60 protein-coding genes (2 of these 60 cut by a window edge) are annotated in these 54,555 nt (G+C 69.9%); 38 read left to right on the plus strand and 22 right to left on the minus strand.

Annotated elements, in window-relative coordinates:
- Positions 1–260: the 5' end (the start) of a MerR family transcriptional regulator gene (locus QNO09_RS29595; RefSeq protein ID WP_283973318.1), read on the minus strand. It extends 505 nt beyond the left edge of the window; 260 of the gene's 765 nt are visible here — the first part of the coding sequence; the start codon lies at positions 258–260; the stop codon falls past the left edge of the window.
- 81 nt (positions 261–341) lie between these two features.
- Between QNO09_RS29595 and uvrA the strand changes: the two genes are divergently transcribed.
- Positions 342–2,789, plus strand: coding sequence for an excinuclease ABC subunit UvrA (gene uvrA / locus QNO09_RS29600; RefSeq protein ID WP_283973319.1), 2,448 nt, complete (start codon positions 342–344; stop codon positions 2,787–2,789).
- A 75-nt stretch (positions 2,790–2,864) separates the two neighbouring features.
- Entirely contained in the window at positions 2,865–3,278 is a 414-nt protein-coding gene (locus QNO09_RS29605; protein ID WP_283973320.1) for a DUF6281 family protein, read from the plus strand.
- 21 nt (positions 3,279–3,299) lie between these two features.
- On the opposite strand, the gene QNO09_RS39745 is transcribed toward QNO09_RS29605, so the two are convergent.
- Positions 3,300–3,905: a DUF7848 domain-containing protein gene (locus QNO09_RS39745; protein WP_349636993.1), complete on the minus strand. Its 606-nt coding sequence runs from the start codon at positions 3,903–3,905 to the stop codon at positions 3,300–3,302.
- Positions 3,906–4,010: 105 nt separating this feature from the next.
- On the opposite strand from QNO09_RS39745, the gene QNO09_RS29615 reads away from it, so the two are divergent.
- Positions 4,011–4,970, plus strand: coding sequence for a helix-turn-helix domain-containing protein (locus tag QNO09_RS29615; protein ID WP_283973321.1), 960 nt, complete (start codon positions 4,011–4,013; stop codon positions 4,968–4,970).
- A complete protein-coding gene (locus QNO09_RS29620; RefSeq protein WP_283973381.1) occupies positions 4,918–5,031 on the plus strand; it encodes a DUF397 domain-containing protein in 114 nt (37 codons plus the stop codon). The genes QNO09_RS29615 and QNO09_RS29620 overlap by 53 nt, the downstream gene beginning before the upstream one ends.
- 1 nt (position 5,032) lies before the next feature.
- Here QNO09_RS29620 and QNO09_RS29625 read toward each other — a convergent pair whose 3' ends face one another.
- From QNO09_RS29625 to QNO09_RS29635, 3 genes are all read right to left on the minus strand, one after another.
- A complete protein-coding gene (locus QNO09_RS29625) occupies positions 5,033–5,377 on the minus strand; it encodes a hypothetical protein (RefSeq protein WP_283973322.1) in 345 nt (114 codons plus the stop codon).
- Entirely contained in the window at positions 5,374–5,979 is a 606-nt protein-coding gene (locus QNO09_RS29630; protein WP_283973323.1) for a DUF6232 family protein, read from the minus strand. Before QNO09_RS29630 ends, QNO09_RS29625 begins: the two co-directional genes overlap by 4 nt.
- Positions 5,980–6,108: 129 nt before the next feature.
- Entirely contained in the window at positions 6,109–6,402 is a 294-nt protein-coding gene (locus QNO09_RS29635; RefSeq protein WP_283973324.1) for a PLD nuclease N-terminal domain-containing protein, read from the minus strand.
- Positions 6,403–6,471: 69 nt separating this feature from the next.
- On the opposite strand from QNO09_RS29635, the gene QNO09_RS29640 reads away from it, so the two are divergent.
- Together QNO09_RS29640 and mqnP are read left to right on the plus strand one after the other, a co-directional pair.
- Positions 6,472–7,923 (plus strand): menaquinone biosynthesis decarboxylase, encoded by a 1,452-nt coding sequence (locus QNO09_RS29640; protein WP_283973325.1) that lies wholly within the window; start codon positions 6,472–6,474, stop codon positions 7,921–7,923.
- Positions 7,920–8,822: a menaquinone biosynthesis prenyltransferase MqnP gene (gene mqnP / locus QNO09_RS29645; protein WP_283973326.1), complete on the plus strand. Its 903-nt coding sequence runs from the start codon at positions 7,920–7,922 to the stop codon at positions 8,820–8,822. The genes QNO09_RS29640 and mqnP overlap by 4 nt, the downstream gene beginning before the upstream one ends.
- Here mqnP and QNO09_RS29650 read toward each other — a convergent pair whose 3' ends face one another.
- A complete protein-coding gene (locus QNO09_RS29650; protein WP_283973327.1) occupies positions 8,823–9,431 on the minus strand; it encodes a rhomboid family intramembrane serine protease in 609 nt (202 codons plus the stop codon).
- Between the two features lie 114 nt (positions 9,432–9,545).
- Between QNO09_RS29650 and QNO09_RS29655 the strand changes: the two genes are divergently transcribed.
- The 9 genes from QNO09_RS29655 to QNO09_RS29690 all read left to right on the plus strand — a co-directional run bounded on the left by QNO09_RS29655 (position 9,546) and on the right by QNO09_RS29690 (position 16,001).
- Positions 9,546–10,208, plus strand: a complete 663-nt coding sequence (locus QNO09_RS29655; protein ID WP_283973328.1) for a UbiX family flavin prenyltransferase — start codon at positions 9,546–9,548, stop codon at positions 10,206–10,208.
- Positions 10,209–10,265: 57 nt separating this feature from the next.
- Positions 10,266–10,721 (plus strand): Lrp/AsnC family transcriptional regulator, encoded by a 456-nt coding sequence (locus tag QNO09_RS29660; protein WP_283973329.1) that lies wholly within the window; start codon positions 10,266–10,268, stop codon positions 10,719–10,721.
- Between the two features lie 37 nt (positions 10,722–10,758).
- Positions 10,759–11,922, plus strand: a complete 1,164-nt coding sequence (gene mqnE, locus QNO09_RS29665) for an aminofutalosine synthase MqnE (protein ID WP_283973330.1) — start codon at positions 10,759–10,761, stop codon at positions 11,920–11,922.
- A 102-nt stretch (positions 11,923–12,024) separates the two neighbouring features.
- A complete protein-coding gene (locus QNO09_RS29670; RefSeq protein WP_283973331.1) occupies positions 12,025–12,675 on the plus strand; it encodes a UdgX family uracil-DNA binding protein in 651 nt (216 codons plus the stop codon).
- A 16-nt stretch (positions 12,676–12,691) separates the two neighbouring features.
- Positions 12,692–13,216: a GNAT family N-acetyltransferase gene (locus tag QNO09_RS29675; RefSeq protein ID WP_283973332.1), complete on the plus strand. Its 525-nt coding sequence runs from the start codon at positions 12,692–12,694 to the stop codon at positions 13,214–13,216.
- A 91-nt stretch (positions 13,217–13,307) separates the two neighbouring features.
- The gene (locus QNO09_RS29680; RefSeq protein WP_283973333.1) at positions 13,308–13,607 is read left to right on the plus strand and encodes a DUF4229 domain-containing protein; all 300 of its coding nucleotides are present in this window, start codon (positions 13,308–13,310) and stop codon (positions 13,605–13,607) included.
- 141 nt (positions 13,608–13,748) lie between these two features.
- Positions 13,749–13,850 (plus strand): putative leader peptide, encoded by a 102-nt coding sequence (locus QNO09_RS39750; protein WP_349636994.1) that lies wholly within the window; start codon positions 13,749–13,751, stop codon positions 13,848–13,850.
- A gap of 66 nt (positions 13,851–13,916) precedes the next feature.
- Positions 13,917–15,239 carry a dicarboxylate/amino acid:cation symporter gene (locus QNO09_RS29685; protein ID WP_283973334.1) on the plus strand — a complete coding sequence of 441 codons (1,323 nt, stop codon included), beginning with the start codon at positions 13,917–13,919 and terminating at the stop codon, positions 15,237–15,239.
- 96 nt (positions 15,240–15,335) lie between these two features.
- Positions 15,336–16,001 (plus strand): TetR/AcrR family transcriptional regulator, encoded by a 666-nt coding sequence (locus QNO09_RS29690; protein WP_283973335.1) that lies wholly within the window; start codon positions 15,336–15,338, stop codon positions 15,999–16,001.
- On the opposite strand, the gene QNO09_RS29695 is transcribed toward QNO09_RS29690, so the two are convergent.
- Together QNO09_RS29695 and QNO09_RS29700 are read right to left on the minus strand one after the other, a co-directional pair.
- Positions 15,989–16,840 carry a MaoC/PaaZ C-terminal domain-containing protein gene (locus tag QNO09_RS29695; protein ID WP_283973336.1) on the minus strand — a complete coding sequence of 284 codons (852 nt, stop codon included), beginning with the start codon at positions 16,838–16,840 and terminating at the stop codon, positions 15,989–15,991. The two genes, QNO09_RS29690 and QNO09_RS29695, sit on opposite strands and share 13 nt — an antisense overlap.
- A complete protein-coding gene (locus tag QNO09_RS29700) occupies positions 16,840–18,141 on the minus strand; it encodes a 3-oxoacyl-ACP reductase (RefSeq protein WP_283973337.1) in 1,302 nt (433 codons plus the stop codon). Before QNO09_RS29700 ends, QNO09_RS29695 begins: the two co-directional genes overlap by 1 nt.
- Before the next feature lie 105 nt (positions 18,142–18,246).
- Between QNO09_RS29700 and QNO09_RS29705 the strand changes: the two genes are divergently transcribed.
- The 4 genes from QNO09_RS29705 to kstD all read left to right on the plus strand — a co-directional run bounded on the left by QNO09_RS29705 (position 18,247) and on the right by kstD (position 24,826).
- A complete protein-coding gene (locus QNO09_RS29705) occupies positions 18,247–19,536 on the plus strand; it encodes an acetyl-CoA C-acetyltransferase (RefSeq protein ID WP_283973338.1) in 1,290 nt (429 codons plus the stop codon).
- 233 nt (positions 19,537–19,769) lie between these two features.
- Positions 19,770–21,689, plus strand: a complete 1,920-nt coding sequence (locus QNO09_RS29710) for an AMP-dependent synthetase/ligase (protein WP_502962359.1) — start codon at positions 19,770–19,772, stop codon at positions 21,687–21,689.
- 107 nt (positions 21,690–21,796) lie between these two features.
- Positions 21,797–22,918, plus strand: a complete 1,122-nt coding sequence (locus QNO09_RS29715; protein WP_283973340.1) for a sugar ABC transporter substrate-binding protein — start codon at positions 21,797–21,799, stop codon at positions 22,916–22,918.
- A gap of 93 nt (positions 22,919–23,011) precedes the next feature.
- Positions 23,012–24,826, plus strand: a complete 1,815-nt coding sequence (kstD, locus tag QNO09_RS29720) for a 3-oxosteroid 1-dehydrogenase (protein WP_283973341.1) — start codon at positions 23,012–23,014, stop codon at positions 24,824–24,826.
- A 364-nt stretch (positions 24,827–25,190) separates the two neighbouring features.
- On the opposite strand, the gene QNO09_RS29725 is transcribed toward kstD, so the two are convergent.
- From QNO09_RS29725 to QNO09_RS29735, 3 genes are all read right to left on the minus strand, one after another.
- On the minus strand, positions 25,191–25,841 hold the full coding sequence (locus QNO09_RS29725; RefSeq protein ID WP_283973342.1) for a class I SAM-dependent methyltransferase: 651 nt from the start codon (positions 25,839–25,841) through the stop codon (positions 25,191–25,193).
- Positions 25,842–25,919: 78 nt separating this feature from the next.
- Positions 25,920–26,252 (minus strand): hypothetical protein, encoded by a 333-nt coding sequence (locus QNO09_RS29730; protein ID WP_283973343.1) that lies wholly within the window; start codon positions 26,250–26,252, stop codon positions 25,920–25,922.
- A gap of 110 nt (positions 26,253–26,362) precedes the next feature.
- Positions 26,363–26,566 (minus strand): cold-shock protein, encoded by a 204-nt coding sequence (locus QNO09_RS29735; protein WP_003992177.1) that lies wholly within the window; start codon positions 26,564–26,566, stop codon positions 26,363–26,365.
- Between the two features lie 319 nt (positions 26,567–26,885).
- Here QNO09_RS29735 and QNO09_RS29740 point away from each other — a divergent pair, with 319 nt between their 5' ends.
- A complete protein-coding gene (locus QNO09_RS29740; RefSeq protein WP_283973344.1) occupies positions 26,886–27,734 on the plus strand; it encodes a menaquinone biosynthetic enzyme MqnA/MqnD family protein in 849 nt (282 codons plus the stop codon).
- A gap of 97 nt (positions 27,735–27,831) precedes the next feature.
- Here the strand turns inward: QNO09_RS29740 and QNO09_RS29745 are convergent, their stop codons facing one another.
- Complete coding sequence (locus QNO09_RS29745) at positions 27,832–32,481, minus strand: FtsK/SpoIIIE domain-containing protein (RefSeq protein ID WP_283973345.1); 4,650 nt, start codon at positions 32,479–32,481, stop codon at positions 27,832–27,834.
- A gap of 396 nt (positions 32,482–32,877) precedes the next feature.
- Here QNO09_RS29745 and QNO09_RS29750 point away from each other — a divergent pair, with 396 nt between their 5' ends.
- The 6 genes from QNO09_RS29750 to QNO09_RS29775 all read left to right on the plus strand — a co-directional run bounded on the left by QNO09_RS29750 (position 32,878) and on the right by QNO09_RS29775 (position 37,732).
- A complete protein-coding gene (locus QNO09_RS29750) occupies positions 32,878–33,180 on the plus strand; it encodes a WXG100 family type VII secretion target (RefSeq protein WP_283973346.1) in 303 nt (100 codons plus the stop codon).
- Positions 33,181–33,269: 89 nt separating this feature from the next.
- Positions 33,270–33,590: a DUF6317 family protein gene (locus QNO09_RS29755; RefSeq protein WP_283973347.1), complete on the plus strand. Its 321-nt coding sequence runs from the start codon at positions 33,270–33,272 to the stop codon at positions 33,588–33,590.
- A complete protein-coding gene (locus tag QNO09_RS29760) occupies positions 33,587–35,107 on the plus strand; it encodes a putative T7SS-secreted protein (protein ID WP_283973348.1) in 1,521 nt (506 codons plus the stop codon). Before QNO09_RS29755 ends, QNO09_RS29760 begins: the two co-directional genes overlap by 4 nt.
- Positions 35,108–35,119: 12 nt before the next feature.
- Positions 35,120–36,475 (plus strand): hypothetical protein, encoded by a 1,356-nt coding sequence (locus tag QNO09_RS29765; protein ID WP_283973349.1) that lies wholly within the window; start codon positions 35,120–35,122, stop codon positions 36,473–36,475.
- Complete coding sequence (locus QNO09_RS29770; RefSeq protein ID WP_283973350.1) at positions 36,472–37,146, plus strand: hypothetical protein; 675 nt, start codon at positions 36,472–36,474, stop codon at positions 37,144–37,146. The genes QNO09_RS29765 and QNO09_RS29770 overlap by 4 nt, the downstream gene beginning before the upstream one ends.
- Positions 37,139–37,732, plus strand: coding sequence for a hypothetical protein (locus tag QNO09_RS29775; RefSeq protein WP_283973351.1), 594 nt, complete (start codon positions 37,139–37,141; stop codon positions 37,730–37,732). Before QNO09_RS29770 ends, QNO09_RS29775 begins: the two co-directional genes overlap by 8 nt.
- 218 nt (positions 37,733–37,950) lie before the next feature.
- Here the strand turns inward: QNO09_RS29775 and QNO09_RS29780 are convergent, their stop codons facing one another.
- On the minus strand, positions 37,951–38,274 hold the full coding sequence (locus QNO09_RS29780; protein ID WP_283973352.1) for a hypothetical protein: 324 nt from the start codon (positions 38,272–38,274) through the stop codon (positions 37,951–37,953).
- Between the two features lie 200 nt (positions 38,275–38,474).
- Here QNO09_RS29780 and QNO09_RS29785 point away from each other — a divergent pair, with 200 nt between their 5' ends.
- Both QNO09_RS29785 and QNO09_RS29790 read left to right on the plus strand, forming a co-directional pair.
- A complete protein-coding gene (locus QNO09_RS29785) occupies positions 38,475–38,657 on the plus strand; it encodes a hypothetical protein (protein ID WP_283973353.1) in 183 nt (60 codons plus the stop codon).
- A gap of 51 nt (positions 38,658–38,708) precedes the next feature.
- Complete coding sequence (locus QNO09_RS29790) at positions 38,709–39,257, plus strand: hypothetical protein (RefSeq protein WP_283973354.1); 549 nt, start codon at positions 38,709–38,711, stop codon at positions 39,255–39,257.
- A gap of 181 nt (positions 39,258–39,438) precedes the next feature.
- Here the strand turns inward: QNO09_RS29790 and QNO09_RS29795 are convergent, their stop codons facing one another.
- The 7 genes from QNO09_RS29795 to QNO09_RS29825 are packed head-to-tail and all read right to left on the minus strand — an operon-like array spanning position 39,439 to position 44,606.
- Complete coding sequence (locus tag QNO09_RS29795; protein ID WP_283973355.1) at positions 39,439–40,080, minus strand: hypothetical protein; 642 nt, start codon at positions 40,078–40,080, stop codon at positions 39,439–39,441.
- A 44-nt stretch (positions 40,081–40,124) separates the two neighbouring features.
- On the minus strand, positions 40,125–40,757 hold the full coding sequence (locus QNO09_RS29800; protein ID WP_283973356.1) for a hypothetical protein: 633 nt from the start codon (positions 40,755–40,757) through the stop codon (positions 40,125–40,127).
- Positions 40,744–41,157, minus strand: a complete 414-nt coding sequence (locus QNO09_RS29805) for a hypothetical protein (protein ID WP_283973357.1) — start codon at positions 41,155–41,157, stop codon at positions 40,744–40,746. Before QNO09_RS29805 ends, QNO09_RS29800 begins: the two co-directional genes overlap by 14 nt.
- A gap of 9 nt (positions 41,158–41,166) precedes the next feature.
- Complete coding sequence (locus QNO09_RS29810; protein WP_283973358.1) at positions 41,167–42,516, minus strand: coiled-coil domain-containing 22 family protein; 1,350 nt, start codon at positions 42,514–42,516, stop codon at positions 41,167–41,169.
- Positions 42,513–42,812 (minus strand): hypothetical protein, encoded by a 300-nt coding sequence (locus QNO09_RS29815; protein WP_283973359.1) that lies wholly within the window; start codon positions 42,810–42,812, stop codon positions 42,513–42,515. Before QNO09_RS29815 ends, QNO09_RS29810 begins: the two co-directional genes overlap by 4 nt.
- A gap of 40 nt (positions 42,813–42,852) precedes the next feature.
- Entirely contained in the window at positions 42,853–43,881 is a 1,029-nt protein-coding gene (locus QNO09_RS29820; protein WP_283973360.1) for a hypothetical protein, read from the minus strand.
- A 53-nt stretch (positions 43,882–43,934) separates the two neighbouring features.
- Entirely contained in the window at positions 43,935–44,606 is a 672-nt protein-coding gene (locus QNO09_RS29825; RefSeq protein ID WP_283973361.1) for a hypothetical protein, read from the minus strand.
- A gap of 586 nt (positions 44,607–45,192) precedes the next feature.
- Here QNO09_RS29825 and QNO09_RS29830 point away from each other — a divergent pair.
- Positions 45,193–45,336, plus strand: coding sequence for a hypothetical protein (locus tag QNO09_RS29830; protein WP_283973362.1), 144 nt, complete (start codon positions 45,193–45,195; stop codon positions 45,334–45,336).
- The gene (locus QNO09_RS29835; RefSeq protein ID WP_451522071.1) at positions 45,333–45,455 is read left to right on the plus strand and encodes a GntR family transcriptional regulator; all 123 of its coding nucleotides are present in this window, start codon (positions 45,333–45,335) and stop codon (positions 45,453–45,455) included. Before QNO09_RS29830 ends, QNO09_RS29835 begins: the two co-directional genes overlap by 4 nt.
- A 210-nt stretch (positions 45,456–45,665) precedes the next feature.
- On the opposite strand, the gene QNO09_RS29840 is transcribed toward QNO09_RS29835, so the two are convergent.
- Entirely contained in the window at positions 45,666–46,067 is a 402-nt protein-coding gene (locus QNO09_RS29840) for a hypothetical protein (RefSeq protein ID WP_283973363.1), read from the minus strand.
- Positions 46,057–48,111, minus strand: a complete 2,055-nt coding sequence (locus QNO09_RS29845) for a hypothetical protein (RefSeq protein ID WP_283973364.1) — start codon at positions 48,109–48,111, stop codon at positions 46,057–46,059. Before QNO09_RS29845 ends, QNO09_RS29840 begins: the two co-directional genes overlap by 11 nt.
- 586 nt (positions 48,112–48,697) lie before the next feature.
- Between QNO09_RS29845 and QNO09_RS29850 the strand changes: the two genes are divergently transcribed.
- The 8 genes from QNO09_RS29850 to QNO09_RS29885 form a co-directional block, all read left to right on the plus strand.
- Complete coding sequence (locus tag QNO09_RS29850; protein ID WP_283973365.1) at positions 48,698–49,423, plus strand: hypothetical protein; 726 nt, start codon at positions 48,698–48,700, stop codon at positions 49,421–49,423.
- Between the two features lie 17 nt (positions 49,424–49,440).
- Complete coding sequence (locus QNO09_RS29855; RefSeq protein ID WP_283973366.1) at positions 49,441–50,319, plus strand: hypothetical protein; 879 nt, start codon at positions 49,441–49,443, stop codon at positions 50,317–50,319.
- Entirely contained in the window at positions 50,316–51,623 is a 1,308-nt protein-coding gene (locus QNO09_RS29860) for a TadA family conjugal transfer-associated ATPase (protein ID WP_283973367.1), read from the plus strand. The genes QNO09_RS29855 and QNO09_RS29860 overlap by 4 nt, the downstream gene beginning before the upstream one ends.
- A gap of 7 nt (positions 51,624–51,630) precedes the next feature.
- Positions 51,631–52,626, plus strand: coding sequence for a type II secretion system F family protein (locus tag QNO09_RS29865; protein WP_502962360.1), 996 nt, complete (start codon positions 51,631–51,633; stop codon positions 52,624–52,626).
- Entirely contained in the window at positions 52,626–53,549 is a 924-nt protein-coding gene (locus QNO09_RS29870; protein WP_283973368.1) for a type II secretion system F family protein, read from the plus strand. The genes QNO09_RS29865 and QNO09_RS29870 overlap by 1 nt, the downstream gene beginning before the upstream one ends.
- Positions 53,550–53,623: 74 nt before the next feature.
- Positions 53,624–53,875, plus strand: coding sequence for a hypothetical protein (locus QNO09_RS29875; RefSeq protein WP_283973369.1), 252 nt, complete (start codon positions 53,624–53,626; stop codon positions 53,873–53,875).
- A 29-nt stretch (positions 53,876–53,904) separates the two neighbouring features.
- Positions 53,905–54,366 carry a TadE family protein gene (locus QNO09_RS29880; protein WP_451522077.1) on the plus strand — a complete coding sequence of 154 codons (462 nt, stop codon included), beginning with the start codon at positions 53,905–53,907 and terminating at the stop codon, positions 54,364–54,366.
- 1 nt (position 54,367) lies between these two features.
- On the plus strand, positions 54,368–54,555 hold the start of the coding sequence (locus QNO09_RS29885; protein WP_283973371.1) for a TadE/TadG family type IV pilus assembly protein. 241 nt of this gene lie beyond the right edge of the window; only the first 188 of its 429 coding nucleotides appear in the window; the start codon lies at positions 54,368–54,370; the stop codon falls past the right edge of the window.

Consider the following 54,555-nt stretch of genomic DNA (forward strand, 5'->3'; position numbering starts at 1 on the left):
ACCAGCGCGAGCGCGCCCGGGACGTTCCCCTCGTGCAGGGCCCGCATGATCGCCGTCGCCGTCACCGGCCCGTACCCCCGCATCAGCGTCCGGTACGCCAGCAGCGCGCCGCGGTGCACCTCCCCGAAGACGCGGTAGCCGGACGCGGTGCGCGCGGCCGGCGGGAGCACCCCGGCGTCCTCGTAGTTGCGGATCTGCTGCGTCGAGACACCGGCCAGCCGGGCCAGGTCGACGGGGCGCAGGCGGCGGTCGTTCGTCATCGATTTGAAGGTTACGGCAGCAACCCCGCCGAAGGGAGCTCTCAAGTCTCAACACCGCACTTCAATGGAAGACTTGAAGGAATGGACGACTGCATCCGCGTCACCGGCGCCCGCCTGAACAACCTCAAGAACGTCTCCCTCACCCTGCCGAAGAACAAGCTGGTCGTGCTGACCGGCCTGTCCGGCTCCGGCAAGTCCACCCTCGCGTTCGACACCCTCCACCGGGAGGGCCAGCGGCAGTACCTGGAGTCGCTGGGCATGGTCACCGGCCTCGTCAGCAAGCCCGCCGTCGACTCGATCACCGGCCTGTCCCCGTCCATCAGCGTCGACCAGCACCTCACCAACCGCAGCCCGCGCTCCACGGTCGGCACGGTCACCGAGGTCTTCACCTACCTGCGGCTGCTGTGGTCGCGGATCGGGGTCCGGCCCTGCCCCGGCTGCGGCAAGGACGTCCCGCCGCCGTTCACCGACGACACCGAGGCCGACGAGGACGCCGAGGCCGGGCAGCGGCCCTGCCCGCACTGCGGCACCCCCGTGCCCGGCCTGGTCATGGGCTCCTTCTCCTTCAACAAGCCCGCCGGAGCCTGCCCGGCCTGCACCGGCCTGGGCGAGGTGATCCGGCCCGACGTGCGACGCCTGGTCGACGACGCGAAGTCGGTGGCCGAGGGGGCCGTGCGGGGCTGGAACGCGAAGTACACCGACTGGAGCCTGCCCGTGCTGCGGGCCGCCGCCGCCCACTACGGCTTCACCTTCGACGCGGACGCGCCGCTGCGCGAACTCGACGACAGGCAGCGGGACCTGCTCCTCCACGGCGTCGAAAGCCCCGAGTTCCGGCGTCACTTCCCCGGCATCGACCCGCCGGAGACCGTGGCGGCGGGTCGTTTCGAAGGGGTCGCGACGGCCCTGCTGCGCCGCTACGGCGAGCGCGCCGACGACGCCGAGTACCGCGAACGGGCCGAGCAGCAGGGCCTGGTGAAGCAGCCCTGCGGCGCGTGCGGCGGAACCCGGCTGCGGGCGGAGAGCCGGGCGGTGACCGTGCACGGGCTCGGCATCGTCGAGGCGGCCCGGCTCCCGCTCGACCGGCTGGCCGCGTGGCTGGGCGGGTCGCGGGACCGGGTCTCACCGGACGAGTGGCTGTTCGTCGAGCCGGTCGTCGCGGATCTGGAGGAACGCGTCGGACGGCTCGTCGACGTCGGCGTCGGATACCTCACCCTCGACCAGTCCACACCGAGCCTGTCCGCGGGGGAGACCCAGCGGCTGCGGCTGGCCGCCCTGCTCGGCTCGGGCCTCACCGGAGTCCTCTACGTCCTCGACGAGCCGACGATCGGTCTGCACCCCTCCGACACCGAACGGCTGGTACGGGTCCTGCGCAGGCTCCGCGACCTGGGCAACACGGTGCTGGTCATCGAGCACGACCTGGAGGTACTGAAGGCCGCCGACCACCTGGTGGACGTCGGGCCGGGGGCGGGCCGGGACGGCGGGCGGATCGTCGCCGAGGGCACACCGCAGGAGGTCGCCCGCACCGAGGGTTCGGTGACCGGCGCGTATCTGTCCGGCCTGCTGTCGGCTCCGCCGTCCCGGGGACGCGGGGACAGCGCGACGGCCGTCGTGATCCGAGGGGCCCGGGCCCACAACCTCAAGAACCTGACCGTACGCGTTCCGCTGCGCCGCCTGGTGACGGTCACGGGCCCGTCGGGCTCGGGCAAGTCCACGCTGCTGCTGGACATCCTCGGCCGGGCCGCCCGGCGCCACTTCCACGGCGCCGGGGAACCGCCCGCCGAGCACGACGGCGTCGACGGCTGGGAGCACCTGTCCAAGGTCGTCCTCATCGACCAGGAGCCGATCAGCCGTATGCCGCGCTCCAACGCGGCCACCTACTCGGACGTCTTCACCCCGATCCGGGAGGTCTTCGCCGCCCGCAGCCGAGGCCGCCTGAACGCGGGCCACTTCTCCTTCAACGTGCCCGGGGGACGCTGCGAACGCTGCGAGGGAGCGGGCGTGCTCACCGTCCCGATGCACTTCCTCCCGGCGGTGGAGGTGCGCTGCCCGGCGTGCAAGGGCCGCCGCTTCCGGCCGGAGGTGCTGTCGGTCCGGCACGAGGGCCACGACATCGCCGAGGTGCTGCGAGCGACGGTGGACGAGGCCGTGACGGTGTTCGAGGACGTCCCGCCGGTGGCCACCCGGCTGCGACGGATGGCCGACGTCGGCCTCGGCTACCTCCCTCTCGGCCAGCCCGCCACCACCCTCTCCGGTGGCGAGGCCCAGCGCCTGAAACTCGCCCGGGAGCTGGGACGGCGGACCACCGGACACGCCCTGTACCTCCTCGACGAACCGACGACCGGCCTGCACCCCGCGGACACCGCCCGCCTTCTCGGCGTCCTCCAGCGCCTGGTCGACGCGGGGCACTCGGTCGTCACCGTCGAGCACAACCTGGACGTCGTCCACGCCTCCGACTGGCTGATCGACCTCGGACCCCGGGGCGGGTCGGTCGGGGGACGGCTGATCTCCCAGGGACCGCCCGGGATCTGAACCGATCCGCGCCCGCCCACGTCTTCGTCGCGTATCCGCCGAGCGGGAGCGCCCGCTCCCGAAGGAGGCCCACCCATGAAGGCGTCACCCCCACGCGTCGCCCAAGGCCCCGCACGAGCGCTGCTCGCGGCGGCTCTGCTCTCGCTGTCCGTGGGCTGCACGGCGGCGTCCACGGACGGCGGCGGGCGCGCCGACGCGTCCTGCGCGTACGTCATCGAGTACGACAAGCGCAGGTACTTGGCCCGCGCGGAGACGGACGTCCCCGTGGGGGAGCCGCTCGGCAGCGCCATCCGCCCGGCGTGCGACGACACCCCCGGCGACGGTGACGACGGAGAGCGCCCGGCCCAGGTGACGGCGTTCGCCGTGCGGGGGGTGGACCCGGCCGTCGCCGTCGCGGTGGCCGAGGACCCCGGCGAGTACCGTCTCGTCGTCGCCGAGTCCGTCAAGGGACTCCCGCCGGAGCTGAGGAAGGTCCTCGACCGCTCCTGACGGGCACCGGCCAGGGTGTCGTCAGCCCTGCCGCTCCAGCACCGCGTAGTCGGCGAAGCAGCGGCGGTAGCGCAGGTGCAGCGTCTCCTGGGTGTGCCTGCGCTGCCACTCCTCGACCTCGGCCGGTGCCGAACGGAGCCCGGAACCGGCTCCGCAGTCCGCGTCCTCGCCCGAGACGCAGCGCGCCTCGTACTCCGGCAGGGCGGACGGGTCCTGGACGATCGTGTACGGCACGTACCGGAAGATCCTGCCCCCGGCCGGCTCCCCACCGTGCTCCTCGCGTTGGTGCTTGCGCAGCAGGACGTTCGCGTCCGTCACGGCACTTCCGTCGAACGCGGCCCGCGCGGTGTCCCTCCGGGCGGCCAGTTCCTCACATGCCGCGCACCCTCGTACCGGCAGCGGAGGCCGGTTCGGATCAGCCGACAGCACCTCCCTGGAACGGTCGTTGACCGCCCGCACTCCCGCGCTGAGCCGCTCGTCCAGGGTCGCCGGCCGGATCCTCGCCGGGTCCGCCTGCCACTCCCGGCCACCGCCGACCGGGCGGAGCATCACATACGGGCCGGTCCTGTCCTGGTACTCGCCGACCTTGTGCGTCTGGGGGTCGTAGACGAGCGTTCCCGGTTCCATTGCGCGCTCCTTCGTTACTCTGGGTGTAGCAAGCGTTGCGCAGGGGGACGGTCCGGTTCAATGCCTGGCGTGTGACACCGGTGCACTGTCACGGAGGGGGAAGTCGTGAGCCGACGGAACGGCGGGGCGGAGTCGGGAGCGAGCACGGCGGCCGTGTTCGGCGAGGTGCTGCGGCACTTCCGCGAGGCGGCCCTGCTGACGCAGGAGGGCCTGGCACGGCAGATCCCGTGCGACCGCTCGCATGTGGCGCGGGTGGAGGCGGGCACGAGGGTGCCGCAGGACACGTTCGCCAAGACCTGCGACGAACTCCTCGGCACGGGTGGGGTGTTGCTCCGGCTGTGGGGCCGGATCGACTGGTACCCGCAGGTGGAGCATCCGGACTGGTTCCGGCGGCGGGCGGAGATGGATGAGGAGGCGGTCGCCCTTCGGGAGTACCAGGAGCGGGTGATCCCGGGTTTGTTGCAGACAGCGGACTACGCGCAGTCGCTGTTCTCTCTGCTCGTGAGGGGCGAGGAGTTGGAAGAGCGAGTGCGGGCACGACTGAGTCGCCAGCAGCGCTTCCTGGCCGACGGCGGACCGCTGTACGTCGTCGTCCTCGACGAGAGCTGCCTGCGCAACATGATCGGCAGCCCTGCCGTGATGCGGGCCCAGTGCGCTCACTTGCTCGATGTCGGACGGCGGCCCAACATCCGGATCCAGGTGGCCCCCGCCGCGCGCCTCGGCCTGTTTCGACCCAGTGGGTCCATGTCGCTGATCAAGCTGCCCGATGGGCATGAGTGGGTCTACTCGGAATCGCTCGATCGCGGTCATTTCAACGACGATCCGGCCCTCTTCGCGCGCCATAGCCGCACTTATGATGTGCTCAGGGCGGACGCTCTGTCAGCCCCCGAGTCCGCCGCTCTGATCAGCGACGTGATGGAGAGGTACGAGCATCATGACCGAGCCCGAACTCAGCGCGGTTACGTGGATCAAGAGCAGCTACAGCGACGCCAACGGCGGCAACTGCATAGAAATAGCCCCAGGTTTCCCCGAAACCGTCCCCGTGCGCGACAGCAAGAACCCTGACGGACCGGTCCTGGTCGTCACCCGGTCCGCCTGGGCGGCGTTCGTCGGCTCCGTGCGCTGAACTACTGTCCGCTCACCATCTGCAGGATCCGGTTCGCGGCCTCCGCCACCGGCTGTCCCACCGCCCCGACGGCCGCGGCGATCGCGGCGACGGCCAGCAGCGCACGGTGCCGCTCGGCCGGCGGCGCCGCGTCCGCGGCCAGCACCGGCAGGGACTCGTCGATGAGCTGCGCGCTCGGCTGCGGCAACCGGTCGCGCAACTCGCTCACCTCACGGATCAGTTCGGCGAGGGCCAGCCGCAGGGCGGGGTCCGGGTCGCCCGTGGTCCCGTTCTTCACGATGCCCGTGTTGCCGCTGCCGCCGTGCATCGTGACGTTGTCGCCGTAGTAGTGGTTGTTGCCGTTCATGCCGCGATCCCCACGTTCCCGCTGCCGCCGTACATGTTGACGTTGTCGCCGAAGTAGTAGTTCGTGGGCGAGCTGATCGTGAGCCGTTCCACGGTCACCCGGAACTCGGTCTCCGGGTTCTCCAGGGCACCGGCGACGTAGCCCACGAGCTGGTCCAGGTGCTGCGGGTTGCCGCTGGTCACCATGGCCGTGGACGGGCCGGCCGTCTCGACGGCGAGCACGTAGTGCGACTGTGCCGTGAGTACGGAGAGCATGTCGACGAAGGAGAAGACCAGCGCCGCGCCCGCGACGAGCCACACGAAGACGAGGAGCCCGCCGGCCGTGGACTCGTCCGCGAGGACGGTCAGGCCGGCGATGATCGACAGGCCGACCGCCGCGGCCAGGATGATCCCGGTGCGGGCGAGGAAGCGGATGACCGCCTCCTTGCGCTTGGGGTGGAGGGTGAAGGTGTACACCCGGGCGATGTTGCGCAGCGGGTAGGCCGCTCCGCCGACCCATAACAGCCCTTTGCCGACCCGCAGTTCCACGTCGGTGACCGACCGGGGCGGCGCGGCGGGCGGGGGTGGCACGTCGTACTGGCCCGGTGGCTGCTGTGTCTCCATGTGGTCCCCCTGAGTGCCCTGAGTGCCGGCGCGTGTGGTGTGGCAGCCGTGACTGCGTGAACACCAATTGACGACGATGCGTGTGCCGAGGGCAAGTGGTTTCACGGGCCCGGTGGGGAACCGGGCGGGTCAGGACTCCTCGCGCTTGGGGTCGTCGTCCTTCCTCTTGTCCTCGTCGAGGGACTTCAGGAAGTCGGGATTGTCGTCGGGCGCGACCCACTGCCGCGGACGCTCCGCCGCGGGCACCCGCTTCTTGCCGGCGATCAGCCAGGAGATCGACCCGACGAGCGGGAACAACAGCACGAGGATCGCCCACAGCGGCTTGGGCATGTGGCGGATCTCGTCGTCTTTGGTGCTGATGCAGTCGATGAACGCGTACACGCTCAGCGCCAGCGGCACGAGGAACATCAGTACCCGGAGCATGCGCGGCCTCTCAGCGAAAGCGGGTGGGCGGTTCAGGGTCAGAGTAGCCGCTCGGGGATACTGGACCCCATGGCTTACGACGATCTTCGCTCCCTACTCAGGGCGCTGGAGCGCGAGGGCGACCTCAAGCGCATCAAGGCCGAGGTGGACCCGTACCTGGAAGTCGGGGAGATCGTCGACCGGGTGCAGAAGGCGGGCGGCCCGGCACTGCTCTTCGAGAACGTGCGCGGTTCGAGCATGCCGCTCGCGATGAACGTGTTCGGCACGGACCGGCGGCTGCTGAAGGCCCTGGGCCTGAAGTCGTACGCCGAGATCTCCGAGCGGATCGGCGGGCTGCTGAAGCCCGAGCTGCCGCACGGGTTCGTCGGTGTGCGCGAGGCCTTCGGCAAGCTCGGCGCGATGACGCACGTGCCGCCGAAGAAGGTGAAGGACGGCCCCGTGCAGGAGGTCGTCCTGACCGGGGACGACGTGGACCTGGACCGGCTCCCGGCCCTGTTCACCTGGCCGAAGGACGGCGGGTCGTTCTTCAACCTGGGGCTCACCCACACCAAGGACCCGGAGAGCGGCGTGCGCAACCTGGGCCTCTACCGGCTCCAGCGGCACGACCAGCGCACCATCGGCATGCACTGGCAGATCCACAAGGACAGCCGGAACCACTACCAGGTGGCCGCGCGCCGGGGAGAGCGGCTGCCCGTCGCGATCGCCTTCGGTTGCCCGCCCGCCGTGACGTACGCCTCCACGGCGCCGCTGCCCGGGGACATCGACGAGTACCTGTTCGCCGGGTTCCTCGCGGGCAAGCGGATCGAGATGGTCGACTGCAAGACCGTCCCGCTCCAGGTTCCGGCGCAGGCCGAGGTCGTGATCGAGGGCTGGCTGGAGCCCGGCGAGATGCTGCCCGAGGGTCCCTTCGGCGACCACACCGGCTTCTACACGCCGCAGGAGCCCTTCCCGGCGCTGAAGATCGACTGCGTCACGATGCGGAAGCGGCCCCTGCTCCAGTCGATCGTCGTGGGCAGGCCCCCGACGGAGGACGGGCCCCTGGGACGGGCGACGGAACGCTTCTTCCTACCGCTGCTGAAGATCATCGTGCCGGACATCGTGGACTACCACCTGCCGGAGGCGGGCGGCTTCCACAACTGCGCGATCGTCTCGATCGACAAGAAGTACCCGAAGCACGCGCAGAAGGTCATGCACGCCGTCTGGGGCGCGCACATGATGTCGCTGACCAAGCTGATCGTGGTCGTCGACTCCGACTGCGATGTGCACGACCTGCACGAGGTCGCCTGGCGGGCGCTGGGCAACACGGACTACGCCCGGGACCTGTCGATCGTCGAGGGCCCGGTCGACCACCTCGACCACGCCTCCTACCAGCAGTTCTGGGGCGGCAAGGCCGGTATCGACGCGACGAGGAAGTGGCCCGAGGAGGGCTACACGCGCGACGGCGGCTGGCCCGACATGGTGGAGTCCGACCCGGAGACGGCGGCGAAGGTGGACCGCCGCTGGAAGGAGTACGGGCTGTGACCTCCGCTTCCGCCGCGATCCCCCAGCCGGGACGCACCAAGGCGTTCCTGCGGCTGGTGATGATCGAGCACTCGGTCTTCGCGCTGCCCTTCGCCTACATCGCCGCGCTCACGGCGATGTACCAGTGGGACAGGAACGTCCACTGGGGCCGGCTGCTGCTGGTCACGGTCGCCATGGTCGGCCTGCGCACCTTCGCGATGGCGGTCAACCGGATCATCGACCGGGAGATCGACGCCCGTAACCCGCGCACGGCGCAGCGCGAGCTGGTGACGGGCGCGATGTCGGTGAAGCACGCGTGGACGGGTGCGCTGATCGCCCTGGCCGTGTTCCTCGGCGCGGCGGCCCTGCTCAATCCGCTGTGCCTGGCGCTGGCCCCCATCGCGGTGATCCCGATGGTGGTCTACCCGTACGGCAAGCGGTTCACGAACTTCCCGCAGGCCATCCTGGGCCTCGCCCAGGCCATGGGCCCGGTCGGCGGCTGGCTGGCGATCTCGGGGGAGTGGTCCTGGGACGCGGTGATCCTCGGTCTGGCCGTGGGCATCTGGATCGGCGGCTTCGACCTGATCTACGCCTGCCAGGACGTGGAGACCGACCGCGAGATCGGCGTCATGTCCGTCCCCGCCCGCTTCGGTATCCCGTCGGCGATCTGGGGTGCCCGGGTCTGTCACGCGCTGACGACGGTCCTGTTCGTCTGGTACGCCCTCGCCACCGGCGCGGGCGCGTTCTTCTGGCTGGGCCTGCTGATCGTGGCCGGAGCGTTCGTGTACGAGCACTCGATCGTCCGCCCCCACGATGTGTCCCGCGTCAACCGCGCGTTCTTCAGCGTCAACGGCTTCATCGGGATAGCCCTGTTCGTGTGCGCGCTGCTGGACCTGCTGGTGCGGGGTCTGACCGTCTGATCACGGTGCGACGGGCGCTCGCCCCTGTCGCGGGCGGCGGCGGAACAGGAACGCCGCCGCCACCCCCGCGAGCAGGCCTATCAGGTGGCCCTGCCAGCTGACGCCCGTCTGGGTCGGGGCGAGGCCCGCGAGGATGGAGCCGCCCCAGACCGCGGCGATCAGCACGCCGGCCAGGACGCCCCAGGGACGCCGCTCGACGAAGCCGCTGACCAGGAGGAAGCCGAACAGGCCGAAGATGAGGCCGGAGGCGCCCGCGGTGTTGGTGCGGTCCGGGGCGACGAGCCAGACACCCAGGCCGTCCACGACGACGATCAGCGCGCACACCAGCAGGAACCGGCGCAGGCCCGTGAGCGCGGCGAGGAAGCCGAGGACCAGCAGCGGCACGGTGTTCGCGGCCAGGTGGGCGAAGCCGAAGTGGATGAAGGCCGAGGGCACGACATCGGCCAGCTCGGACGGCTCGCGCGGGGTGACACCGAAGCCGTCCAGCGCGTGGCCGGTCGCCACGTCCACCACTTCCAGCAGCCACAGCAGCGCCACCCAGGCCAGCATCAGCTTGATCGCGGCGGGCGCACGGTCGCTCGTCGACCACCCGGCTCCGGTGTCTGACATGGCGGCCTCCAGCGCTCGCTCGTCCTTCCCGTGCAACGGCCCGCCCCCCTTGGCCGGTTCCCTTCCGCGACGCCGGATAGGCTCGGTGTTGTGAACCCAGTCAAGCCAGGCGAGATGCCGCGTACGCCTTGGATCGTAGGGGTGTCCGGGGCCTCCGGCACCCCGTATGCCGCTGCTGTGCTGCGGGCTCTTCTCGACGCCGGCGAGAGCGTCGATCTCGTGGTGTCCCGGGCCTCCCGGCTGACCTTGCTGGACGAGACCGGGATCTCCTTCCGGGACGCCCACTGGCAGGCCGACCTGCGGGAATGGCTGTCCCGGGGCGCCGACGGCAAGCCGGACACCTTCGCCGTCGACATCGGTGCCGTACGTCACTGGAGCGCCGGCGACCTGGCCGCCGGGCCGTCCTCGGGGTCGTACCCGACCAAGGGCATGCTCATCGTGCCCGCCTCGACGGCGAGCGTGGCCGGGGTCGCGCTCGGCCTGTCGAAGGACCTGTTGCAGCGGGCGGCGAGCGTGACCCTCAAAGAGGGACGCAAGCTGATCGTGGCCGTGCGCGAGACCCCGCTGAACGGCCAGACCCTGCGGCACCTGGTCACCCTCGACGAGGCGGGCGCGACGGTCGTGCCCGCCTCGCCCGCCTTCTACGCGGGCGCGACGCACATCCAGGACCTGGTGGACTTCGTCGCCGGGCGCGTACTCGACGCGGCGGGCGTGCCGCACCGGCTCTACCGCCGTTGGCAGGGTGAACTCGGCGGCGGTGCGCACCGCGACGGCTGAGCGGCACCCGAACCTCATCGGACTCAACGACAACTTCAGCGGAAGGCTTCGATCGCAATGGACGCGGTGGACAGGCAGCTCATCCAGGCCCTGAGGGAGAACGGCCGGGCCTCCTACGCGGAGCTGGGACGCCTCGTCGGACTGTCGGGACCCAGTGTCACCGACCGCATCAACCGGCTGGAGGCGGCCGGGGTCATCACCGGCTACCGGGCCACCGTCGACGCCGCCTCGCTCGGCCTCGGTGTCACCGCCCTGATCGGCATCTCCCTCTCGGACGCCACCGACCACGAGGACGTGGCGCAGCGCCTGAAGGACCTCTCGGAGATCGAGGACTGCTGGTTCATCGCCGGGGACGACTCGTACATGCTCAAGGTGCGGGCGGCGGACGTGGACGGCCTGGAGAAGATCATCCGGCGGCTCAGCGGCACGAAGGGCGTCTCGCGGACGCGCACCACCATCGTGCTGTCCACCAAGTGGGAGAACCGGGTCGGAGAGCTGCCGGAAGAGGAGTAGTCGTACGGTGGGGGCGTTGTCGATGAAAGGTGTGGGCATGGATCTCGGGCTCAAGCGCGAGCTGGAGGAGAAGGTCAGGACGGGCGTCCGCCTGACCCGTGAGGACGGCATCGCGCTGTACGAGTCGGACGACCTGGCCTGGCTCGGCGGGCTGGCGCACGAGGTGCGCACCCGCAAGAACGGCGACGTCGTGCACTTCAACGTCAACCGGCACCTCAACATGACCAACGTGTGCACGGCCTCCTGCGCGTACTGCTCCTTCCAGCGCAAGCCGGGGGAGAAGGACGCGTACACGATGCGGATCGAGGAGGCCGTCAAGCTCGCCAAGGCGATGGAGTCGGACAACCTCACCGAGCTGCACATCGTCAACGGGCTCCACCCGAACCTGCCGTGGCGGTACTACCCGCGGTCGCTGCGCGAACTGAAGGCGGCGCTGCCGGACGTCTCGCTGAAGGCGTTCACGGCGACGGAGATCCACCACTTCGAGACCATCTCGGGGATGAGCGCGTCGGAGATCCTCGACGAGCTGATCGACGCCGGTCTGGAGTCCCTGACCGGTGGTGGCGCCGAGATCTTCGACTGGGAGGTCCGGCAGCACATCGTGGACCACCGCACCCACTGGGAGGACTGGTCCCGCATCCACCGGCTCGCGCACGAGAAGGGTCTGAAGACCCCGTGCACGATGCTGTACGGGCACATCGAGGAGCCCCGGCACCGGGTGGACCACGTGCTGCGGCTGCGTGAGCTGCAGGACGAGACCGGGGGCTTCCAGGTCTTCATCCCGCTGCGCTACCAGCACGACTTCGTCGACATGCGGGACGGCAAGGTCCGCAACCGGCTCCAGGCCCGGACGCAGATGGCGACGGGCGCCGAGGCGCTCAAGACCTTCGCGGTGTCGCGGCTGCTGTTCGACAACGTGCCGCACGTCAAGGTCTTCTGGGTCATGCACGGCGTGCAGACCGCGCAGCTCGCCTTGCAGCACGGGGCCGACGACATGGACGGGTCGGTCGTCGAGTACAAGATCACGCACGACGCGGACAACTACGGGACGCCGAACAAGCTGACGCGTGAGGACCTGCTCGATCTGATCCGCGATGCCGGGTTCCGGCCGGTGGAGCGGAACACTCGGTACGAGATCATCCGGGAGTACGAGGGTCCTGACCCGGAGCGTCGCGAGTCGCCGCAGCCGATGCGGGTCTGACTCCGTCGAGGGCGGCTGCGGGCGTGTGGGGGTTGTTCGCGCCCCGCGGCGGAGCCGCATATCGGCAGAGTCCCGCGCCCCTGGGTGGGGTACTCGGAGGGCATGGTCAGGACCTCGGCGCCTGAGGACGCCTGCACCGCTGAGCCCTTCCTGCCCGGGCGCGGCGGGCTTCCCGCTCTGCGGAAGGCCGCCGCCGAATGCCGGGGCTGCCCGTTGCACCGGGACGCCACCCGGACCGTGTTCGGGGACGGGAGCAAGGACGCCCGGGTCGTGCTCGTCGGGGAGCAGCCCGGGGATCAGGAGGACCGGCAGGGGAAGCCGTTCGTCGGGCCAGCCGGGAAGCTGCTGGACCGGGCTCTGACGGAAGCCGGCATCGATCCCTCCGAGGCGTATGTCACCAACGCCGTGAAGCACTTCAAGTTCACCCGGGCCGAGCCCCGCAAGCGGCGGATCCACAAGGCGCCGAACCTGCGGGAGACGACCGCGTGCGGGCCCTGGCTCGCCGCGGAGCTCGCGGTCGTGGAGCCGGAGCTGATCGTCGTCCTGGGGGCCACGGCCGGGAAGGCGCTGCTCGGGTCCTCCTTCCGGGTCACCCAGGTGCGTGGCACCGTGCTGGAGGAGGAGATCCACGGGCGGCCGGAGCGGCTCGTGCCGACCGTGCATCCGTCGTCGGTGCTGCGGTCCGACGACCGGGAGGCGGCCTACCGGGGGCTGGTGTCGGACCTGAGGGTGGCGGCAGACACCCTGGTGTAATAGCTACAATCCTGGTATGCCCCTTACCTTCACACTCGGCCCCGCCGTCACCCCCGCTATGCGTGACGGCTTGCTCGATCTGTGGGCCGATGTCTCCAACGCCGGAGGCGCCGTCGGGTACGTGCCGCCGGTGACGCGGGAGGAGATCCGCCCCGCGCTGGTGCAGCACTTCGCCTTGATGGCGGAGGGGCGGGTCAAACTGCTCGTCGGGCACGACGAGGCGGGGCGGGTCGCGGCGACCGCGTTCCTGACCTTCAACACGCACCACCTGATGACCCACTGGCTGTGGCTGTACACCGTGATGGTGCATCCGCGTCACCAGGGCAAGGGCTACGGCCGCGACCTGCTCGCCGCCGCCGCCGACGCGGCCCGGGGCATGGACGGGATCGAGGCGATCCGGCTGACCTGCCGGGGCGGTCTCGGGCTGGAGCGGTTCTACGCCACCTGCGGCTACAAGGAGGTCGGGCGGATTCCCGGAGCGATCCGTGTGGGTCCCGGGGACGACCGGGACGACGTCGTCATGCTGCTGCCCCTGGCCTGACCCCCCTGCAAGATCGGCCGCCCGCCGTGCTTCACTGGACGGTGCCCCTTTGGGTGCGTTCCGACCGTTCGAACCGGAAGAGTGGATTGAGATGCTCCGCTACACGCTGATGCGCCTCGGGATCTTCGTGGGCTGCCTCGTGGTCGTCTGGGGCCTCGTCTACTCCGGCCTCGCCCCGCGCGGCCTCGGCGCGTCCAACGGTCTGTGGATCGTGATGCTCGCCCTGCTGATCTCCGCGCCGATCAGCTTCGTCGTGCTGCGCAAGGAGCGGGACCGGGCGTCCGTCCAGGTCGCGCGGCGGGTCGACCGGATGAAGGCCAACCTGGACGCCAACCGCAGCCAGGAGGACGGGGCCGACGACACCGCCCGGGCCCAGGGACAGGCCTCGTAAGGTCCCTCACACGCGTTCGCGGCGCCCCGTTTCCGTACATGCTCGGAAACGGGGCGCTTTGCGTTGTATGGGTGTGTGTGAGTCATCACCTCTCAAAGCCAGGCTTTGAGGTCCTCAAAGCTCCGGTGTTAAGGTCGTTGTATGAAGTCAGCAGTCGCGCCCCACTCGCCCCTGAGCGTTCCGCTCGTGGCGCGCCTGCACGTGGATCTCTGTCGGTGCGCGTCCGCTTTCTGTCGTTCCTGACGTAACGCAACCCCCCGCCGTCTCCCACGTCAGTTCCCCTACGCGTCCCCCCAACGGAGTCAGTCCGTGTCCTCACACACGAAGTCCTTCAAGGTGCCCTTCTGGGCCCAGATACTCGCCGGTCTCGTCCTGGGTGTGCTGCTCGGCTGGCTGGCTCGCAGCCAGGACCTGTCCTGGCTGGTCACGACGCTGGAAAAGGTCGGCGACACCTTCATCGGGCTGCTGAAGCTCGCGGTCGCCCCGCTGGTCTTCTTCGCGATCCTGGTCTCGATCACCAACCTGCGGAAGGTCAACAACGCGGCCCGCCTGGCCTCGCGCACCCTCCTCTGGTTCATGATCACGTCGCTGATCGCGGTGAGCATCGGCCTGGTCATCGGCCTGCTGACCAACCCGGGCGCCGGTACCGGCCTCACGCCCAAGGACGGCGCGAAGCCCGAGAGCACCGGTTCCTGGATCGACTTCCTGACCGGCATCGTCCCGACCGACGTCATCACGCCGTTCACCGAGCTGAACGTGCTCCAGATCGTCTTCATGGCCGCCGTCGCCGGTATCGCCGCGCTCCAGCTCGGTGAGAAGGCCCAGCCGATCCTCACCCTCAGCGAGTCCGTCCTCAGCCTGCTGCAGAAGGCGCTGTGGTGGGTCATCCGGCTCGCCCCGCTCGGCACGATCGGCCTGATCGGCCACGCCATCGCCACCTACGGCTGGGACCTGATCGGCAAGTACGCGACGTTCACCGCCGACATCTACATCGGCTGCCTCATCGTGATGTTCGGCGTCTACCCGACGCTGCTCGCCACCGTCGCCAAGGTCAACCCCGTCCAGTTCTTCAAGGGCGCCTGGCCCGCGATCCAGCTGGCCTTCGTCTCCCGCTCGTCCGTGGGCACCATGCCGCTGACGCAGAAGGTCACCGAGCGGCTCGGCGTGCCCAAGGAGTACGCCTCCTTCGCCGTGCCGTTCGGCGCGACGACCAAGATGGACGGCTGCGCCGCGATCTACCCGGCGATCGCCGCGATCTTCGTGGCCCAGATCTTCGACATCCAGCTCGGCATCGGCGACTACCTGCTGATCGCGTTCGTCTCGGTGGTCGGCTCCGCCGCCACGGCCGGTCTCACCGGCGCGACGGTCATGCTGACCCTCACCCTCTCCACCCTCGGCCTGCCGATGGAGGGCGTGGGCCTGCTCCTCGCGATCGACCCGATCCTGGACATGATCCGCACCGCGACCAACGTCGCCGGGCAGGCGCTGATCCCGGTGCTGGTCTCCGCCCGCGAGAACCTGCTCGACCGCGACGCGTACGCCACGGCCGACGGCTCCTCCCTGGACGAGCCGCTCGACGAGCCGCGTGACGAGCCGCGCGACAAGGCGGAGCCGGTGCCCGCGGTCGCCTGACCGACCGGCCGGCCGCACGCGTCGACGGGCCCCCTGAGCGGTCCTTCCCCGGCTTCCCGGGCGAGGGCCGTCCAGGGGGCCCGTACGCTAAGCGCTATGGGTGCCGTGAAGACCAAGCGGATGCCGCGTGCGGTCCGTGAGCAGCAGATGCTGGACGCCGCCGTGCGGATCTTCGGCCAACGCGGCTACATGGCCGCGTCGATGGACGAGATAGCCGAACTCGCCGGCGTGTCCAAGCCGTTGGTCTACCTGTACCTCAACTCGAAGGAAGACCTCTTCACCGCCTGCATCCGCCGGGAGGCGGGGGCCCTCGTCGAGGCGGTGCGCGCCGGGGTGCGCCGCGACCTGCCCGCCGACCGGCAGCTCTGGGAAGGCCTCGGCGCCTTCTTCACGCACACCGCCGAGAACCCGGACGCGTGGTCGGTTCTGCACCTCCAGGCGCGCACGCATGGCGAGCCGTTCGCCGCCGAGGTCACCGCGATGCGCGAGGAGATCGTCGCCTTCGTGACGCAGCTGATCCTCGCCGGCGCCCGCGAGGCACACCGCGACCCCGACCTGCCCGAGGGCGAGGTCGCCGGGCTCGCCGAGGCCCTGGTCGGTGCCGCCGAGTCGCTCGCCGCCTGGGCCAACGCCACCCCCGGCGTCACGGCCCACCAGGCCGCGGCCACCTTGATGAACTTCGCCTGGGCCGGGCTCGGCGACCTCATGGCGGGGCGGCCCTGGGCACCCCCGGAGGAGCAGCCGGGCCCTCACGTCGGGTAGACGTCCCCCGTCACATGGATCCGGTCCTGGCGGCCGCGCAGTTCGAACCGGCCCTCGCGCGCCGCGTACGTCACCGTCCCGGGCAGCAGGACCGGTGCCCTGAACTCCGCGCGCAGATGGCAGCACTCCGTGACGCCGTGCGCGGCGAGGCAGCGGGCCACCGTCCACATGCCGTGGGCGATGGCCCGGGGGAAGCCGAACAGCCGGGCCGTGAGCGGGTGCAGGTGGATCGGGTTGCGGTCGCCGGACGCGGCCCCGTAGCGGCGGCCGACGTCCCCGGCGAGCCGCCATTCGGCGACCTCGGGCAGCGGCTCGCGCGCCTGCGTCTCCCGGGGGGCCGCGGCCGGGTGCCGCGTGCGGTGCCGGGCCAGGTACGTGCTCCTGGACTCCCACACGACGTCCCCGCCGCCGCGCACCTCGGTGACGACGGTGGCCTCCGTGCCGCGTCGGTGCGGCGCCAACCCGTCGACGTGCACCGAGAGTTCGTAGGCGTCGCTCGCCGGCATCCGGCCGTGCCGCGTGACCGTGATCGAGGTGTGGACGAGGCCGAGCAGCGGCAGCGGGAAGTCCCGGCCGCTCATCAGCCGCATGGCCAGGGGGAACCCGAGCACATGCGGATAGGTCACCGGCAGCGCGTCCTCCCCGGTGGGGAACCCGCAGACCCGCTCGTACGCCGCGAGCCGCGCGAGGTCGACGCGCAGCCCGGGCACGACCAGCCGGGTGCGGGGGAACTCCGCGTCGGAGCGCGGGCGTTTGAAGGGGGACAGCAGGGCACCGCGGGCGAGGAGCGGGGCGAGGGAGGGGGACCGGGTGAGGGCGAGATCGGCGGGGGCGGTCATCACGCCCCCAGCAGGCTCTGGCCGCACACGCGGACGACCTGGCCGTTGACCGCGCCCGAGGCCGGGTGGGCCAGCCAGGCGGTGGTCTCGGCGACATCGGCCGGGAGACCGCCCTGGGCGAGGGAGTTCATACGGCGGCCCGCCTCGCGGATGAACAGCGGGACGGCCGCCGTCATCCTCGTCTCGATGAAGCCGGGCGCCACCGCGTTGACCGTCACGCCGTGCTCCGCGAGCGCGCGTGGAGCCAGGGAGCGGACCAGGCCGACGACGCCCGCCTTGCTCGCCCCGTAGTTGGTCTGCCCGGCGTTGCCCGCGAGCCCCGCGATCGAGGCGGTGGCGACGATCCGGCCGCCGCGCCGCAGCGTCCCGTCCTTCAGCAGGGCGTCCGTGGTGCGCAGCACGCTCCCCAGGTTCACTTCGAGGACGGAACTCCAGCGTTCGGCGGGCATGTTCACCAGACGCCGGTCGCGGGTGACGCCCGCGTTGTGGATCAGCAGATCCAGGCCGTCGGGCAGGGCGTCGGCGATCCGCGCGCCCGCGTCGGCGGCCGTGATGTCGAGCGGCAGCGCGGTGCCGCCGAGCCGCTCGGCGACCCGCCGGGCGTCCTGCTCGGCCTGCGGCACGTCCAGGACGACGACCCGGGCCCCGTCCCGGGCGAGTGTCTCGGCGACCGCCTCACCGATGCCGCGGGCGGCGCCGGTGACCAGGGCGGTGCGGCCGGCCAGGGGGCGCTCCCCGTCGGGGGGAGCGCTCTCGTGGGGTGTTCCCACGATCACCTGCCCGCTCACGTAGGCCGACTTGGGCGACAGCAGGAAGCGCAGGGTGGACTCCGCGGCGGTGGCGTCCGTGAGCCGGAGCAGGTTCACCGTCCTGCCCCGGCCGATCTCCTTGCCGAGGGAGCGCGTGAAGCCCTCCAGGGCCTGCTGGGCCGCGGCCTGGTGGTGGTCGGCGGGGTCGAGCGGCGCGCCGAGCACCACCACGCGTCCGCTCGGGGTGACCGACCGCAGAACCGGACGCAGGGCCGCGTGCACCTCGGCGAGTCCCTCGACGTCCCGTACGCCGGTCGCGTCCAGGACGACGGCGGCCGTGCGGTCGGAGCCGGCGGGTCCGATCCCCGTACGGGCGAGGACCGGCGCCAGGGCGAGGGCGGACCGGCCGGCGGCGAGATGCAGCAGACCGCCGTCCAGGGCGGGCCGCTCGGGGGACCAGCGGGTCAGCGCCGCCGGCTGCGGCAGGCCCAGCCGGCGGGTGAGGAAGCGGCCGGGCGCGGTACCCGTGAAGCGCAGATAGCGGTCGGCCATGTCCAACTCCCAGTTCCGAGGACGGCTCACAGAAACCCACAGGTGCTTACTCTGGAGTAAGGTTACCGGAGGTAAGGCTACGTCACAGACGAGGAGCAGGTCGACATGAGCCCCCAGCAGCCGTCCCCGTCGGTGCGGCGCGTGGCGATCGTCGGCGGAGCGCGCATCCCCTTCGCCCGTTCCGACGGCCCCTACGCCACCGCCTCCAACCAGCAGATGCTCACCGCCGCCCTGGACGGCCTCGTGGAGCGGTACGGACTCCAGGAGCCCGGCGCGGTCGGCGAGTTCGTCGCCGGGGCCGTGCTCAAGCACAGCCGCGACTTCAACCTCGCCCGCGAGACCGTCCTCGGCTCGAAACTCCACCCCCGCACCCCCGCCTACGACATCCAGCAGGCCTGCGGCACCGGCCTCCAGGCCGTCGTCGCCGCCGCCAACAAGATCGCCCTCGGCCAGACGGAATCGGCCGTCGCGGGCGGTGCGGACACCGCCAGCGACGCCCCCCTCGGCGTCAACGACTCCCTGCGCCGCATCCTGCTTCAGGCCCGCCGGGCCAAGTCGCCGGGCGGGCGCCTGAAGGCCCTGGCGAAGCTGCGCCCGGCCCACCTCGTCCCCGACATCCCGCGCAACGCCGAACCGCGCACCGGCCTGTCCATGGGCGAACACGCCGCCGTCACCGCCCGCGCGTGGGGCATCGCCCGCGCGGAACAGGACGAACTCGCGGCCACCAGCCACCAGCGGCTGGCGGCGGCGTACGAACGCGGCTTCTTCCAGGACCTGGTGGTCCCCTTCCGCGGCCTGGCCCGCGACCAGAACCTGCGCCCCGGCTCGACGGCGGAGAAACTCGCCTCCCTGAAACCGGTGTTCGGCCTCGACCACCCCGACCCGACCATGACGGCCGGGAACTCCACCCCGCTGACGGACGGTGCCGCGACCGTGCTGCTGGCGAGCGAGGACTGGGCCCGCGAACGCGGCCTGGAGCCACTGGCGTACCTCACCGCCCACGAGACGGCGGCCGTCGACTTCGTGGGCGGCGACGTGGCCGGCGGTGAGGACGGACTGCTCATGGCACCGGCGTACGCCGTCCCGCGCATGCTGGAGCGGGCCGGGCTGGGCCTGGACGACTTCGACCTCGTCGAGATCCACGAGGCGTTCGCCTCCCAGGTGCTGGCGACCCTCGCCGCCTGGGAGAAGCGGGGCCTCGGCACGGTGGACCGCGCCCGGCTGAACGTCGCCGGCTCGTCCCTCGCGACCGGCCACCCCTTCGCCGCCACGGGCGCCCGGATCGTGGCCACCCTGGCCCGACTCCTCGCCGAACGGGACGCCCCCGCCCGGGGGCTGATCTCCGTCTGCGCGGCGGGCGGGCAGGGGGTGACGGCGATCCTGGAGCGGGCCTGAGGGCGGCGCTCGCACGCAACCTGAAGAACCCTCACCCAACCCCCGATACTGCACAGGCCTGGCTCCGTACCATCCCCGAACCCGCACAGACCCGCCACGTGAACGCCGTACGATCCCGTTCCTACCGGCAGTAACCACTTTCTGGGGTTTCGCCGGTTGAGCGCCTCGGCGTGCGAGGCACGTACGTCATGCAGCAAGCAGTTTCTCCCGCTGCACGCCCCAGGAGCCGCCCCGTGTCCACTGCGTATCCCTCCTCCGCCTACGGCGACGCGTACGGAGGGCCGGTGCTGGTCGAGCCCGAGGTACGGCGGCTGGACGGGGCCGTGCGGGAGGTCTCCGTACCGCCGCTGGCCCCGCCGTGGACCCATGGGTCCCTCGCCGACCTCCCGTTCGACAACGCGAGCGCGAACCCGGGCGCGGTGGCCCTCAGCCGCAAGGACGCCGACGGGCGCTGGAGCGACGTCACGGCCGGACAGTTCGCCGGGCAGGTGACGGCCGTGGCGAAGGGCCTGATCGCCGAGGGCCTGCTGCCGGGCGACCGGGTCGCCGTGATGGCCCGCACCGTCTACGAGTGGACGGTCCTGGACTTCGCCGCCTGGGCGGCCGGACTGGTCACCGTCCCCGTCTACCCCACCTCCTCCGTCTTCCAGGCCCGCTGGATCCTCCAGGACTCCGGCGCGGTCGCCCTGGTCACCGAGACCACCGCACAGGCCGCCGCCCTCGGCCCCGAACGCGAACGCCTGCCCGACCTCAAGCACCTGTGGGTCGTCGAGAAGGGCCACGTGGCGCGGCTCGCCGAAGCCGGGACCCACCTGTCCGACCAGGAGGTCGAGGTGCGGCGCGGCATGCTCGGCCCCGACACCCTCGCCACCCTCGTCTACACCTCGGGCACCACCGGCCGCCCCAAGGGCTGCGCACTCACCCACGGCAACTTCTTCGCCGAGGTCGACAACGCCATCGAGCTGCTCTACCCCGTCTTCCGGGCGAAGACCGGCGAAGAGGCCTCCGTCCTGCTGTTCCTGCCGATGTCCCACATCTTCGGCCGCATGGTGGCCATCGCCTGCGTCCGGGCCCGCGTACGGCTGGGCCACGCGCCCAGCATCAAGGCCGAGCACCTGCTGCCGGACCTGGCGAGCTTCCGGCCGACCTGCCTGCTGGCCATCCCCTACATGCTGGAGAAGGTCTTCAACTCCGCCCGCGCCAAAGCCGAGGCGGGCGGCCGGGCCGCGTCGTTCGACCGCGCGGTGGCGGTGGCACAGCGCTACGGAGAAGCCCTGGAGGCCCAGCAGACGGGCACCGGCCCCGGCCCCACCCGCGCCCTCAAGACCGCCCGGGCCTTCTACGACCCGCTGGTCTACCGCCGCATCCGCAACGCCATGGGCGGCAGAGTCCGCTACGCCATCTGCGGCGGCTCCCCGCTCGGCCGCCGCCTCTCCGCGTTCTACGCCGGTGCCGGCATCGAGATCTTCGGGGGCTACGGACTGACGGAGACCACCGGCGCGAGCACCGTCACCCCGCCCCTGAAACCCCGCCTGGGCACCGTCGGCTGGCCCCTGCCCGGCACCCGCGTCCGCATCGCCGCCGACGGGGAGATCCTCGTCGCCGGCGACCACGTGCTGCGCGGCTACTGGGACCCGCAGGCCGGCGGCGTCACCCCCGCCGCCCCCGACGGCTGGCTCGCCACCGGCGACATCGGCGAACTGGACGACGAGGGCTACCTGACGATCACCGGCCGCAAGAAGGAACTGCTGATCACCGCGGGCGGCAAGTCCGTCGCCCCGGCCCCCCTGGAGAACTGGCTGCGCGCGCACCCGCTGATCTCCCAGTGCCTCGTCCTGGGCGACGGCCGCCCGTTCGTCTCCGCGCTGATCACCCTCGACCCGGCCGGCATCACCCACTGGCGTCAGATGAACGGCAAGCACCCCGTACCGCCGGGGCTCCTCGTCGACGACGAGGAACTGCGCGCCGTGCTCCAACGGGCCGTCGACGAGGCCAACAAGATGGTCTCCCGCCCGGAGTCCATCCGCCGCTTCGCCGTCCTCCCCGAGGACTTCACCGAGGAGGCGGGCCACCTCACCCCGTCGATGAAGCTCCGCCGGGAGGCCGTGCTGCGCGCGTTCGCCGCGGAAGTGGAGGCCCTGTACACGCGGTGAGGCACCTTTGCGATCTCTTCACACGTGGTTCTTGACGACGCCAGGCGTCTGCCCGTTGGCTTTCGACCACCTCGTCACGATGCATCCCCCATCGGAAGGCACCACCAGTGATAGCGCGCAACCCCCGTCAGGCCGCCGTCCGGCACCTCTCCATGGCCCTGGCGGTCTCCGTATCGGCCCTGTCCCTCACCGCCTGCGGCGACGGCGGGAGTGAGGACACCGCCGTGAAGAAGGGCAACGACATCACGGTGGGCCTCCTGCTGCCCGACCGGGACACGGCACGCTTCGAGAAGTTCGACTACCCGCTGATCAAGCAGGAGGTCGCCGCCCTCACGGACGACCAGGGCACGGTCCGCTACGCCAACGCCGAGGCCAGCGTGTCCAGACAGAGCGAGCAGTTCCAGAAGATGATCAGCGAGAAGGTCGACGTCATCCTCGTCGACGCGCTGAACTCCAAGACCATCGCCACCGACGTCCAGAAGGCCAAGGACGCCGGCATCCCGGTCATCGCCTACGACCGGCTCGCCGAGGGCCCCATCGACGCCTACGTCTCCCACGACAACGAACTCGTCGGCCAGGTGCAGGGCCGCGCCATCACCGGGGAACTCGGCGAGAAGGCCGAGAAGAGCAAGGTCGTCATGATGAACGGCGACCCCGCCGACCCCAACACCGCACGCTTCAAGGACGGCGCGCTCAGCGAACTCCAGGGCCAGGTCGACATCGTCAAGCAGTACGACACCAAGGAGTGGAAGCCCGCGATCGCCAAGGAGCACATGAAGGAGGCGATCCAGGCCGTCGGGCTGAACGACATCGACGCCGTCTACTCGGCCAACGACGGCATGGCGGGCGCCGTCATCGAGGCCCTCCGGGAGGCCGGTGCCACCAAGATGCCACCGGTGACCGGGCAGGACGCCAACCTCGACGCGGTGCAGCGGATCGTCTCCGGCGAGCAGTACATGACCGTGTACAAGTCCTTCCTGCTGGAGGCGACCAACGCCGCGAAGATCGCGGTGGCCAAGGTCCAGGGCCGCACGATCGAGTTCGCCGCGCTGGCCCGGCAGACGGTCGACAGCCCGACGCAGAAGAACATCCCCGCGATGCTGGTCCCGGTGGTCGCCCTCACCAAGGACAACATCGAGGACACGGTGATCACCGACGGCGTCTACACCGTGAAGGACATCTGCACCGCCAAGTACAAGGCGGACTGCGCGGCCATCGGTCTCGAGTAGCCGAAGCGGTGGGCGCCGCACGGGTCTTGACTTCGCAAGACCCCCGCGCGACAGTCCCCACCCCTTTCGCGTTCTCGTCAGGCTGGAGCGGCCATGACCACACGTACGGACACCGTCGCCGAACCCGGGAGCGCAGCAGGGCTCCGTGCGGCGACGGCCGGAGCCCCGTCCCGCAGACGCCTACTGGCCGGGGCCGCCGGCGCCGGCCTCGCGGTCGCCACGGGCGTGCACCAGAGCGCCCGGGCAGCCGACTTACCCCCGCTCGGCACGTACGACGTCGTCGTCATCGGCTCCGGCGCCGCCGGCATGACCGCCGCGCTGACGGCCGCGCGCCAGGGCCTGAGCTGCGTCGTCGTGGAGAAGGCCCCCACCTTCGGCGGCTCGGCCGCCCGCTCCGGAGCCGGCATCTGGATCCCCAACAACCCGGTGCTCCGCGCGGCGGGGGTGCCCGACACCCCCGCGAAGGCCGCCGCCTACCTCGCCGCGGTCGTCGGCCCGGACGTCCCCGCCGACCGGCAGCGGGCCTTCCTCACCCATGGTCCGGCGACGATCTCCCTCGTCATGGCGAACAGCCCGCTCCGGTTCCGCTGGATGGAGGGCTACAGCGACTACTACCCCGAGCTGCCCGGCGGCCTGCCGAACGGCCGCTCCATCGAGCCGGACCAGCTCGACGGCAACCTCCTGGGCGCCGAACTGGCCCGCCTGAACCCGCCGTACATGGACGTCCCCGCCGGCATGGTGGTCTTCAGCGCCGACTACAAGTGGATCGCCCTCGCCGCCGTCAACGCCCGGGGCGCGGCCGTCGCCGCCCAGTGCCTCGCCCGCGGCGCGAAGGCGGCGACGCTCGGCCAGAAGCCCCTGACCATGGGCCAGGCGCTCGCGGCGGGTCTGCGGGCCGGGCTGCGGGCGGCCGGGGTCCCGGTCTGGCTGAACACGCCCCTGACGGACCTGCACGTCGAGAACGGCACGGTCACGGGAGCCGTCGTCACCCGCGACGGCGCTCCCGGCCTGGTCCGCGCCCGCCGGGGCGTCATCGTCGGCTCGGGCGGCTTCGAGCACAACGCCGCCATGCGGCAACGCTTCCAGCGCCAACCCATCGGCACCGAGTGGACCGTCGGGGCCAAGGAGAACACCGGCGACGGCATCCTCGCGGGGGAGCGGCTCGGCGCGGCGCTCGACCTGATGGACGACGCCTGGTGGGGCCCGGCCGTCCCGGTCCCCGGCCGGCCCTACTTCTGCCTCGCCGAACGCACGCTGCCCGGCGGGCTGCTGGTGAACGGCGCGGGCCGCCGCTTCGTCAACGAGGCCGCGCCCTACAGCGACGTCGTGCACACCATGTACGACGTCCACGACACCGAACCGGCCATCCCGTGCTGGCTGATCGTCGACCAGAACTACCGCAACCGCTACCTCTTCAAGGACGTCCTGCCGACGCTGCCCCTGCCCGACACCTGGTACGACTCCGGCGCCGCCCACAAGGAGTGGACCCTGGACGCCCTGGCGGCCTCGATCGGCGTCCCCGCGGCGGCCCTGCGCGCCGGCGTCAGCCGCTTCAACGCCCAGGCGCGGAGGGGCGAGGACCCCGACTTCCACCGCGGCGACAGCGCCTACGACCACTACTACACGGACCCGTCGGTCCTCCCCAACTCCTGCCTGGCCCCCCTCTGGCTCCCGCCGTACCACGCCTTCCGCATCGTCCCCGGCGACCTCGGCACCAAGGGCGGCCTCCGCACGGACGCCCGGGCCCGGGTGCTGCGCGAGGACGGCTCGGTGATCCCGGGCCTGTACGCGGCGGGGAACGCGAGCGCGGCGGTGATGGGCCACAGCTACGCGGGCGCGGGCTCGACGATCGGCCCGGCGATGACGTTCGGCTACATCGCGGCGCGGGACATCGCGGGGGGTTTGTAGGGGCGGGGGTGGGGCGGGGCCGGTGTCGGGGCTGGTGGCACGGCCGGGGCCGATGTCGGCGGCGGCCGGTGTCGGAGCCAGGGCCGGTGTCGGCGGCGGCCGGTGCGGGAGGTGGCCGGGAGCGGCCGGTGGTGTGGTCGGCAGTGTCGTAGGCGGTGGGGTTCGGCAGCGGGCCCGCTCAGGGAGCGCCCGCCCGGCTGCGGGGTTGCCCGGGTGCCGCGTGTGGGGTTGCGGGGGTCGCCCGGGTGTCGCGCGCGGGGTTGGGGGGATGCCCGGGTGTCGCAGGGGAAACTTGGGGGTCGCCCGGGTGTGGGGTTTGGGGATGCCCGGGTGCCGCACGTGGGGCTCGGCGAGGCCCGGCGGCCTATCGCCCCGCCTTGCGGGCCACGAGGCTCGCCTGGGCGACCGGCTCGCCGCTCGTCTGGTCCGGCTCGCGCACCGTCCGCTGGCGGACGGTGAGACCGGCTGCTTCCAGCAGCGCCGCGACGTGCTCCGGCCTGCGGCGGCGGAAGGTCAGCGCCACCGGGTGGCCGAAGGCCTCCTCGTAGTGGCGGGGTTCGTCACCGCACTGGAAGCCCAGGAGGAGATGGCCGCCGGGGCGCAGGACACGGTGAAAGCCGGCGAAGAGGGCGGGCAGGTGCTCCTCGGGTGTGTGGATGGTCGAGTACCAGGACACGACACCGTCGAGCGAGCCGTCCGGCAGGTCCGGCTCCTGCATCGAGCCCTGCACGAACCGCAGGTCGGGATGTTCGCGACGGGCGACCGCGAGCATCGACTCCGACAGGTCCAGCCCGAACACCGACAGCCCGCGCGACGCCAGGAACGCCGTCACCCGCCCGGGCCCGCACCCCAGGTCGGCGACCTCGCCGCCCTCACCCACGAGCCCCGCGAACCCGTACAGCACCCCGAGGTCCAGCGGCGTCCCCGCTCCCAGGTCACCGAAGTGGACGGCGTACGCCTCGGCGACGGTGTCGTAGAACCTGCGGGTCTCGATCAGGAAGTCAGCATCGGCCATGGCCGCAGACCCTAACGCGAGTCCCTGTCCCTCCGCCCCGCGCGTACCGGCCGAACCGGCGCGTGGCCCTCGCACCCCTCAGCCCTCGCGCGGCCCCTCATCTCCCCGGCCCTCGCCCGACGGGCCGAGCTCCCGGCCCGCCCCCGGCTCCCCGCCCCCCTGCTCCGGCTGTGTCCGCCCCGCGCCGATACCCGCCCCCGCTCCGATCGCCGTGCCGAAGCCGGTGCCCAAGGCCAGTCCCAGGCCGAGGTTGTCGAAGACGGTCATGCCGAGTACGAGGCCTATGGCCGTGCCGAGGGCCAGGCCTATCGACAGGCCCGTGGCCAAGGCCTTGCCGGCGGGGGAGCCGTCCTGGGTCTCGTCGACGGGGGTGCCGTCGGCTTTCCCACTGTTCTCCGGTTCGTCGCGCATCCGCCCATCGTCGCATGGCCGGAATTCGCCGGGAATTCACCGAGCGGAAGGGCCCGAAAAGGGCAGGGGCCCCGTCGCCTGGCGGCGCGGGGCTCCTTGGGTACTGCAAATCAGACCGGCGTGACGTTCTCAGCCTGCGGGCCCTTCGGGCCCTGCGTGACGTCGAAAGACACCTGCTGGTTCTCCTCGAGCGAGCGGAAGCCGCTCGCGTTGATCGCGGAGTAGTGGACGAAGACGTCGGGGCCGCCGCCCTCTTGGGCGATGAAACCAAAGCCCTTTTCGGCGTTGAACCACTTCACGGTTCCGGTAGCCATAAGCCCTCCTTGGGCCCAAAAGGGTTGCCCTGCTCCAGAACCAGCAAGTGTGAAGATGAATTCCGCACAAGTGCATATGTCTGAGAATGACGAGAGCCCGCGGTCACATGCTCCGCAGGCTCTGTACTGCAAGGGAAACCAAACTGCAACTTGCGACGAGCCTAGCACGCAGGCCGTGGAATGCAATAGGGGTCTAGATCACGTCACCCGAATGTTTGAACGTCCTCCGGCCGACTGGCGGAGGGGGGCTCACCGAGGCCCGCACCCCGACCGCGGGCCCGCGCGCCGGTCCGCGCGCCCCGAGGGCTAGCCTCACGATGTGGACAATCCTCGCACCCGGCCGCGCGTCGGCCACATCCAGTTCCTGAACTGCCTGCCCCTGTACTGGGGGCTCGCGAGAACGGGCACGCTCCTCGACTTCGAGCTCTCCAAGGACACCCCGGAGAAGCTCAGCGAGAAGCTGGTGCAGGGCGAACTCGACATCGGTCCGATCACCCTCGTCGAGTTCCTCCGGCACGCCGACGACCTGGTCGCCTTCCCCGACATCGCCGTCGGCTGCGACGGCCCGGTGATGTCCTGCGTGATCGTCTCGCAGGTCCCCCTGGACCAGCTGGACGGCGCCCGTGTCGCCCTCGGGTCGACCTCCCGCACCTCCGTCCGCCTCGCCCAGCTGCTCCTCGCCGAGCGCTACGGCGTCCAGCCGGACTACTACACCTGCCCGCCCGACCTGAGCCTGATGATGCGGGAGGCCGACGCCGCCGTCCTCATCGGCGACGCGGCGCTGCGCGCGAACATGCTCGACGGGCCGCGTTTCGGCCTGGCCGTGCACGACCTGGGCGCGCTGTGGAAGGAGTGGACGGGCCTGCCGTTCGTCTTCGCGGTCTGGGCGGCCCGCCGCGACTACCTGGAGCGCGAGCCCGTCATCACCCGCCGGGTGCACGAGGCCTTCCTCGACTCCCGCAACCTCTCCCTGGAGGAGGTCGGCAAGGTCGCCGAGCAGGCCGCCCGCTGGGAGGCCTTCGACGAGGAGACCCTCGCCCGCTACTTCACCACCCTCGACTTCCGCTTCGGCGACCCGCAGTTGGCGGCGGTCGCCGAGTTCGCGCGGCGGGTCGGCCCGACGACCGGCTTCCCGGCGGACGTGAAGGTGGACCTGCTCCAGCCGTGAGCCGGGCGGCGCTCCGGCACTCCTCTTCTGGAGAGCGCAGGCGTGCCGGGGCCGGGAACGTCCCCGCGGGCCTACGGGGCCGCCCCCGGTCACCGCCTCACCCCGGGATGACGACCGTGCGCAGCTCGCCGTCGCCGAGGTGCAGCATGCCCTTGCCGGGGACGACCTGGCCGCCGACCATGCCGCGGTTGAGGCGGACACCGACGAGGTCGCCGCTGGAGGACTCCTGGGGGGAGAGCAGGATGCCCCGCCGGGCCTTCTTCGCGTCGACCTGCCAGCCCGAGAAGCCGCTGCACACGTCCTCCTCGTCACCGGCGATGACGAGCGCGAGCCCGCGCTCGGCGCCGCGGGAGACCAGCTTCTTCATCTGGCTCTCGGCGTCGCAGTCCTCCAGGAGCTCACCGTCGTCGACGAGAACGGCGATCGGCTCCTCCAGGGACGCCTGGTCGATGAGCTCCTCGAACTCGTCCTCGTCGATGTCGTCGCCGGTGAAGACCTTCAGCACGCCGTCCGTGCCGTCGAGTCGGCGGAGCGGGGACTGGCGCGGGGCCGCGACGACCAGACGGGTGCCCTGGGACAGGAACGAGTGCGCGAAGTTCATCATCACCGTCGAGCGGCCGGACTTGGCAGGGCCCGCGACGACGAACGCCGGTACGCCCTCGGCCAGATCGGGCCCGAAGCCGATGATCTCGTCGCCACCGATGCCGACCAGACCCCACAGACGCGAACGGGACGCCTCCGGGTCGCGCAGCTCCCAGGCCTCCGGGAAGGAGATGCGGCTGGGCAGGCTGTCGACGCGGAACGGGCGGCGCGAGCGGGGGACGGCGGCGTCGCGGGCCGTGGCCGCCTCACCGATCGCCGCCAGCGCCGCGGCCTGGCCCTGACCGGTCGTGTCCTGCGCGAGCAGCGCGAACTGCGTCTCCGTACCGAACTCGTTGCGGAACGCACGGCCCGGCGGGATCTCCTCCGGCACCTTGCGCGCCGGGATGCCCAGCGCCGAGAAGTCGCTGCGGTCGGCGAGCCGCAGCCCGTACTTGTCCTCGGTGAGGGCCGCGATCCGGCCCACCAACAGGGTCCGGTCACCCGTCAGCACCAGGTGGATGCCGACGCTGGCGCCCTCGCGCATCATCGTCTGCAACTCGTCGGTCAGCGAACCGTGATCGACCTCGCCGAGGGTGGGCACCCAGCCCTCCCAGCGGTCCAGCAGCACCACGATGTGCGGCAGCCGCTCGTCCTCGGCCACCGACGCCCGCTGCTCCCCGATGTCCGCGAAGCCCTTCTCCGCCAGCACGTCCTGACGGCGGCTCATCTCGCCCTTGAGCCGGTTGACCAGCCGCACGACCCGCTCGGTCTGGTTGCGGTTCACGACCGCACCGCAGTGCGGCAGCCGCGTCAGGGCGTTGAGCGCGCCGTTGCCGCAGTCGATGCCGTACAGGTGCACGTCGGCGACCGAGTGCGTACGGGCGAGGGAACCCGCCAGGGTGCGCAGCACCTGGGAGCGGCCGCTGCGCGGGGCGCCGCCGATCATCAGATGGCCGAAGGAGGAGAAGTCCACGACGACCGGGCGGCGCGACTGGCTCGCGGGCAGGTCCTCGACGCCGTACGGCGCCGGCGGCAGCTTGCCGGGACCACCGGCGAACGCGGGCACCTCCACGTCGTCCAGCAGCAGCGTCTCGTCCAGGGCGGGCAGCCACGGGCTGTGCTGCGGCGGGATGCCGAGGGAGCGGTTGGCGTCGCGGATGGTGTCGACGAGAACCTTCAGATCGGTGATCTCCTCGTCCTCCCGCGACTCCGCCTTCGGCTTGACCAGCGCCGCCCGCCCCAGATCCTCCCAGGTCAGCGGGCCCACCCAGGGCATGAGCAGCGCAGGGTCGGCCGCACCGGGCCGACGGCCACCCACCCGGCCGGACTGGAACGGCACCAGCGAGGCGTGCCCGAGCCGGGCGTACGCGCGACCCGGGGTGTTCTTGGAGATGTGCCCCGCCTCGGGCGAGTCGATGACGTCCGACGACTCGCCGCCGTCCGTCACACGCAGCGCGATACGGAGGTTGGTGTTGGCGCGGATCTCGGGCGACACGACACCCGACGGGCGCTGCGTCGCCAGCAGCAGGTGGATACCGAGGGAACGACCCCGCTGGGCGATGTTCACGAGCCCCGTCACGAAGTCCGGCAGATCACGCACCATCGAGGCGAACTCGTCGATCACGATGAGCAGCCGGGGCACCGGCCGGTGCGACGGATCCCGGCGCACCAGGTCCTGGTAGTCCTCGATGTCCTTGGCGTCGGCCGCGGCCAGGATGTGCTCGCGCCGGTGCAACTCCGCACCGAGCGACTCCAGGGCCCGCTCCACCAGATGGGCGTCGAGGTCCGTGACCATGCCGACGGTGTGCGGCAGATGCACACAGTCCTTGAAGGCCGCGCCACCCTTGTAGTCGACGAGCACGAACGTCATGTTCTCCGGCGTGTTCGCCACCGCCAGCGCCGCCACGATGGTCTGCAGCAGCTCCGACTTACCCGAACCGGTCGTACCCGCGATCAGACCGTGCGGCCCGTCCTTGCGGATGTCGATGCCGAACGGCCCGTCGTACGACTCACCGATGACGGCCAGCGTCGACTGCCCGCCCATCCGCCAGCGGGCCACGATCGCGTCACTGGTCGGCGGCTCCAACTGCAGCACGTCCAGCAGCCGGCTCGACCCGGGCAGCGCCGAGTCCTCGGTCTCACCGCTGATGTCCCGCAGCGGCGACAACGACCGGGCCAGACGCAGGCACCAGGCCGCGGAGACGAAGTCGGGCCGAACGTCCGCCAGCCGCTCCGCACCGGCCTCCTCGACCCGCAGCCGCAACCTCTCGCTGCGCTCGGCCTGTTCGGGCCGGGCGGTGCTGTGCCAGGCCTGGAACGAGGGGAACCCACCGGCGGCCTGCTGGGACGGCTGCACCTGCTGGGCGGCCGGCTGAAGCTCCTCGGCCTTCGGCTCGGCCACGACGTACGCCTGGCACTCGCCGGGCAGAAACCGCTCCTCGGCGTCCAGGCAGATCGCGAACATGGACACGGACGGCCCCTCGCGCAGCAGCCGCACCACACCCGGCAGCGACCGCAGCCGCCGCGAGCCGTCCCACACGACGACGATGTCGGGGTCGCTGAAGCTCGAGTTGCCCTGCGACTTGTTCTCCTCGGCGGCCTTCTTGCGCGCGTCGAGGATCTGCGTCAGTTCGCCGATCCGGGCACCGACGGTCTCGGCGTCCGTCCCGATCAGCGCGTTCACGTCCTGCCCGCCGGACGGCCGGGCGTGCGGCAGCCAGCGCACCCAGTCCCACGACTCCCGCGCCGCGTTGTCGCTCAGCACGTAGAACTGCACGTCCATCGGGCTGTGCAGGGCCGCGGTCTGCGCGACCGCCCAGCGCCCGAGAGCACGGGCGGAGTCCCCGGGGCCCGCCAGACCGACGACACCCAGCGTGCGCAGATGCAGCGCCACCGGGGCGTCCTCGATCTTCCAGGTCACCTGACGGCGGTGGTCGTCCTGCTCCGGGTCGTCGAGGACCACCTCGGACGGCAACCGCCCGGTCCCGAAACGGATCAGAAGGTGATCGCGGTCGGTGCGCCGCCGCTCCCACAGACGCGTACGCGGCCCCGTCCCGAGGGCGAGCACGGTCGCCGGGTCGGGTATGGCCTGCCGCCGGTCGTTCCGCTCGGCGACCAGCGCGTCCTGGGCGTCCTTCTCGATCCGCTCCTTCTGCTCCTCGTACTCCTTGACCTGCTTGGCGTGCGACTTACGCCCGTGCTTCTTGTCGTTGTAGTAGTTGGCGAAGAGCAGGATCGGGCTGAGGCCCGCCATGATCAGGTAGTACCAGCGCTGGAAGATCATCACAGCCACGGCGGCACCGACGAGAGGCGTCAGCGCCATCAGCCAGGGCAGCGGCCTGGCCTCGTACTCGCGCGGCGACGACGGCAACCGGAAGTTGGTCTGCCGCTCGGCCGGACGCAGCCGCGGGGGCCGGTTGTAGTCCAGACCGACACCGTCGTCGGACCACTTGAGAGCGGCGTTCGGAGGTGTGTAGCGGGTCAGTTCGAGAAGGGTGTTGCCGAGCCCGATCTGAGCGCCGAGCGGCCACTCGGTAGGGCCGGTCCCCTTCTCTTCCCTCTTCTCCGGCGCCTTCTTCTTGTTGCCGCGCTTCTTGTCGCGCTTCTTGCCGCTGGGCTCGTCCTGGTCCTCGTCCTGCGCGAGGGGGGTGCCGTCGAGGGTGACGTGCTCCTTGTCCATGTGCACGGCGACCTGGCAGGTGCCGTCGGTGGCGACGGAGAGGGTGAGGGCCCGGGCGTCCACCTCGGGGTCGTCGACCCGGACGTACGACGCCGCGCCGCTGCCGATGTCGTAGCGCCCGACGCCCAGCCGGTGCACGAACCCGGCCGCCGGCCCGCCGACGACCCGCAGTTCGACGAGCCCGGTCGGCTCCCCCGGAAGACACCCGGACGGATCCTGCAGACTGACCACGGCACCCTCACGCAGGGGCGATCCGACGACGGTGGCGCCGGGATCGACCGCGTACCCGTCCACGTACACGAGGGGCGCGTTGTTCGCCGGCGCGTGCCGGTGCTGCCCGAGCGGGATGACCTGCGCCCCGCTGTGCCCCACCTGCTTGGCCAACTCCTGCGCGATGTCCCCCACGGTGGACTCAGGATCGGCATCGAGCACCACGTCGGCGGTGCCACCGCCGTACGGGTCGACGACGGTCAGAGTCAGGCGCACGACTTGTCCTCCCCGTGCCACTGGGCCGGTGTGGCCGCGTGGTGTCTGTCGCTGGTCCGCTGTGCTGTGCGCGTGCTGTGCGGTTGGCGTGCTGTGCTGCTCGCTTCAGTCACGCGGGTCACAGTGGTACAGGGACGATATCCGCTCGGTACGACGGCGGGGCAATGGGGAGGCGCCGTGACGTTCCCGATGGCAACGGCGTACACGCTTTCACGACGGCTCGTTCACAAGCCGGGGATGTGGCCCCACAGGCCACACCCGTAAGCTGCTGACGCAAGAGCGGACGATCACACCGGTAGCCGGCTGTGACCGGCAACTCGGCTTCCGGGTCGGTGAGTCCGCAAACAGGGAAGCCACGGGGGTTGGCCCTGCGGCGTTGCGAGAGGGAGCGGCTTCATGGCCAAGGACCTGGATATCACTTATCAGGACATGCGGGATGCAGCCAAGCATGTCGTGAAGGAGAAGGAAAAGCTCCAGGAGAGGCTCGAGGGCCTGAAGAAGTACATCAACAACCTCGTGCAGGGCGGCTACGTCACGAAGAGCTCGTCGAAGGCGTTCGACGAGAACTTCGACGAGTTCGTCCGCGGCATGAAGGACACGCTGGACGGCCTCGACGGCATGGGCGACTACCTGACCATGGCCGCGGACAAGTTCGAGCAGATCGACGAGGAACTGGCCAAGCAGGCTCGGAGCAAGTGACGGTCTGCTAGAAGATCTACGGCGATGGGGCGGGCGCTGATGGTCCGCCCCGTCGGGCTGCGTTACTACGTTCCTCAGCGGGGGGTTCCATGTCGGACCAGACTGCCGATATCGAGCGCATCAAGGAAAGCGCCAAGTCTCTCTCCAAGATTCACCGGGAGTTCGACAAGAACGCCAACCCAGCTGACGGGTTGGGGGCGACCACCCTGGGCGATCAGGGCTTGGTTGACGTTTTCGACGAGTTCGGCGACAACTGGAAGATCCATCGGGAGCGTCTTACGGAGGAACTGGAGAATCTTTCGAAGCTCCTTTCCACTGCGGCGAAGTCTTATGAGGACATCGACCACCAACTTGCCGAGGCGCTTCGGAATGCGAGCAAGGAGTCGAAATCCGGGGGAGGCTCCAAGTGACGCGTCCGCGCGCTGAGGAATGGGCCGTTATCGGCGAGGCGGTCGACCCGATCCCCGGCGATCCGGATGCAGTCGCCAAGCTGGGGCGGGATCTCCGGAGGACTGCTGAGGCCATCAAGAAGCAGGCGGGCGAGATTAAAGCGCTTGCGTCTGTCGATGAGTGGAAGAGTAAGACGGCTGAAGAATTCCGTAAGGACGCCGAAGAGGCTGAGGGAAAGCTGCGGAAGGCGTTCAAGCGTTACGACGCCGCTGCTGACGCCCTCGGCGAGAAGGTGACCGACGGCGGCTGCTCCAGTCAGTACGCCTCGGAACTCCACCGTGCGCAGACCATGGCCGACAAGGCGCTCCGCGACGCCCGGGTCGCTGACGACGAGCGCAACGCGAGCAGCGCTGCGATCCGTAAACTCCCGAAGGACGCAGGTGACGACGACCCGGACCGCCAAAAACTGGAGAAGCGTCAGGACGCGGCGAGTTTGGCATTGGAGCGGGCTAAGAAGGATCTCGAGGCAGCCAAAGACGTACGCGATGCTGCAGCGAAGAGGGCGCGGGATGCCATTCGATACGCCATCGACAACGATGGTTTGAAGGATGGCGCCTGGGACAAGTTCAAGGACTGGGTCAACGACAATTCCGGATGGATTGAGAAGGTTCTCGAAATTTCCGGTTGGGTCGCGACCATTTGCGGGACGCTGGCGCTTATGGTGGGGTGGATCCCGATTGTTGGCCAGGTGCTTGCCGGGGTTCTGGGTACCATCGCACTTGTGGCCACTCTGGTTTCGCTCGTGGGGCACACCCTTCTGGCACTGGCCGGTAAGGGTAGTTGGTTCGATGTCGCCCTGGACGTCGTGGGTATTGCGACGTTGGGGATCGGACGCGGGGCTCTCGCCGGAGCCAGGGGCGCATCGGCGGCTGCCAAGAGCTTGGGTCGATCCGCGAGTGCGAGAGCACTCCGGGAGGGCATCAAGGCGAAGCCGGGTTCCGCCGCGTACAAAAAGGCCGTCAACAAAGCTTGGAAGAAGGCTAATCAAGAAAGCGGTGGAGCCTTGCGCGGAAAGGCCGCTGTGGAGGCGATCGCCAAGGCGCCGAAGGGCTGGTTCCCCGGCGCCCAGCGGATGGCGGATGCCTTCAACCCGAAGCTGATCTTGAAGGATTCAGTAGACAGCTTCAAGGCGGTCAAGGACCTGAGCCCCAGCAACCTTCGACAACTTCGGCAGGCTGATACCTGGACCGGCGTCCGGCCAGGGTTGAATGATCCCGGTGTCACGAGTCTGCAGAGGAGCCTCGATCAGATGTCCGACGGTCTGCGGGCCGACAGTGCGGTGAAGGCCGCAACCGACGTTTTCGAGACCCAAACCCGCATCTGGGCCGGCTCCACTGCTGTCGCGTCGACCACCGACCTGCTCGACAAGGGAGACATCACCGGGAGCATCGGTGATCTTGTCGGGATACAAGGACTGGACGACGGGGTTTGGTCGGCGACCGGGATCAAGGACGCCACGACAACGGGTGACGGATGATCAGGGCGAGTCATGGCTGAACAGACAGGGCAGAGTACGCCGCTACGGCGGGCGATCGAGCCGGTTGTGCGCCCTGCGGGGATGCCGCCCCACCATGCCCATGTCGTGCGCAGAGCTCGGCTCTACGCGGAAGGGCGCACCCTGGTGGTGCGTGACGGCCGGTTGCGGGAGCGCCGGTATGGGGTCGGAGGTGATGGCATCCGGCACGCGGTCTTCATCCCGCCGGGCGACCTCTGGGAGACCGTGCAGAAGCGACCCATGGAACGTTGGGGCGTTCTGGCCTTCAAGAGTGAGGCCGAGCGGGAAGTCCTGCGTGTGCCGCTCGCGGCCTGGTTGCCCGAGGCCGGGGTCGTCGGGGCCATGGACCTGAGACCGTCGACGTGCCTGGACCGGACTGGACTCAGGGACCTTGTCGCGACTCTTGGAATTCCACTGGAAGAGGGACTGCAGCCAGCTGACGGAGTCGAGGTACGGGAAAACAGTCGGGGACCCCGACCGGACCGTGCTGTCCATGGCGACCTGCCCCGGTGGCACAGCTGGGCAAGAGGGCTCGGCATGTTCGGTTGGTTCGTGGCTGCTGTAATCGCTTTCGCCGCTGATCTGGTCTGGGCCATGCCTGTTGCTGCCTGCGCCCTCCTCCTGATTCCCGCGTCGGATGGCCTCGTGCGCATCACGGCGTGGTGGCGGAACACGAGAAGCGACTCGTTCGGCGGAGCCCTGACGTTCAGGCCTTCACCGGCAGCCGGAGCGACGCGACGGTTTCTGCGAACGGCTTCCATTCGGGTACTTCCAGACGACGTGGTCTTGACCAACACAGTGGGAGAAGAACGCTGGCTCGGGAGGGCCGGTACGCACGGAGTGGCGAGGTTGGTGCGACTTGTCGCTCCCACGACGGGGGAACCGCTGGCTGTCGCGTTTCTGGACGGCAAGGGCGAGACGCGGGCACTGCTGCCGTGGAAGCACTGGTTCGCGGGACAGCAGGGGCACGATCGCTGGGCTGAGCTGCAAGCGGCACTGGCAGTTGCCGTTGAGGACGAGAAGTTCCGGCAGACCAGGAGCGCCGACGTCTGGTGGCAGGGACACGTCCTCAGCGCGGATGTCCGCAAGATGTCACCGATGGAAGCCAAGGAAGCCAGGAAAGAGGCCGATTGGCACCATTCTGTCATCGGTAGGAATGAACTCCTCACGCTTTCGCTCTTCAGCGCTGTGCTGTTGGCCGGACTCTTCAGTGACGAACTGCCGGCGTTTCTCGCGGGTTTGTTGTCTGCTCTGACCATCGCCGCGGCTCTGGTTCCCGCCGGGACGAGTGCCCTTGTCAGCCGCTTCTCGGGCGACAAGGTGATCGAGAAGGTAGAGGACAACGCATGAGATCAGCCGACGACATCGGAGCCACCATGACCTTGCCTGAAGGCAGTGGCAACATCGCACCGCCGACTGACTACCGGCTCCTTCTGCCGGAGGGATGGTTCCGGGTGGACATCGATCCAGAGCGCCGTGAGCGCTCGGTCGACGTACTGGTCAACCGCCAATTCGAGGGGGTTGATAATGCTCCTCACCTCAAGAGGCAGTTGCGGGAAAGCCTTCTGGCGCAGGCAGCCGCGGCCTTCCGGGACGGTGGCATCGAGCTGTACCTGAGCCTGCAGAAGGCCGCTGCTTTCACCATCCCGGCTTCTCTGCTCGTCACCTTCATGCCGCCTACCGGCGGAGGCCAGCTGCATGTGCAGGACATCGCTACCCGCCTCTCCTCTGACCCAGAGCTGGAAGTGTCAGTGGTCGAACTGTCGTCGGGACACGCTGTGCGCACCCGCAGGTCGACAGGGCAGCCTGACCGCCCGGCTCCGCCAGGTATGCCGGGTGGTCCTGACGAGACTCTTCCCTCAGTCACGCTCGACTATCAACTGCCCGTCCCCAGAGCCGACGCATGTCTACTGCTGACCTTCTCCACCCCCTTGGTGCAGATCGCGGACGCGATGGTCGAGCTCTTCGACGCGGTAGCGGCCTCTCTGGTCTGGGTGGGCGGTGGCACCGATCATGGGTGAGATGAGTGCATGCGGCATCGTCGTTCCGACCGACTGGGTGCCGCTCCCGCTTGAGCCGTCGGACGATGTCAAGGATTGGGCCAAGAGAACCGCGGCGGAGCTGCGTGACCGCAGTAAGGCTGCGGGCTATGAACTGGACAAACGGACGTTGAGGAAGGAGCTGCGGGCCCGTGCCGATGACAGTCGCAGCCGAGATCCTTTCTATGCGTTCGCCTTCTTTCCTGACGGCTTCGACACCGCGCTGGCGGTCCTGGAAGTCGATCTGATTCACCCTGATGAAACAGTTCCCAGTATCACGTTGGAGTGGCTGGCGAAGACCTTCAGCGCCGACGACTTCGGCCCCTCGCAGATTTCGCATACAGATCTTCCGGTCGGCAGTGCCGTACGCATTCGTCAGGACTTCGCTGCTGACTCGGCCTCACGTGTCGAGCCCGGAGTCCTGATGGAAACATTGACGTACGGGATCCTCCCGGATGGGGCCGAGAGCGCCGTCATGCTGTTGGTGTCGTGGACAGTGCCCGGTATCACGGAAGAAATGGAAGCTGCAGCGGACAGCATCGCGCAGACGGTAACGGTGGACTTCTGAAGCTCCACTCCGGGGTCCCCACCGGACGAGACGGTTGATGAGGTCCGGGTTGCCGCCTGGTCGGCTCGACCTGCCAGGCGGCGTCCTGACTCCGCTCGTTGCTCGTCGGTGCAGGGGCGGGGGAACCACTGGGTCGGGTCGGCCTCGAGCTTGAGAAGATCATGATCAGACCTCTCGAAACAGTGAGCAATGGTCAAAGCCTGCGGATCAATAGCTGTTCACATTGCCTCGTGGTGCAGGTGGATGAGCCCTTCGATGGAGCCCAGGCGAGCCCGCGAGGCGGGGTCCGGGGCTCGGGTGGTGGTGAGCAACAGCACCTGGGCCGCCGGGCGTTGTGGAGCATAGAGGTCGCCTTCCCCGTCGTCGCCAGGGGTCGGGTTGGGCTGGATCTTGGTCCGCCCGTTGGGGATGCTGGCGAGGTGGTAGACGCCCCGGTAGTCGCTGTCGCGCTCGGTGAAAACCAGTCCGAGGTGGTCTCTGACGCGTCGGACCAGGTCGTCGGCGGTGTCGGTGCTGGTGCCGTAGGTGTGGCGGTCGGTCATGGTGCACCAGACCCTATGCCGCGACGGTGGCGGGACGCTCGACGAGTTGGCCGCGTTCGAAGCGGGCTCCGGCGCGGACGAGGGCGACGAGGTGGACTGCCCTGATTCCGCTGGTCGATACCCCCGCCGACCCGGAGAAGTACGCGGCGTGGCTTGAGCTGCGAGAGCCTGAGGGCCCAGGACGGCGGCAGGTGTCGGTGGTGGATCTCCCTGCGGGTGCCGGGGTGCGCGTCCTCGGCGCCATCACGCTCGACGTCCATGTCTTGATGCCCGGCGCCGTCGGCAACCTGACGCTCTCCTTTTCCGCTCCGCTTACCGGGATGTCCGGTCCGATGGGGCGCTTGTGTGATGCGATCACGGGTTCCCTGCGGTGGGTGGAGTGACGAGGAGCCGTCGGCGCGGGAGGACTGCAGATGCAGAGGCAAGGTGACGGAATGGGTGTCGACCGTCGCTCGGGAATGCGCGACGGTTTCGGGATCGCTGGAGTGATCCTCTGCCTGGTGATCGGTACGGGCGTGGTCCTGCTGCTCATGGGCCTGTGGAAACGGTTCGCCCGCGTAACCATCCCGACGCTCGTAGAACTGCCCGCAGGCTCATGGGCGCTCGGTGCAGTCCTCGGCGTGATCACCGTTCTCGGTGTGATCGGAGGAGTGCGCTGTGCCTCTGGGGTCTCCGGCAGGACCGCGCTGGCGCACGGGCTGCGGACGGCGGGAGCGGCAGCATGTTGGGCTGCGGCCTTCGGGCCGTTCTTCTATCTGCTGAGCGGCCTTCGCGCCAGGAACTGCCACTCGGCGAGCTGCGCCTACATTCCGGGAACGGGCATCGCGTTTCTCGCGTACGTCGTTTGTGGGGGCTTGGTGGGCTGGCTCCTGTATCGCTGGAACAGGGCACGGACCGAGGAACGGAGGGCTCAGGAGCGGGAGAGGGCGCGGAGGCTTCGGAAGAAGGGCAAGGGGAAGAGCCGGGCGGCACGGGGGCGTTAGGACTGCGCCGGCGTCTGAGGAGGACATGGTTGTCCGAGTGCAGCAGCGCTGGGTGAGCGACAGCCAGCGCGTACCCCAACCTTGCGGTGAGTGAGGCCAGTTCCTCCGCCCATGCTCCACGTGCTCTCGCGAATGCCGCTCAACGATGCTCGCCGCTTGAATCCGCCCCGGGTGGCGCCGGTCAATGAGCCGTCCCGGGGAGCCGGAGCGTCCGCGCGAAGTCGTCCAGTGCCTCCATTGCCGCGGCGATCACTTCCGGATCGTCGTGGTGCCCGCGGAGGCACACGTCAGGGATGCCAGGCGGTGTGTGCCAGTGATAGGTCACCGAGGTCATCATGATGGTGCTGTCCGCCGGGTATGAGCGGGTTACCCGGACGCCGTCCTCGCCCAGATACGGGGAGGCGAACGCAATGCTGCCGGTGCGCTGCTGCCACTCGGGGATGTCCGGGTTCGGCACGGTCGGCGCGCTGAACCCCTCACAGGAGGCTGCGTCAGGGGCTTCGCAGTGGATGCGGGTGGCGTGCATCACCAAGGGCATATAGGTGAGCGGAACGGGGTGGTAGATGAACGCCTCGTCGGCCTGGAGCTTGTCCCTCAGGATGACAAGCGTCTGCTCGTAGAAGGTCTTGTGGAAGCGGCGGAGCTTACGGGTGAGTTCGATGTTGTGAATGGCGGCCAAGCCGATCAGGTGCTGGTTCAGCCATTCCTTGAAGGTCCGTCTGTCGATCTGGAGATGAAGATAGCCCCAAAGGAACGGGTCGGCATCCGTGTCGATGTGGAGCGGAGCGCCGAGGTCGGTGCTCCAGAGGGTCCCGTCTGGCATGAGTGGTCTCTTTCGTCGGTGCGCGGGCAGTAAGGGGGAGGTCCTCAGGAGTAGCTCCAGCGGAAGGTGCTCATGACGGCGTCGAACAGCTCCACGAGGGTGTCGTAGAAGGCGGAATCCGAGCCGGGCGCGATCAGGGCGCTGAAGGAGAAGGTGAGGTACCGGTCAGGCGTGCTCTCCGGGATCGGCACGAAGTACTCGACCCGGCGGTGAGCGACGTCGACGCCCTGGGCCGGGTCAGGGGGTACATCTCGCTCCGAGCGCAGGGCTGCGGTGCCGTCGAGCTCTCGCACCTCGGCTCCGCGGGTCTCGGAGGCGAGCGTGGCCAGGACCGCTTCTGGACCGCTGTTGGGCCTGACCCGTGGAACCTCGATCGGCTCGGAGGCCACGATCGAGACGGGCAGCGCGACGCCGTGGAGGCGTTCGGTGGGGAGGTAGAGGGTCATTCCTCTCTTGGCACTGGCCCGGCGGACGACCTTCTTCATCTCCTGGGTGAGCTTCAGCCGGGCCTTCGGAATGTCGTCCTTGGGAAAACCGACGGGCAGTTGCCTGACGGCCTTGCGGACGATGCGGTCCATCGCCTCCTGAGTACCGGAGTGCAGCGGAATCACGTCCCAGCCGGGCGGCGGCACCAGGTTGAAGCCATCAGGGGCCCGGCGGTGCTCAACGCTGGTCATTGCGCCCCCGCGTCACTTCCACGGCATAGGCAACGCCTACGAAGAGAGCCCACGCCGGGGCGGCGATCATGCCCGGCCAGAAGCCGAAGAACAACGAGGGCAGGAAGAAGCCGCCGCCCATGGCCAGATCTCGGGTGAGGTAGGGCGGCCGGCCCGCATAACGGGGGTACTTCGCGAACACCCAGACGTAGTGCAGGAGGCAGCCGACGATCCCGGCCTCATAGACATAAAGCACTTCATGCATCAGGGACTTCGGCACCAGGATCATAATCCCCAATACCGGGAGGAATAGGGGCATTCCGATGATCAGTGTCAGCCGGAGCCGCCTGTTGGGGCCGGTGCCGAGCCCGGTGCGGGCGGCTTCGGCCTCGACAATGCGTTGCGCCGAGTTCAGGTCCATGCTCATTCCTCACCAGTGGGTGTCGGGCGCGGGCTTCAGCGTGTTGTCCTTCCAGTCCGAGTACGCCGTGTTGTACGGCTTCTCGCCGCTTCCGAACTTTTCGTCGGTCAAGCTTGTCAGGTCGCTTTTGCCCAGCGCTTTGTCGGTGACGTCCATCCCCATGCCGGTCCAGGCGATGCCGAGGCCCACCTGATAGGACTTGTACGCCTTGTCCGCGGCGGCCCCTGCGGCCTCCGGGAAGGCAGCTTTGTTCGCCTGCAGCATCTTCGCCATGCCGGCCATCTCCTTGTCGCCGAGGTGCACCAGCGTCGACAACGGGCTCACCCTGAGCGGTCCCTTGGCGACCAGGCCGACGTTCTGGGAGATGGACTTGCGCATCGCGTTACGGGCCGCTCCGAGGGCCTGACGCCCTGCTCCTTGCGGCATTTTGGTCATCGTCCGGCCCGTTTCGTCCAGGATGCCCTTGACGCCCCTGAGCCCTCGGCTCAGGCCGGCGGTCCGGGCGGCCTGGGCGGCACCCACGGTGGCCTTGGCGCCTCTGGCGAGCTTCGAGGCGGCCCCGATGCCACCCACGACGAGCAGCCCACCCACGACGTCGAAGATGACATCCGTCCAGGTGGCGTCGCCGGATGCCACCAACAGGAGTCTGAGCCCGATCGTGAGCGCCGCGATGCCTATGACGAGAAGGTTCAAGCCGGGGATGGCGAGTGCCAGAAAACCTGCAACCGTCGCGACCCAGCCGAGAACATCGATGAACGCCTTGATCAGGTCGGCATTGTCATGGACCCAGCCCTTGATGTCGTCCCACGGCGAGTCCTCGATCACGTCGTCGATCTCGGCGCGGATCTTCCCGGCATGGTGGTCGGCGCGGGTGTCCCGGTTTCCGGTGATCTCGTTCAGCCGGCTTCGGTACGACTGGAGGGGGTCGTGGTCGGTGCCGCTGACAGAGGGCCGGGGGGTGTCCTTGTCGGCGGAGGCGGCTTCCTTCTTCTTCTCCGCCTCGATCTCGCCCTGCTTCTCCTTCGCCTGGCGCAGGACCTTGTCGGCGTCCGACTGGAAGTCCTCCAGCTCGTTCGACCACGTGGTCAGATGGCCGTGTACACGTTCGTACCGGTCGGCCACCTCCCGCATGTGCTTCTCCAGCGTGCCGGACTCCTCGCGCAGGCGCTTGACGTACTTGCCCTTGAGGGTGTCCTCGTTGCTGATCGCCTTGAGGTTCTTGGCCTGTTCCCGGAGTTTCTTGGCGACCGAGACCATGTGCTTGACCTCGGCGCGGATCTCCTCCGGGTCGCCGGGCACCGGGTCGGAGTCGCAGAGCGGCTGCCAGTCGACCGGACGGCGCTTGGATGTCGGTGTCACTTCTTCTGCTTCTTCTTGTTCTGCTTGGCCAACTCCTCGTCCAGGCTCACGAACGCCTTCTTGGTGCCGGCGACGAGTTGGCCGACGGATTCGAGCGACTCGACGAGCCGGGTGCGGTAGTCGTCCCAGTTGTCCACGAAGTGCACCATCACTTCGGCTATCTCACCGGAGCCCCAGTGCTTGTCCATGTCGTCGCGACGGTTCTCGATGTCCTCGAAGGTCTTCTTGAGCCGCCCGAGCTTGCGCTCGCAGTCCGCGAGGAACTCGTAGTCGACCGTCAGGTCCGAGTCGCTCATGGATGACCCTTCCCCCGTGTGTGTGCTCGCTGCTGTCGGATCACCGGTTGACGGCTTGGATCTCCTGGACGGTGACCGCCTGTTCGTTGCCGAACGTCCCGTCGGGCAGGTCGCCGCCGGCGCCGCCGGTGCCGGTCCAGGCGATCTCCCACGTGATGGTGGCCTGGAGCTTGTACGTGCCGTCGCCGGACGAGCGGAAATACTTGAGGCCACAGGGCGGCGTCTGGTCGGCCTTGCCCTTGGCGTAGGGCTCGCCGATGGACTTGTCGGCGTTGATGACGCACTCGCCGGATGCCGGGTAGGTCTCGGCGTCCTTGGTGCCCGGCTCCAGCTTGAGGGACACCGGCCTGGCGGTGGTCGTGGCCTGGATGTTGAACCCGGGGACGTTGAGGGCCGCCGTCGCCTGGACCTCGTCGAAGACAGCCTTGTCGAGCCACGCCCAGGTCGGCAGGTTCACCTTGGTGTTGGCCTCGGGAGCGAGGGTGACCTTGGTGTCGGGGAGCTCCATGTGCTGGTAGGCGAGAGCGGCGAGGATCTCCGGGCTGATGGCCTCCTCGTACTGGGGCGGCGGGGCCTCACCGTTCTCCACCCAGAAGGGGAGGTCCGTACACGAGGACCGCTTGAGGGGGTCCGGCTCGTTGGGGTTCTCGACGCCGGCCCAGAACATTCCCTTGCCGTCGTTCTCGACGTTGTAGTCCTTGTAGCCGGGAGTGTCGGTCCAGCCGTACTCATCCTCGTAGTGGCGCTTTGTCTCGCCGAGCGCTGAACCGGCGGTCCCGCCCATTCCGGGTGTGTTCAGCTGGCCCTCGATGTGCTTGGACATCTCCTTCTTGAAGTCCTTGGCACCGAGGTAAGGCGCGTACCAGCAGGGAGGTGGTGTCCAGTTAACGTCGGAGGACGTCACGTTTCCGGTGCCGCCGTCCTTGGCAACGGATCCGGAGTACTGGATGCGGGCGGCAGCGTAGATGCCGTTGCCGTTGCCGCCGCCCGACTCTTCTGTGTTGGCACCCTGGGTATTGGCTGGCTCTTCTCCCGCGTAGGCCGGATTCGCGCAGGCGAGTACGCCCATCGTCAGCCCCAGGGCCGCTGCGCCTGTGCTGAGGGCTAGGTGCAGCGACCTGTTCACTGGCACTTCGCCGCCTTGGCCTCGACGTACACCTTGGACGCCTGCCACAGACCTTCCCCGGTGGGGACCTTGACCATGATGATTTTGAAATAGTCGAAGTCCGTGATGCTGGGGGCGCCCTTCAGGACCTTTCCGGTCTTGATCTCCTTGGAGTAGAACTTGCTTGAATCCACGCAGAACGCAACCTCCACCGAGCTTCCGTTCGGTGCGGACCGGGTGGTGGCCTGGTAGTGGCGCCGTGTGCCTTCTGCCGTCCAGCCGCCTTCTAGCCGGGCGTCGATCTGCGTCTTCGCGTACCTAGTCCCATCGCCTGTCGAGTAGGCGACCAAGGAGGCGTCCTTGGTCGTGCGTTTGTCAACGCCTCGGTAGATGGACCGGACGAAGTTCGCCGCGTCCTGCATCGCAGCCGCTTCGTTCTTGTCCTTCGGCTTGTCCCAGTCGAAGACCAGGTTCATGTCCTTCGGCAGGGACACGTCCACGCCGTCCGGCTTGTCCTCTGCCGGTGCTCCCGACGGTGATGCCGACTCCTTCGGCGTCTCCGCCCCCTGGTCGGCGCCGGCGATCTTGTCGTTGTCGCTGGACTTGTCGTCCCCGCTACCGCAGGCCGTCAACAGCAGTGCTGCCGTCGCCGCCAGCGCGGCAGCAACGGGCAAAGGGCGGCGCTTCACAGTGGACTCTCCCCGTGAGACAGATGTGAGGTCAGGGAGACAGACGCTATCGGTGAGGTTCTGGGTTTCGCCACAGCGAACTGGGCGATGCGCAGGGCATTTGGGGCGTATGAGGGTGTAGTGGCGCGGAGTTGTGCTCAGGTCGTGTCTCAGCGATGGCAGCCCCGGACGCTCGATCGCGCCGCGTCCGGGGCCGTCGCTGTCGCCTGGGGGTTTTGCTATCGCGTCGCCCTGCATCCAGCACACGCGCATGGCGGATCTGCGGAGGTGTACGGGACGGGATCGGCGGGGCCGCCGGCCGTGATCTCGACTCTGCCGCGGTCCTCCGTAATGGCGCCTTCGGCGTCGACTCTGTAGACGTGGAGCGTCATGCGCGAGTGGCGGTAGGGGGATTGCAGGAGATCAACCGCGCCCTCCAGGGCCGGGTAGTGACTGACGCACTCCTGGCAGGCGTAGATGTTGAGGGCCACGCCTGGCGGGACGGGGAACTGGCGGATCGGGGTCGGTTCACCGGTGGAGCGTTCGCAGCGGGTGCACATCCGCAGCGCCGGGCGCGTCATCGGTCGGCCGCCGATACCCGTACGCCGTGGATGTGTTTCGCGCCCACATCGATGCCGAGGGTGGCCAGGCGAGCGGCTCGACGGCGTTCGCGTTGGCGGCGGTGTTCGGCGGAGTCCAGGACGTACGGGCGTACCAGGCGGCACGCGGTGCCGTCGAGCAGTTCGCGTGAAGCTGGAACAGGAGTTCGGAGTTGCTCGCGAGACCGTTCGTAAGGCCACCGCAGCCTTGCGGGAGGAAGGGCTGATCGTCACCACGCGGGGCATGGGATCGTTCGTCGCGGAGCGCTGAGCGGCTCCGAGGGGTCTCGGTGGGAATCGACGCGTAGTCAGGGCCCGCCGGGGCGCCTTGTGGGAACGCCCTGCGCGAGGACCGGCCGCCCGGTTGATCAACGAGCTCCGCACGAGGACTACTTCGCGAGCTTGGAGTCCTGCGCCCGCACCACGTTCGCGGGCATCTCGGCGTCGCTGGGCCGCCTGCTGTCGGCGATGGCGAAGCCGTTCACCGAGAAGTACACGGCGAGCCCCGCAGGGAGTCGGGGAAGTCGCTGTCCGATGTGATGAGGACGAGGTCGCGCCGGTCCGCGAGCCGGTCGCGGACCGATCCGGCCAGGAGGTCGGACTCGCCGTCGAAGGCGTCACCCTTGGTGAGGGGGATGAGCACGACCTTGATGGGCAGGCCCGTGCGGCGGATCCGGTCCGCCAGTTGCCGCCGCCGCGACGGCGGTACGGCTTCGGCGTAGGCCTCGTCGACGTAGACGGGGGAGGTGCGCAGGGCGTTCGCGATGCGCTGCCCGGCGCTCGGGCCGTCGCCGTCCGCCGCGACGGCGCTGCCCGTCGTGGTGAGCGCCGTCAGCAGCAGTGCCGCGAGGGCGCTGATCACGCGTTTCGCGTCAGTGGGCACCTGCGGTCTCCCTCACCTTGTCGATGAGCCGGGCGATTCCTTGCGGTACGGCGGTCAGGGGGCCGTCGGTCACGTCGTAGTAGGGGAGGCGGGCGTTGCCGAGGGAGGGGTCGGGCAGCTTCAGCAACCGGTCCGGGATGCCGCGCGGTGCGGCGACGGCCGTGTCGCCGCAGGGCGGGCAGACGGGGAGCAGGCGGCGGCTGTTGCCCTCGGCCGAGACGCGGACGTGGTGACGGCGGGCGGCGGGGCCGTGCAGCGGGTTGACGCCGCAGCACAGGTCGGCCGTTTCGCCGGCGAGCGCGGCACGGCCGGCTCGTGCGAGCACGATGACGGCGACCAGGGTCGCGGCATCCGTCCCCGGCTGCCGCACGCGCCCCGGGTCGCCGTCGACCAGGAGCAGCGCGGCGTCGAGGTGGTCCCAGGCGCGGTCGCGGTCCTCCGGGTCGGTGAATCCAGCGATGAGCGCGGTGAGTTCGGCGTAGGCGGTGCGTCGGAGGTAGGACGCCGACGGTTCGGTCGGGGCGGTGAGCGGCAGGTTGCCGGAGGGCTCGGGCGCGGGGGAGCGCCGCCGCCGTACGGCCCGGACGATCCATGTCGCCCCGGCCACGACGCTCGACAGCAGGAGGGCCGCGAAGGCGCCCACGACCAGGCCCGGCCAGAAGTCCGTGGAGAACAGGGGCGGGAGGGCGGTCTCGTCGGCGGCGCTCGGCGCTGCGGGGGGCGCGGGCTCGGACCAGGGCCGGTCGGTGCGCGGGGTGTCGTCGAGGAAGGTCATCAGCGCGTCGAGGCGCTCGCCGAGGAGGTGGTCGTCGGCCTCGTCCGCCCTGCTGTCGCCCAGCGTGACGGAGTCCGGTACGTCGATGGAGAGGCGGTTGCCGTCCAGGCGCAGGCCGTGGTTGTAGACGTCGATCGTGCCGTCGCCAGGGTCGGCGACCACGTACACCCCGTCCCTGCCCACCTTGGCGTGCACCGCCGCGGCGAACAGCGCCGAGTCGCCGGCCGACTCGCTCGCCGGAGTCTGCGGCACGAGGGAGACGTACACGGGGCCGCCGCCGTCGGAAAGCCGGAAGTCCCGGATCCGCTCGTGCAGCCGGGCCAGTTGCCGGGCGTCGAGGACGCGCGGGCTCTCCGGATCGGCGTACACCGGGTCCTGCTTCAGCCCCGCCGCGACCCGCTCCACACGGGCGGACAGGTCGGCGGGGCTGGGAGGCCGCGCCGCGCTCGACCGGGTCTGGTCGAAGACGACGGTGGCGGTGAGGGCGACAGCGGCGGCGGAGAGGAGAGCCGCACCCCAGACGAGCCGACGCAGAACGGGCTTCTTCGGTCGCCCGCGCCCCGCGAAGGCCGCGAGCAGCAGGATCGTCAGGGGTACGCCGGTGAGCAGGATGCCCGTGAGGAACGACTGGTTGCGGCGGTCGGACGGGCCGATGTACAGGTCGGCTGCCTCGTCGTCCCGGTACCTCTCGCGGGCGGCCTCGGCTCGGGCGGTGGCCTTCTCGTCGCCCTGCGCGATGACGTCGGCGAAGCGCTCGAAGCTGCGCAACGGGCCTGCGTCGTAGGGGAGTTCGTACTGTGTGACGATGAGGGCGGCGTCGGCGGCGGCGCGGACGCCGAAGGCCCTGGCCTCCGCGATGTCCGGTCCCTCGAACAGGACGAACAGCCCGTCCCGCCCGAGCCGGTCGTGCACCGCGCCGAGCAACTGCCCGCCGTCCGTGCTGCTCTGCACGGGCAGGACCAGGACGTAGGTCGGGACGCCGGTCTTCTTCGCGATGCGGGCGAGGTCGGGGGTGGTGGAGCGGGGGATCTCGCGGGGGAGCTGGTCAGTGACGTGAACCGGGTTCTCGCGGAGGCGGTCGGCGAGGTAGGCGGCCCGGGTGGGGGCGTCGGCGGCGTCGGCGGTGTCCACGGCGTCGGCGGGTGTGGCGGTTGCGAAGAGGGCCGTCAGCGCGCACAGGGTGAGGAGCAGCCGGAGAACGCGCTTGCGCCTGCCGCTCGTTGTCCATATCGGCGCTGGGCAGGCGCCGTTCGTCGTGATCGCTCTCACCGGTGAGTCCCCCGCGGTCCGTTCGATGTCCGCGCGGCACTCTACTCGGCCGTTCGCGAGTGCTACAGATCATGTCGGCCGGGTCGAATCTCGCGCCGGATCCGCAACCAGGTCGCCTGCCTCGCGATGCCCCTGAAGGCTGATGGCGACGCTTACGGCAGTCCTTCGTGAGGGCACGACCGCGCGAAGCCCCGCCCCGACTTCGTGAGTGAATCGTGCAGGCATGATGGCCGACAGGTGACGAACCCGTCCGTCGACCAGAGCTGTTGGGGGTGGGGGCGATTCGCTGGCGCACAGGTGGCGGTGTCGTGTGGAGTCGGTCTCGGCCGGGCTGAGCAGGGCCGACGTTGCAGATGGATAACAGGCCGCATCCTGCGGCCCATGAGGCCGGGCGCGTCTTGAGGGGCTTATGTGCGGCTGATACGGTGCGATGGCTTGACACTCACCCCCAGTGCTGACTATTCGCCCAGGCCGGGCGGGTACGTCCGGCCCGTCCCGCACTTCTCCGTGTGGGTCGACGCGGGTGGAGTGTCCCAATGTGAAGGCACATGACAGACATCTTCTTGGGTGTACGGGGAGCGGTTGCGTGAAGATCCAAGAGCGTACGGGGGCGGGCGCGGGTCGTTCCGGCGTTCCGGCTCAGCCGTCGGTCGGTGACCGGCTTCCCACCCCTCCTCGCGAGCGCAAACCGGCACTGGCGGCGCTCGCGGTGCTGCTGATCCTCGTGGGCGCGCTGGGCGTGACGATGCTCGTGCTGCAGGTCGGCAACCGCATCGAGGTCGTCAAGGTGACGAAGGACATCCAGGCCGGGGAGTCCGTCGGTGACAACGTGAGCTCGGTGATGGTCGCCGCCGACGACAGCATCAACTACGTCACGTGGGATCAGCGGAACGCGCTGAAGACCCTCAAGGCCAAGTCCACGATCTACTCCGACACGATCGTGATGGGCCAGATGTTCGCCAAGAAGGCCGGCATTCCCGCCGGCAAGGCCTCCGTCGGGCTCGCCCTCAAGGAAGGCACGTACCCCGCGGACATCAAGGCCGGCGACATCGTCACCGCCTACCGCGTGGGCACCAACGGCTCCAGCTCGAGCAGCTCCGACAGCGACAGCGGTTCGGGCGGCACCTCGGCATCCGGCGGCGGCGCCCTCGTCGAGAACGCGAGTGTGCACGGCGTCGCCGAGAACGACGACGCCACCGTGAGCACGGGCAACCTCTCGCTCACCCTTCTCGTCGACCAGGCCGACGCGGCCGCGCTCGCCTCCGCGGCGGCCGCGAACCAGGTCGCCATCGTGCACGTCCCCGGCAACTAGAAGGCGGCACCCCACCCATGGCGCTCATCGCTCTCGCCGCCGACAAGGGTTCCCCCGGCGTCACCACCGCGGCCGTCGCACTCGCGGCGGTCTGGCCGCGGCGTGTCCTGCTCGCCGAGGCGGACCCGGCGGGCGGTGACCTCGTCTACCGCAGTGCCGCGGCGCACGGCGGACCGCTCAACCCGAACACCGGCATGCTCTCCATCGCCGCGACCGCGCGCCGCGGCCTCGTGCCCGACCAGCTCTGGGACCACGTGCAGCCGCTCAGCGGCGGCCTTGAGGTCCTCGTCGGGCTCGGCATCGCCGAACAGGCCGCCGGACTCGCGGGGTTGTGGCCGACCCTCGGGCAGGCCTTCAGCTCCCTCGCGGACTCCCCGCACGCCGCCGCCGACGTCATCGCCGACTGCGGACGCGTCAGCGGTGACACCCCGGCCGTCGAACTGTTCCCGCACGCCGCGCTCGTGCTGCTCATCTCACGCACCGAGCCGGAGGCCATCGCCCGGGTCCGTGACCGCGCCGCCGCCCTCGCGGGCAAGCTGCACGGCGGATCGCGCGGCGCCGCGAGCCTCGGCACTCCGATGATCGGCGTCGTCCTGATCGCCGACACCGGCACGGCCGGCAAGCTCGCCTCGCAGGTCAACGACATGCTCGTGCACGCCCAGACCGGCGCCCGCGTGGTCGGCACCATCGCCGACGACCCGGCCGGCGCCGACCAGCTGGCCGGCCGTAAGCGCGGCCGTCTCGACAAGTCGCTGCTGATCCGCTCGGCCCGCAAGGTCGCCGCCGACCTCTACCAGCAGTACGGCGCCGCCTGGGCCGCCTCCGCCCAGGCCAACCAGGCACCCCAGGCCCACCACGTCCCGCCCGCCCCGGGCCGCGCGGGGGCCGGCGCATGACCGCTGTCGACCACGGTCTGGTCAAGCGGTTCCGCCAGGACGCCGGCGACCGCATCGCCGAGCAGCGCCGTCAGGACCAGGTCGCGGGCGTCACTCCGATGTCCACGGAGGACGAACGGCAGTACGCCCGTGCCGTCATAGCCCAGATCCTGGAGGAGTACGCCCGCGCCGAGATCAACGCGGGCCGTACCCCGCTGGACGCCGAGACCGAGGAGCAGTACGCGGCCGCCGTGCACGCCGCGCTGTTCGGCGTCGGCCGGCTCCAGCCGCTGCTGGACAACCCCGAGGTCGAGAACATCGACATCAACGGCTGCGACCAGGTGTTCGTCGGGTACGCCGACGGCCGCGAGGTGCAGGGCGACCCCGTCGCCGAGACCGACGAGGAGCTCATCGAGCTCATCCAGGTGCTGGGCGCCTACTCGGGCCTGTCCTCGCGTCCCTTCGACTCCGCCAACCCGCAGCTCGACCTGCGGCTGCCCGACGGTTCGCGACTGTCGGCCGTCATGGACGTCACCCGGCGCCCCGCGCTGTCCATCCGCCGGGCGCGCATGGGCAAGGTGTTCATCTCCGACCTCGTCGGCAACGGCACGCTGTCGCCCGAGGTCGCCCACTTCATGGCCTGCGCGGTCCGCGCCCGCAAGAACATCATGATCGCCGGCGCCACCAACGCCGGTAAGACCACACTGCTGCGCGCCCTCGCCAACGAGATCCCGCCGCACGAGCGTCTGATCACCGTCGAACGGGCCCTGGAGCTCGGCCTCGACACCTTCCCCGACCTGCACCCCAACGTCGTCGCCTTCGAGGAGCGCCTGCCCAACTCCGAGGGGCAGGGCACCATTTCGATGGCGGAACTGGTGCGCCGCTCGCTGCGTATGAACCCCTCCCGCGTCATCGTGGGTGAGGTCCTCGGCGACGAGATCGTCACCATGCTCAACGCGATGTCGCAGGGCAACGACGGCTCACTGTCCACGATCCACGCCAACAGCTCGCACGAGGTCTTCAACCGTATTTCCACCTACGCGCTGCAGGCCACGGAACGACTGCCCATCGAGGCCAGCCAGATGCTGATCGCGGGCGCGGTCAACTTCGTCGTCTTCATCCAGCGGCGCAACAACTACGGCAACGGCGGCCGCCTCCAGCGCATGGTGACCTCCGTCCGCGAGGTCAACGGCGTCGACGGACGCGTGCTGTCCAGCGAGGTGTTCGCGGAGGCCGCGGACGGCCGGATCGTGCCGCACGCCCCCATAGCCTGCCTGGAGGAACTGATGGCACACGGCTACCGGCCGTCCGGGACCTGGGGGTGAGCCGGGCATGAGCACGAACCTCGCCGCCATCGGCTCGCTCGGCTCCATGGGCGGCCTGTTCTCCACCACCGTCCTGTACGCGATGGGGAGCGGCGTCGCCGTCGGCGGCGGACTCGCCCTCCTTGTCGTCGCCGTACGCGGACTGCCCGCCAAGCCCGACCACGAGAAGCAGAAGGCCGCCGAGCGGGCGAGCGAACTCATCCGCTTCGCCGGGCAGCGCGGCTCGCTCGCCGCCATCGTCGGCCTGGTCGTCCTGGTCCTCACCCGCTGGGCCGTCGCGGGCCTCGCGGCCGGTGTCCTCGTCTTCTTCTGGGACCGTCTGTTCGGCGGAGCCGCTGAGGAGCGGGCCGCCATGCGCCGCGTGGAGGCCCTGGCCTCCTGGACGGAGTCCCTGCGCGACACCATCGCCGGCGCCGTAGGCCTGGAACAGGCCATCCCGGCCTCCGCCCGCGCCGCGGCCCCCGTCCTGCGACCCCACCTCGACGCCCTCGTCGACCGGCTGCGCGCCCGCACCCCGCTGCCCGAGGCGCTCCAGCAACTCGCCGACGAGATCGACGACGCCTCCGCCGACATCATCGTCGCGGCCCTCATCCTCAACGCCCGGCTGCGCGGCCCGGGCCTGCGCCAAGTCCTGGGCGCCCTGGCCAAGTCGGCCCGCGAGGAGGTCGACATGCGCCAGCGGGTCATGGCCCAGCGCGCGTCGACCCGCAGGTCCGTGCAGATCGTCGTGGCGGTCTCCGTCGCGTTCGTCCTCGGCCTGTCGATCTTCAACCGCGACTTCGTGGCGCCGTACGGAACGGCCGTCGGCCAGCTCGTCCTGGCCTGTGTCTGCGGCCTGTTCGCGCTCGGCTTCTGGTGGCTGCGCAAGCTGTCCACCATCGAGACGCCCGAGCGCTTCCTCGTCCGCGACGAGGCCAACGTCCAGTTCGTCCGCCCCAGGACGCCGTCGCAAGGAGCAGCGCAGTCCCCGCAGCGGCTGCCGCAGGAAGAGGGGGTTCGCTGATGGACCTCACGATGCCGCTCGTCGTCGGCGCCGTCCTCGGTCTGGGTCTCTACGCCCTCGTCCGCGCCCTCATGCCGGGCAAGCGCAGCGCGATCTCACAGGTCGCGCGGATCGACGCGATGCGGGCCCGCGGCTCGGCCTACGAGTCGGCCCGCGTCGAGCGGGAGAAGGGGCGCCTGGGCGGGCTGCGGGCCGAAGTGGGCCTGCGCGTCTCGGAGTTCTACCTCCAGCAGGGCTGGGAGCAGCGCTCGCTGCGCGCGGACCTCGCGGTGCTGGACCGAAGCTGGGAGAAGTTCCTGGCCACGAAGGTGCTGCTGGGCGTGGCCGGCCTGTTCTTCGGCCCGTTCCTGTTCGCCATCGTCTACACGCTGGGCGTCGGGAGGAGCCCGATCATCCCGGTCTGGCTGGCGCTGCTCTTCGCGACGGTCTTCTTCTTCCTGCCCGACCTGGAGGTACGGCGGGACGCGGCCGAGAAGCGGCGCGACCTGCGGCGCGTGATCGGCGCGTACCTCGACCTGGTGTCGATGAGCCTCGCCGGCGGACGCGGCCTGCCCGAGGCCCTGATGGCGGCGGCCGAAATCTCCGACGGCTGGGCCAACCAGCGCATCCGCAACGCCCTGTCCGACGCCCGTATCACCGGTGTCAGCCAGTGGCAGGCGCTCGGCGCGCTCGGCGAGGAGATCGGCGTCGAGGAACTGAAGGACCTCTCCGCCTCCCTGGCCCTGGTCGCGGACGACGGTGCCAAGGTCCGCGAGTCCCTCGCCTCCCGCGCCGAGACCATGCGGCACCGCGAGCTCGCCGAGATCGAGGGCAGCGCGGGCGAGAAGTCCCAGTCGATGCTCGTGGCGCAGCTGCTGCTGTGCGCCGGGTTCCTGGTGTTCCTCATCTTTCCGGCGGCGATGCGGGTGTTCCAGGTGCAGTGAGCCGTGCGTGAGCCTTGCGGCGACCTTCGCCACCACAGAACCTCCGTGAACCGATTTCGAAAGGACAAGACGTCATGAACGGACGCACCTTCCACACCGGCATCCCCGCCGTGGACTTCCTCGTCACCTTCCTCCGGGCCCGCACCGAGCGTGCCCGCTCCGGCGAGCTGGACCGCGGTGCCTCCGCGGTCGAGTGGGTCATCATCTCCGCGGTGGTCGTGGCGATCGTCGGTGTCGTGGCCGCCATCATCAACGCCGCGCTGAGCGAGGGCGCCAACAAGGTCGGCGACTGCATCAAGGGTGCGGACGCGGGCAAGACCTGCTGACCGTCTCAGGAGCAACGGGGTTCACGGGGATGCCGGCAGACGTCAGCAGACGGGCACGCCGCTGGGTGCGGGCCGCACGGAAACGGGCGGCCACCCGCGGCGACTCAGGCATGACCGCGATCGAGTTCGTGCTGCTCACCCCGGTCCTCTTCTTCATGATCTTCGCGACCGTGCAGTTCGCCCTGTACTTCTTCGCGGACCATGTCGCCCAGGCGGCGGCCCAGGCCGGAGCCCGCAAGGCCCGCGCCACGGCCGACGAACGGCCGGGCGCCTGGCGGGGCGAGGCGCGGGACGTCGTGGACAGCTACATCCGGCAGCTGGGCCCGCAGTTGGTCCTCTCCCCGGACGTGACGATGGTGCAGCCGGAGCAGAACACGGTGGGCGTGGAGATCGCGGCGAGGGTACCGACGGTGTTTCCGGGGCTGGACCTGACGGTGCACGCGCAGTCGGTGGGACCGGTGGAGCGGTTCGTGCCGGAAGAGGGGAACTGACATGTCCGTCCCCTCGGTTCGGGAGGGCCGCCGGTTCGCGGACGACAGCGGCCTGTCCACCGTCGAGGTCGTGATCCTCGCACCGGTGATGATCCTGTTCATCCTGGTCCTGGTGGCGTTCGGCCAGCTCGTGGACGGGCGTGGAGCGCTCGACGGCGCGGCCCGGGACGCGGCCCGCGCCGGGTCGAT

It is taken from the genome of Streptomyces sp. 378, assembly GCF_030124145.1.
GTDB lineage: Bacteria > Actinomycetota > Actinomycetes > Streptomycetales > Streptomycetaceae > Streptomyces.

Coding starts and splice junctions, on each gene's coding strand:
- uvrA (WP_283973319.1), top strand. CDS start 342: ATGGACGACTGCATCCGCGTCACCGGCGCCCGCCTGAACAACCTCAAG.
- QNO09_RS29605 (WP_283973320.1), top strand. CDS start 2,865: ATGAAGGCGTCACCCCCACGCGTCGCCCAAGGCCCCGCACGAGCGCTG.
- QNO09_RS39745 (WP_349636993.1), bottom strand. CDS start 3,905: ATGGAACCGGGAACGCTCGTCTACGACCCCCAGACGCACAAGGTCGGC.
- QNO09_RS29625 (WP_283973322.1), bottom strand. CDS start 5,377: ATGAACGGCAACAACCACTACTACGGCGACAACGTCACGATGCACGGC.
- QNO09_RS29630 (WP_283973323.1), bottom strand. CDS start 5,979: ATGGAGACACAGCAGCCACCGGGCCAGTACGACGTGCCACCCCCGCCC.
- QNO09_RS29635 (WP_283973324.1), bottom strand. CDS start 6,402: ATGCTCCGGGTACTGATGTTCCTCGTGCCGCTGGCGCTGAGCGTGTAC.
- QNO09_RS29640 (WP_283973325.1), top strand. CDS start 6,472: ATGGCTTACGACGATCTTCGCTCCCTACTCAGGGCGCTGGAGCGCGAG.
- QNO09_RS29650 (WP_283973327.1), bottom strand. CDS start 9,431: ATGTCAGACACCGGAGCCGGGTGGTCGACGAGCGACCGTGCGCCCGCC.
- QNO09_RS29655 (WP_283973328.1), top strand. CDS start 9,546: ATGCCGCGTACGCCTTGGATCGTAGGGGTGTCCGGGGCCTCCGGCACC.
- QNO09_RS29660 (WP_283973329.1), top strand. CDS start 10,266: ATGGACGCGGTGGACAGGCAGCTCATCCAGGCCCTGAGGGAGAACGGC.
- mqnE (WP_283973330.1), top strand. CDS start 10,759: ATGGATCTCGGGCTCAAGCGCGAGCTGGAGGAGAAGGTCAGGACGGGC.
- QNO09_RS29670 (WP_283973331.1), top strand. CDS start 12,025: ATGGTCAGGACCTCGGCGCCTGAGGACGCCTGCACCGCTGAGCCCTTC.
- QNO09_RS29675 (WP_283973332.1), top strand. CDS start 12,692: ATGCCCCTTACCTTCACACTCGGCCCCGCCGTCACCCCCGCTATGCGT.
- QNO09_RS29680 (WP_283973333.1), top strand. CDS start 13,308: ATGCTCCGCTACACGCTGATGCGCCTCGGGATCTTCGTGGGCTGCCTC.
- QNO09_RS39750 (WP_349636994.1), top strand. CDS start 13,749: ATGAAGTCAGCAGTCGCGCCCCACTCGCCCCTGAGCGTTCCGCTCGTG.
- QNO09_RS29690 (WP_283973335.1), top strand. CDS start 15,336: ATGGGTGCCGTGAAGACCAAGCGGATGCCGCGTGCGGTCCGTGAGCAG.
- QNO09_RS29695 (WP_283973336.1), bottom strand. CDS start 16,840: ATGACCGCCCCCGCCGATCTCGCCCTCACCCGGTCCCCCTCCCTCGCC.
- QNO09_RS29700 (WP_283973337.1), bottom strand. CDS start 18,141: ATGGCCGACCGCTATCTGCGCTTCACGGGTACCGCGCCCGGCCGCTTC.
- QNO09_RS29705 (WP_283973338.1), top strand. CDS start 18,247: ATGAGCCCCCAGCAGCCGTCCCCGTCGGTGCGGCGCGTGGCGATCGTC.
- kstD (WP_283973341.1), top strand. CDS start 23,012: ATGACCACACGTACGGACACCGTCGCCGAACCCGGGAGCGCAGCAGGG.
- QNO09_RS29725 (WP_283973342.1), bottom strand. CDS start 25,841: ATGGCCGATGCTGACTTCCTGATCGAGACCCGCAGGTTCTACGACACC.
- QNO09_RS29730 (WP_283973343.1), bottom strand. CDS start 26,252: ATGCGCGACGAACCGGAGAACAGTGGGAAAGCCGACGGCACCCCCGTC.
- QNO09_RS29735 (WP_003992177.1), bottom strand. CDS start 26,566: ATGGCTACCGGAACCGTGAAGTGGTTCAACGCCGAAAAGGGCTTTGGT.
- QNO09_RS29750 (WP_283973346.1), top strand. CDS start 32,878: ATGGCCAAGGACCTGGATATCACTTATCAGGACATGCGGGATGCAGCC.
- QNO09_RS29755 (WP_283973347.1), top strand. CDS start 33,270: ATGTCGGACCAGACTGCCGATATCGAGCGCATCAAGGAAAGCGCCAAG.
- QNO09_RS29765 (WP_283973349.1), top strand. CDS start 35,120: ATGGCTGAACAGACAGGGCAGAGTACGCCGCTACGGCGGGCGATCGAG.
- QNO09_RS29770 (WP_283973350.1), top strand. CDS start 36,472: ATGAGATCAGCCGACGACATCGGAGCCACCATGACCTTGCCTGAAGGC.
- QNO09_RS29775 (WP_283973351.1), top strand. CDS start 37,139: ATGGGTGAGATGAGTGCATGCGGCATCGTCGTTCCGACCGACTGGGTG.
- QNO09_RS29780 (WP_283973352.1), bottom strand. CDS start 38,274: ATGACCGACCGCCACACCTACGGCACCAGCACCGACACCGCCGACGAC.
- QNO09_RS29790 (WP_283973354.1), top strand. CDS start 38,709: ATGGGTGTCGACCGTCGCTCGGGAATGCGCGACGGTTTCGGGATCGCT.
- QNO09_RS29795 (WP_283973355.1), bottom strand. CDS start 40,080: ATGCCAGACGGGACCCTCTGGAGCACCGACCTCGGCGCTCCGCTCCAC.
- QNO09_RS29800 (WP_283973356.1), bottom strand. CDS start 40,757: ATGACCAGCGTTGAGCACCGCCGGGCCCCTGATGGCTTCAACCTGGTG.
- QNO09_RS29805 (WP_283973357.1), bottom strand. CDS start 41,157: ATGGACCTGAACTCGGCGCAACGCATTGTCGAGGCCGAAGCCGCCCGC.
- QNO09_RS29815 (WP_283973359.1), bottom strand. CDS start 42,812: ATGAGCGACTCGGACCTGACGGTCGACTACGAGTTCCTCGCGGACTGC.
- QNO09_RS29820 (WP_283973360.1), bottom strand. CDS start 43,881: ATGGGCGTACTCGCCTGCGCGAATCCGGCCTACGCGGGAGAAGAGCCA.
- QNO09_RS29855 (WP_283973366.1), top strand. CDS start 49,441: ATGGCGCTCATCGCTCTCGCCGCCGACAAGGGTTCCCCCGGCGTCACC.
- QNO09_RS29860 (WP_283973367.1), top strand. CDS start 50,316: ATGACCGCTGTCGACCACGGTCTGGTCAAGCGGTTCCGCCAGGACGCC.
- QNO09_RS29865 (WP_502962360.1), top strand. CDS start 51,631: ATGAGCACGAACCTCGCCGCCATCGGCTCGCTCGGCTCCATGGGCGGC.
- QNO09_RS29870 (WP_283973368.1), top strand. CDS start 52,626: ATGGACCTCACGATGCCGCTCGTCGTCGGCGCCGTCCTCGGTCTGGGT.
- QNO09_RS29875 (WP_283973369.1), top strand. CDS start 53,624: ATGAACGGACGCACCTTCCACACCGGCATCCCCGCCGTGGACTTCCTC.
- QNO09_RS29880 (WP_451522077.1), top strand. CDS start 53,905: ATGCCGGCAGACGTCAGCAGACGGGCACGCCGCTGGGTGCGGGCCGCA.